Source organism: Collinsella aerofaciens (assembly GCF_040926265.1).
Lineage (GTDB): Bacteria > Actinomycetota > Coriobacteriia > Coriobacteriales > Coriobacteriaceae > Collinsella > Collinsella aerofaciens_BB.
This window is the reverse complement of record NZ_JBCOIL010000022.1, coordinates 1-46,385: the sequence shown is the minus strand read 5'-3', so window position 1 is coordinate 46,385 and position 46,385 is coordinate 1. Positions and strand designations below refer to the sequence as shown.

The 46,385-nt window shown below is 55.4% G+C and carries 40 protein-coding genes; 8 read left to right on the top strand and 32 right to left on the bottom strand.

Features of this window, described 5'->3' with window-relative positions:
- Positions 1-216: 216 nt before the first annotated feature.
- Positions 217-1,728 carry an IMP dehydrogenase gene (locus tag AB5767_RS07500; protein WP_006234046.1) on the bottom strand — a complete coding sequence of 504 codons (1,512 nt, stop codon included), beginning with the start codon at positions 1,726-1,728 and terminating at the stop codon, positions 217-219.
- 193 nt (positions 1,729-1,921) lie between these two features.
- On the opposite strand from AB5767_RS07500, the gene AB5767_RS07495 reads away from it, so the two are divergent.
- Positions 1,922-2,266, top strand: coding sequence for a winged helix-turn-helix domain-containing protein (locus AB5767_RS07495; RefSeq protein ID WP_055309535.1), 345 nt, complete (start codon positions 1,922-1,924; stop codon positions 2,264-2,266).
- A gap of 133 nt (positions 2,267-2,399) precedes the next feature.
- Here the strand turns inward: AB5767_RS07495 and AB5767_RS07490 are convergent, their stop codons facing one another.
- From AB5767_RS07490 to AB5767_RS07415, 16 genes are all read right to left on the bottom strand, one after another.
- Positions 2,400-3,392: a PLP-dependent transferase gene (locus tag AB5767_RS07490; protein ID WP_368132013.1), complete on the bottom strand. Its 993-nt coding sequence runs from the start codon at positions 3,390-3,392 to the stop codon at positions 2,400-2,402.
- A 94-nt stretch (positions 3,393-3,486) separates the two neighbouring features.
- Entirely contained in the window at positions 3,487-5,028 is a 1,542-nt protein-coding gene (locus AB5767_RS07485) for a glycoside hydrolase family 32 protein (RefSeq protein ID WP_368132012.1), read from the bottom strand.
- 105 nt (positions 5,029-5,133) lie between these two features.
- Entirely contained in the window at positions 5,134-6,534 is a 1,401-nt protein-coding gene (locus AB5767_RS07480; protein WP_368132011.1) for a PTS transporter subunit EIIC, read from the bottom strand.
- 183 nt (positions 6,535-6,717) lie between these two features.
- Positions 6,718-7,689 (bottom strand): LacI family DNA-binding transcriptional regulator, encoded by a 972-nt coding sequence (locus tag AB5767_RS07475; protein ID WP_368132941.1) that lies wholly within the window; start codon positions 7,687-7,689, stop codon positions 6,718-6,720.
- A 261-nt stretch (positions 7,690-7,950) separates the two neighbouring features.
- On the bottom strand, positions 7,951-8,616 hold the full coding sequence (locus AB5767_RS07470) for a DUF4956 domain-containing protein (RefSeq protein ID WP_368132553.1): 666 nt from the start codon (positions 8,614-8,616) through the stop codon (positions 7,951-7,953).
- Between the two features lie 3 nt (positions 8,617-8,619).
- Complete coding sequence (locus tag AB5767_RS07465; RefSeq protein ID WP_368132554.1) at positions 8,620-9,411, bottom strand: polyphosphate polymerase domain-containing protein; 792 nt, start codon at positions 9,409-9,411, stop codon at positions 8,620-8,622.
- A complete protein-coding gene (locus tag AB5767_RS07460; protein ID WP_368132558.1) occupies positions 9,398-10,663 on the bottom strand; it encodes a CotH kinase family protein in 1,266 nt (421 codons plus the stop codon). Before AB5767_RS07460 ends, AB5767_RS07465 begins: the two co-directional genes overlap by 14 nt.
- Before the next feature lie 15 nt (positions 10,664-10,678).
- On the bottom strand, positions 10,679-11,167 hold the full coding sequence (locus AB5767_RS07455; RefSeq protein WP_368132555.1) for a hypothetical protein: 489 nt from the start codon (positions 11,165-11,167) through the stop codon (positions 10,679-10,681).
- Complete coding sequence (pelG, locus tag AB5767_RS07450; protein WP_368144790.1) at positions 11,157-12,641, bottom strand: exopolysaccharide Pel transporter PelG; 1,485 nt, start codon at positions 12,639-12,641, stop codon at positions 11,157-11,159. Before pelG ends, AB5767_RS07455 begins: the two co-directional genes overlap by 11 nt.
- A complete protein-coding gene (pelF, locus tag AB5767_RS07445) occupies positions 12,539-14,134 on the bottom strand; it encodes a GT4 family glycosyltransferase PelF (protein ID WP_368132556.1) in 1,596 nt (531 codons plus the stop codon). Before pelF ends, pelG begins: the two co-directional genes overlap by 103 nt.
- Positions 14,131-16,011, bottom strand: a complete 1,881-nt coding sequence (locus tag AB5767_RS07440; protein WP_368132894.1) for a DUF2194 domain-containing protein — start codon at positions 16,009-16,011, stop codon at positions 14,131-14,133. The genes pelF and AB5767_RS07440 overlap by 4 nt, the downstream gene beginning before the upstream one ends.
- Positions 16,008-16,913, bottom strand: a complete 906-nt coding sequence (locus tag AB5767_RS07435; RefSeq protein WP_368132510.1) for a hypothetical protein — start codon at positions 16,911-16,913, stop codon at positions 16,008-16,010. Before AB5767_RS07435 ends, AB5767_RS07440 begins: the two co-directional genes overlap by 4 nt.
- Complete coding sequence (locus AB5767_RS07430) at positions 16,910-19,048, bottom strand: DUF4118 domain-containing protein (protein WP_368132511.1); 2,139 nt, start codon at positions 19,046-19,048, stop codon at positions 16,910-16,912. The genes AB5767_RS07435 and AB5767_RS07430 overlap by 4 nt, the downstream gene beginning before the upstream one ends.
- A gap of 103 nt (positions 19,049-19,151) precedes the next feature.
- Complete coding sequence (locus AB5767_RS07425) at positions 19,152-19,898, bottom strand: hypothetical protein (RefSeq protein WP_368132512.1); 747 nt, start codon at positions 19,896-19,898, stop codon at positions 19,152-19,154.
- Entirely contained in the window at positions 19,898-21,379 is a 1,482-nt protein-coding gene (locus tag AB5767_RS07420) for an AAA family ATPase (RefSeq protein WP_368132513.1), read from the bottom strand. Before AB5767_RS07420 ends, AB5767_RS07425 begins: the two co-directional genes overlap by 1 nt.
- A gap of 879 nt (positions 21,380-22,258) precedes the next feature.
- A complete protein-coding gene (locus tag AB5767_RS07415; protein WP_368137002.1) occupies positions 22,259-23,230 on the bottom strand; it encodes an Abi family protein in 972 nt (323 codons plus the stop codon).
- A 209-nt stretch (positions 23,231-23,439) separates the two neighbouring features.
- On the opposite strand from AB5767_RS07415, the gene AB5767_RS07410 reads away from it, so the two are divergent.
- Positions 23,440-24,129, top strand: a complete 690-nt coding sequence (locus AB5767_RS07410) for a hypothetical protein (protein ID WP_368132895.1) — start codon at positions 23,440-23,442, stop codon at positions 24,127-24,129.
- 12 nt (positions 24,130-24,141) lie between these two features.
- On the opposite strand, the gene AB5767_RS07405 is transcribed toward AB5767_RS07410, so the two are convergent.
- Both AB5767_RS07405 and AB5767_RS07400 read right to left on the bottom strand, forming a co-directional pair.
- Positions 24,142-25,080 carry a hypothetical protein gene (locus AB5767_RS07405; protein ID WP_368132516.1) on the bottom strand — a complete coding sequence of 313 codons (939 nt, stop codon included), beginning with the start codon at positions 25,078-25,080 and terminating at the stop codon, positions 24,142-24,144.
- A 446-nt stretch (positions 25,081-25,526) separates the two neighbouring features.
- Positions 25,527-26,564: a hypothetical protein gene (locus AB5767_RS07400; RefSeq protein ID WP_368132478.1), complete on the bottom strand. Its 1,038-nt coding sequence runs from the start codon at positions 26,562-26,564 to the stop codon at positions 25,527-25,529.
- Between the two features lie 105 nt (positions 26,565-26,669).
- Here AB5767_RS07400 and AB5767_RS07395 point away from each other — a divergent pair, with 105 nt between their 5' ends.
- Together AB5767_RS07395 and AB5767_RS07390 are read left to right on the top strand one after the other, a co-directional pair.
- Positions 26,670-27,197 (top strand): UDP-galactopyranose mutase, encoded by a 528-nt coding sequence (locus tag AB5767_RS07395; protein WP_368132479.1) that lies wholly within the window; start codon positions 26,670-26,672, stop codon positions 27,195-27,197.
- Between the two features lie 207 nt (positions 27,198-27,404).
- A complete protein-coding gene (locus tag AB5767_RS07390) occupies positions 27,405-28,676 on the top strand; it encodes a transglutaminase domain-containing protein (protein WP_368132480.1) in 1,272 nt (423 codons plus the stop codon).
- A gap of 122 nt (positions 28,677-28,798) precedes the next feature.
- On the opposite strand, the gene wzx is transcribed toward AB5767_RS07390, so the two are convergent.
- The 13 genes from wzx to AB5767_RS07325 all read right to left on the bottom strand — a co-directional run bounded on the left by wzx (position 28,799) and on the right by AB5767_RS07325 (position 41,304).
- Complete coding sequence (gene wzx / locus AB5767_RS07385; RefSeq protein WP_161145256.1) at positions 28,799-30,208, bottom strand: O-unit flippase-like protein; 1,410 nt, start codon at positions 30,206-30,208, stop codon at positions 28,799-28,801.
- Positions 30,208-31,344, bottom strand: coding sequence for an O-antigen ligase family protein (locus tag AB5767_RS07380; protein WP_271741072.1), 1,137 nt, complete (start codon positions 31,342-31,344; stop codon positions 30,208-30,210). The genes wzx and AB5767_RS07380 overlap by 1 nt, the downstream gene beginning before the upstream one ends.
- Positions 31,345-31,407: 63 nt before the next feature.
- Positions 31,408-32,472: a glycosyltransferase family 2 protein gene (locus tag AB5767_RS07375; protein WP_368132481.1), complete on the bottom strand. Its 1,065-nt coding sequence runs from the start codon at positions 32,470-32,472 to the stop codon at positions 31,408-31,410.
- Entirely contained in the window at positions 32,469-32,801 is a 333-nt protein-coding gene (locus AB5767_RS07370) for a hypothetical protein (protein WP_368132482.1), read from the bottom strand. The genes AB5767_RS07375 and AB5767_RS07370 overlap by 4 nt, the downstream gene beginning before the upstream one ends.
- Positions 32,801-33,553 (bottom strand): glycosyltransferase family 32 protein, encoded by a 753-nt coding sequence (locus tag AB5767_RS07365; RefSeq protein ID WP_138374996.1) that lies wholly within the window; start codon positions 33,551-33,553, stop codon positions 32,801-32,803. Before AB5767_RS07365 ends, AB5767_RS07370 begins: the two co-directional genes overlap by 1 nt.
- Positions 33,554-33,575: 22 nt before the next feature.
- Positions 33,576-34,106 (bottom strand): Coenzyme F420 hydrogenase/dehydrogenase, beta subunit C-terminal domain, encoded by a 531-nt coding sequence (locus AB5767_RS07360; protein ID WP_368132483.1) that lies wholly within the window; start codon positions 34,104-34,106, stop codon positions 33,576-33,578.
- Positions 34,107-34,133: 27 nt separating this feature from the next.
- Positions 34,134-34,820: a 4Fe-4S binding protein gene (locus AB5767_RS07355; protein WP_368132484.1), complete on the bottom strand. Its 687-nt coding sequence runs from the start codon at positions 34,818-34,820 to the stop codon at positions 34,134-34,136.
- An 8-nt stretch (positions 34,821-34,828) separates the two neighbouring features.
- Positions 34,829-36,016 (bottom strand): polysaccharide pyruvyl transferase family protein, encoded by a 1,188-nt coding sequence (locus tag AB5767_RS07350; RefSeq protein WP_195645083.1) that lies wholly within the window; start codon positions 36,014-36,016, stop codon positions 34,829-34,831.
- 9 nt (positions 36,017-36,025) lie between these two features.
- Positions 36,026-37,129 carry a glycosyltransferase family 1 protein gene (locus AB5767_RS07345; RefSeq protein WP_195645084.1) on the bottom strand — a complete coding sequence of 368 codons (1,104 nt, stop codon included), beginning with the start codon at positions 37,127-37,129 and terminating at the stop codon, positions 36,026-36,028.
- A complete protein-coding gene (locus AB5767_RS07340) occupies positions 37,130-37,816 on the bottom strand; it encodes a sugar transferase (protein ID WP_368132898.1) in 687 nt (228 codons plus the stop codon).
- 147 nt (positions 37,817-37,963) lie between these two features.
- Positions 37,964-38,554, bottom strand: a complete 591-nt coding sequence (locus AB5767_RS07335; protein ID WP_368132541.1) for a hypothetical protein — start codon at positions 38,552-38,554, stop codon at positions 37,964-37,966.
- 329 nt (positions 38,555-38,883) lie between these two features.
- Positions 38,884-40,647, bottom strand: a complete 1,764-nt coding sequence (thrS, locus tag AB5767_RS07330; RefSeq protein WP_368132540.1) for a threonine--tRNA ligase — start codon at positions 40,645-40,647, stop codon at positions 38,884-38,886.
- Positions 40,648-40,872: 225 nt separating this feature from the next.
- On the bottom strand, positions 40,873-41,304 hold the full coding sequence (locus tag AB5767_RS07325) for a double zinc ribbon domain-containing protein (protein WP_055251579.1): 432 nt from the start codon (positions 41,302-41,304) through the stop codon (positions 40,873-40,875).
- Positions 41,305-41,709: 405 nt separating this feature from the next.
- On the opposite strand from AB5767_RS07325, the gene AB5767_RS07320 reads away from it, so the two are divergent.
- The 4 genes from AB5767_RS07320 (at position 41,710) to AB5767_RS07305 (ending at position 46,242) form a co-directional block, all read left to right on the top strand.
- A complete protein-coding gene (locus AB5767_RS07320; protein WP_368132539.1) occupies positions 41,710-43,164 on the top strand; it encodes an NAD(P)/FAD-dependent oxidoreductase in 1,455 nt (484 codons plus the stop codon).
- 1 nt (position 43,165) lies between these two features.
- A complete protein-coding gene (locus tag AB5767_RS07315; RefSeq protein ID WP_368132538.1) occupies positions 43,166-44,512 on the top strand; it encodes an NAD(P)/FAD-dependent oxidoreductase in 1,347 nt (448 codons plus the stop codon).
- A gap of 3 nt (positions 44,513-44,515) precedes the next feature.
- Entirely contained in the window at positions 44,516-44,926 is a 411-nt protein-coding gene (locus AB5767_RS07310; RefSeq protein ID WP_368132537.1) for a DUF1667 domain-containing protein, read from the top strand.
- A 227-nt stretch (positions 44,927-45,153) separates the two neighbouring features.
- Positions 45,154-46,242, top strand: a complete 1,089-nt coding sequence (locus AB5767_RS07305; protein ID WP_368132536.1) for a M24 family metallopeptidase — start codon at positions 45,154-45,156, stop codon at positions 46,240-46,242.
- Positions 46,243-46,385: the final 143 nt, after the last annotated feature.

The following is a 46,385-nucleotide window of genomic DNA, read 5'->3' as shown; positions in this document are numbered from 1 at the left end:
GGATGATTCTAGCAAATACAACAAGCGAGATGCCTGCGACTTGCGGGCATCTCGCTTTATCTAAATAACGTGGTTGGGAATCAACCGCTAATTGTTACCCGCTCAAGCATGGTCGGGTTTTCCAAGTGCCGCAGATTGCCGCGAAAGAGGAGCGTCGCGTACTTTGGTACGCGAGCGACGGTTTGAACGGCAAGGTGCGGTGCTTGGGAAAGCCGCTTAGCGGTAGCTGACGCTTTGCTGAGAATCCTTCACGACTACATCGTGGGCGCCGCCTTCGACGATGGAGGTGGAGCTGACCAGCGTTAGGCGCGCCTTTTCCTGGAGCTCGGGGATCGAGAGGGCACCGCAGTTGCACATCGTGGACTTGACCTTGTAGAGCGTGCCGCCCACGCCGTCCTTGAGGGAGCCGGCATAGGGAACGTAAGAGTCGACGCCCTCGACAAAGCTGAGCTTCGCGGCGCCACCCAGGTCGTAGCGCTGCCAATTGCGGGCACGCGCAGAACCCTCGCCCCAGTACTCCTTCATGTACTGACCGTTCACGTTGACGCGCTCGGTCGGGCTCTCGTCAAAGCGGGCGAAGTAGCGGCCCAGCATCATAAAGTCGGCACCCATGGCAAGGGCGAGCGTCATGTGGTAGTCGTAAACGATGCCACCGTCGGAGCACACGGGCACGTAGACGCCGGTCTCCTCGTAGTACTCGTCACGGGCGCGGCAGACGTCGATCAGCGCGGTGGCCTGGCCGCGGCCGATACCCTTGGTCTCGCGAGTAATGCAGATGGAGCCGCCGCCGATACCGACCTTGATGAAGTCGGCGCCGCAATCGGCCAAAAAGCGGAAGCCCTCGGCGTCGACAACGTTACCGGCACCGACCTTGACGTCCTCGCCGTAGTTGGCGCGGATCCACTCGATAGTGCGCTTCTGCCACTCGCTGAAGCCCTCGGAGGAGTCGATGCACAGAACGTCGGCACCGGCCTCGATGAGCAGCGGCACGCGCTCGGCATAGTCGCGGGTGTTGATACCGGCGCCGACCATGTAGCGCTTGTCGTTATCGAGCAGCTCGTTGGGGTTAGTCTTGTGGCTGTCGTAGTCCTTACGGAAGACAATGCCCATGAGGTGATCGTTGTCGTCGACGATCGGCAGGGCGTTGAGCTTGTTATCCCAGATGACGTCGTTGGCAACCTTAAGGCTGATGTTCTTGTCGCCCACGATGAGCTGCTCACGCGGGGTCATGAACTCGGAGACCTTCGTCTGGTGGTCATCGCGGCTGGGGCGATAGTCGCGGCTGGTGACGATGCCCAGGAGCTTACCCTTGGGAGTGCCGTCGTCGGTGACCGGCATGGTGGAGTGACCGGTCTTCTCCTTGAGCTCGATGACCTGCTCCATGGTCATGTCGGGGGTCAACGTGGAATCGGACTGAACGAAGCCGGCCTTGTGATCCTTGACGGCCTTGACCATAGCGGCCTCGGACTCGGCGCTCTGGGAACCGTAAATAAAGGACAGGCCACCCTCGGTAGCGAGCGCGACACCCATGTCGACGCCCGAGACGGACTGCATGATGGCGGAAACCATGGGGATGTTCAGGGTGATTGCCGGCTTCTCACCGCGCTTAAAGCGGGTTAGCGGCGTCTTAAGAGAGACGTTGTTGGGGATGCACTGCGAGGACGAGTAACCAGGGACCAGCAGATACTCCGAAAACGTGTGGGACTCACCGGGAAAGAACGTAGCCATGTTTCTCCTTTTTCCATGCGACCGGTCGGCTGCAGGCCTCGTAGGACCCAGCCCAACCTTGGGCGCCCAATACTGGGGAAGTATCTTAACGCACTTTGACTGCTACAATGCATGTTTTAAGAAGAGCACACGAGGGTTTGACGCAGGCTTTGCGTTTGCCCAGCAAACACTTTAGCGGGGAGACGTGGAGCACATGAAGTACAAGACGACGGCAAAGTTGGTCATTCAAGCGTGCGACAAAGATCTGCCGGGCGTGTTCGGCCACGGCTGCGTCTTACTGCTGCAGGGCATCGCCCGCGAGCACTCGCTCAACCGCGCCGCCAAGAGCATGGGCATGGCGTATTCCAAAGCGTGGCGTATTGTAAACGAGGCTGAAGGCCAGCTGGGCTGCAAGCTCATCGAACGCGACGGAGCCCGCGGATCCACGCTCACCCCCGCCGGCGAGCGAGCCATAGCGGTCTACGAGGAGCTGCAGGCCGACATCAACAACGTCATCGCCACCAAAGCCGACGCCCTCATCGCCAGCATCAAAGAGTAGCCCATTTGGGACGGGGCCTTATAGCCACACAACCCCTTCTCATAAGTTGCGGTGAAATAGGGACTGTTTATGCGGTTAAAGCCGTAAATCAATCCCTATTTCACCGCAACTTATGAAGTCGAGGATGATTTAGCTAGTTGCGGAGGGCGTTGTCTAGGGTGGCGGCCACGATCAAGGGGTCGTCGGTGCCGGCGAAGAGGCGGATGGTGCTGCCCTGCTTGCCGCGTGGGGCCGAAAGACGCGTCGTTGCGCCGCCGGCAGGCGATGTGCGAAACTCCCCCGGCAAGGCGTCGAAAAGATCATCTGCACTACGCTCGTTAAGGTCGAATTCAACTGCCGGACCAAAGCCGTGCTCGAGGATTCCCGTTGCAACCGCATGATCGGGATGCGAGCTCAGCCCGGGATAGCGCACGTTGCGCACCATCTCGTTGGCGGCCAGGTACTCGGCCAGCGCACGGGCACGGTCGAAATGTGCCTGCATGCGGACATCGAGCGAGTCCAGTCCCCGCTCCAGCACAGCGGCCTCGTCAGCAGTCAAATCAAGCTTGGCCAAGCCACGGCCCTCAAGCAGGGCATGCGCGCACTCGGCCGCAGCATCCACACGATGGCGCTTGAGCTGCGAGCGCGCGACCGATACGGCAACCAACTTGCGCGGAGCATCACCGGCGCACACGCGATCGAGCGCCTCGAGCGACAGCGCGACACCCAGCCGCAGCGAATCGCAGCCAAAAGCTGACGCCACCGTGTTATCCACCACAAACAGCGCGTGGGCCTCACGCGCCGCCCGACCCAGCGCACGCAAATCGGGCACGCGCAGACCAAACCCGCCGATAGAGTTGACGAACCACCACAGGTGCGGACCCTCGGCATCAAACGAAACATCAAAACCCTCGGACGCAGCGGCAAACGCCTCGGCGGACGGCGAGCCCACCAGCGCGACATCGCAGCAATCAAAGCCGCTCGAAAACGCATCGGCAAAGTCGTCCGCAAAGGCCACCAGGCGGTCACCGGGACGCACAACCCCCAACAGAGACAGCGCCGCCGGAACATGCGAAGCCGCAAGCAACCGCGCCTCACGCGCGCCGGCCCTCAAAGCCCAGGCATCTTCTAGCTGCTGTACGCCCATACGGTACCGTCCCTTCAAAACAAAACCCACGATGCGGGTGTTTCCCGCATCGTGGGCAACGGCTGCAGTATAGCGCCGATATGCGACGAATCGCCTAGATCTTGAGCGTGTGATAGGTCACGCTCGCACCCGGAGCGTCAACGGTCACACCATAGGTCTCGGGATAGATGCGCGTCGAGAACACGAGCGCGCCATCGTTCACAAACACCTCGACCGACGAGACATCGCCAACAATGCGCACGTTACGAACCTCGTCGACGGGCTCCCAACGCACGGTGCGACCGCAGCCGGCAGAAGCGCGACCCTCATCGGTAAATCGCATCTCAAAGCGCGAGGGCAGTTCGCCCTCGGCGGGCACAAACACCAGTTTCAGCTCGCCATCTACGGTCGCGGCAAACGCGCCGTCGACACCGTCGACAACAACGTCAAAGCAGGTATCGCCGGCAACCTCCAACGAGCCCTCCCCCACACGCACCGAGGCATAATGGTGCTCAATCTCGCGCGCCGGCTGCTGCAGCACCACGCCGCCGGCACCGGCTGTAAGCTCACGCGGCACCGTCATGCAGTGCTGCCAGCCGCACGCCACGGTGGGATCGTTGCCATAGGTCGGCTCATCAGGCATGCCCATCCAACCGATCAGAATGTGGCGACCGTCCTCGGCCGTAAACTCCTGCGGAGCATAGAAGTCAAAACCGGCGTCCCACAGACGGAACTCGCCCAGATCATAGACGCCGTCACCACCGGTAATGTCGCCCGTTACAGGCATGTAGCCCGCTGCATACACATTGCCGCGGTCCCAACGGTCGCCCTCGAGCCCCTGGGGAGAGAAAGACAGAAACCTTGCCGGCACGCCGCCATCCGCCTCAAGCTCCAGATACCCCGGGCACTCCCACATAAAGCCAAAGCGCTCGGGGGTAGACACGCGGCTCTCGAGCTCCCAACTCAGCATATCGGCCGAGCCATACACCAGGATCTCGCCCACATCGCGCCCGGCACCCTCGCCGTGCATGGCGCAAAATCGACTATCGACATGCGGCCCATCCACGCGACGACGCGCGCCCAGCACCATGTGGTAACGCCCATTATCATCGCGCCACACCTTGGGATCGCGCACATGGCAGGTCAAATCCTCGGGATAATCCTCGGACGCCAGCACCACACGCTTTTGGCTGAACTCCCAACCGGCAAGGCCATCAACGCTCTCGACATAAACAGTATCGGCGCGGCGGCCGGTATTGACGTAGTCGTACGTGCCGTCTGCATCGGAGAGTTTAACGTTGCCTGTGTACAGTACGCGAATGCGGCCGTCCTCGACCAAAGCCGAGCCCGAGTACACGCCATGGCAGTCAAACGGCTCGTCGGGAAGCAGCGGGGCGCCAACGTAGTCCCACGTCATAAGGTCGCGGCTCGTCGCATGGCCCCAGACCTTAACACCACCCTCGACATCAAACGGCGCATACTGAAAATAGGCATGGAACACGCCGCCCGCCTGGCAAAGACCGTTGGGGTCGTTGAGCCAGCCCGCCGGCGGCATAATATGAAAGCGCTGGCCATACTCGCCATGACCGCACTCAGAGGCGGCGGCGTCAACAGCGGCAACCAGCTTTGCAAGGTCGCGACCAAGTGCATTAGACATATTAAAGTCCTAACGGATCGAAAGTTATAAGGCACCAGAGATCGGCACCAGATACGGGAAACGCCCGCGAGCATACAGCCGCGGGTGTTCCTCAATCAAAAGCTCTTAGGCCTGCTCGGAAGCCTTGGGCTCGTCCTTGTACAGGACAAACGAGACGGCAAAGGAAACCAACGCGGCGACCGCAAACATGATCGCGTACTGCACGGGCTGGGCCAGGCACAGCAGGATACCGAAGATACCGGTAACGCCCGTGCCGGAGGCGGCGAGCGAAGTGAGCGCGCAGACCAGGGCACCGCAACCGCCGCCGATGCAGCCAGCGATGAAGGGCTTAAAGAAACGCAGGTTCACACCAAAGATGGCAGGCTCGGTAATGCCCATGAAGGCGGACAGGGCCGAAGGAAGCGCCAGGCCCTTGATCTTGGCATCGCGGGTCTTAAAGGCAACAGCGAGCGCGGCGCCACCCTGGGCGATGTTGGCAGCGCTGGCGATGGGCAGCCAGTAAGTCACGCCGTACTGGGCGAGCTGTCCCAGGTCGATGGCGGTGTACATCTGGTGGATACCCGTAACGACCGTGGGGGCATAGAACAGGCCGACGATAAAGGAACCGATGCCGAAGGGCAGGGTCAGCAGGGCCTGGATCAGACCGAGGATGGCGTTCTCGGCCCAGACAAAGATGGGGCCGACGGCAACGAGCGTCACGAGCACGGTCACGAACACGGAGACGAGCGGGGTCACAAAGAGGTCGAACATCTCGGGGACAACCTTGTGGAGACGCTTCTCCAAGAAGGCGAGGATGGCGCAGGCGATGACGATGGGGATCACGTGGCCCTGATAGCCGACCCACTCAAAGCTGTACACGCCGGGGATGACGGTGACCATGGTCTGAACGCCCTCGGAGGCAACCGTGTAGGCGCTCTGCAGCGAGGAGTTGATGAACGCACCGCCGACGACGGCACCCAGGTACGGGTTGGCGCCAAAGGCCTTGGCGGCGGAGTAGCCGATCAGGATCTGCAGAATGCCAAAGGACGTTCCCGAGACCAGGTCGGCGATCTTATAGATAAAGTTATTGGTGTCGAGCGCGATAAAGCCGTTGGAGGCCATAAAGTTGAGGGCGCTCATAATGCCCAGCAGCAGGCCCGAAGCCACGATGGCAGGGATGATGGGGACAAAGACGTCGCCGAGCACCTTAATGGCACGCATAAAGATGTTCTGCTGCTGCGCCGCGGCCTCCTTGACCTCGGCCTTGGTGGCAGCCTCGACGCCACTGAGCGCGATGAACTCCTCGTAGACCTTGTTGACGGTGCCGGTGCCAAAAATAATCTGGAGCTGGCCCTGGGCCTCAAAGACGCCCTTGGCGCCATCGACATTCTCGATGGCCTCCTTGTTAACCTTGGAATTATCGGCAATCACCAGGCGCAGACGCGTGGCACAGCGCGCGGCCGAAACAACGTTGTCGGCGCCACCGATGTTGTCGAGCACCTCTTGGGCTGATTTGCGGTAGTCCATGACTTCCCTTTCCTCCAACGGGCGCATTTGCACCCGGCCATCTTTGACACTTACACTGTAATCGATTTCAGTTTGATAAGTCTGTAATCGTTTTCACAATAGGGTGAACGGTACGATAAAGCCGGTGAATGGTAGTTTTGAGACAAACATAAGGGCTCAAAGGCAGGCAGACATGCCCAAAGCCTAGACATTCATAAGTTGATGGCCGAGCTTGAGCGTCTTGAGACCGCTCTCCCCCTCCACGCCATCGAGCGTGTTGAGCAACATATTGGTCGCCTCGACGCCACTGGTCAGGTAGCCATAATGCACGGTGGGAATGCCGCCCGTCAGCGCGCGCAAAAAAGCGTTGTCGCCAAAACCGCTCACGCGGTGTATGCCCTCGCCCATGCCGCAAACCTCATCAATAGCACGCAGCGCGCCCGCCGCCATGGTGTCGGTCGCGCAGGCGATAAACGAAACATCGGGAGCGACGGAAAGCAGTTCACGCGCCGCACCATAGCCCGAGTCGAGCGTAAACGAGCCCAAACGAATCAAGGCGGCATCGAGCGGGTTACCCGCGGCGCGCAAGCCGGCCTCAAAACCGCGGCGGCGGTCATAACCAGCAGCGCGGTCCGCTTCGGTAACTCCAATATAGGCAATCTTGCCGTCCACGCGGCCCGCAAGTGCATGGCCTAGCTCAAAGGCGGCCTCGTAATCGTCGTGATAGACGCACGCCGCGCCCTCAACATTCTGACCGATCAGCACGATGGGCACGCGGCACGACTCAATCGCCCGACGGTGCTCGTCGGTAATCATAGTTGCCACCAGCACAATGCCATCAACTGGGTGATTTTGGAACAAATCGAGGTATTCGATCTCGCGATCGGCCGCGTTGTCAGTGTTGGCAAGCAACATCTGGTAGCCACGGCGACCGAGCACCTGGCCAATGCCGGCGGTAATGCGGCTCACGGACTCCGAGTTGATCTTGGGCACGATGACGCCGATGAGCTTGGTGGAACCGGTGCGCAGCGCGCGAGCCTGGCTGGACCGCACGTATCCGGTCAGCTCAATCGCCTGCTTAATGCGCTCGGCCTTATCCGCCGAGATATATCCACCGTTGAGGTAGCGCGAGACGGCGGCGCTCGAAACGCCCGCCAGCTCGGCCACATCTTTCATCTTTACCACGAGCACCCCTGTCGTTGAAATCGCTTTCACCATAATACCCGCGAAGACGGCATACGAACCAAATCAGTCCACCAGGTGGAGCAAACGTCAGCGAGCGGGCAGCTGCCGTGGCGAGGTGCCGCGAAAGAGGAGCGACGCGTACTTTATGTACGCGAGCGACGGTTTGAGCGGCAGATCGCCCGGCAGCTGCCCGCTCGCTGACGTATGCTCGACCAGGAGCGCCCCTCTTTGTGCAATCTGCTCGCTAGGGTTCTACCCGTGGTACTCGCCGTTATATTGAATGAGCGTCAAGTCCTCCACGCCGTCGAGCGCGCGAATGGCATCCACATAGGGCATGTCAACGCCGTCCGAGAACACCTCCACGGCCATCTCGACCTTGTCACCGCGCATGGTCTTGGACTTCACCGTAAACTTGGTACGCCCAAATGCACGCACGATATCGTCGCCGGCGGTCTGGCCCGTGTAGTGGATGACCATCATGTACACGCGCGCCTTGTCCTGGTGACTCGCAAAGCCGGCAATCATCACCACAATCACCACTGCCGTAAGCCCCACGAGCGCGTACATGCCGGCGCCTGCCGTAATGCCTGTGGTAATGGCCCAAAAAAGATACAGCAGGTCGAGCGGGTCCTTAACCGCCGTACGATAGCGGACGATTGACAGAGCACCGACCATACCGAGTGAGATGACCACGTTCGTCGAGATCGCGAGCGTGACCATGCAGGTAAGCACGCACATGCCTACAAGCGTCACGGCAAAGCTGCGCGAATACACCACGCCGGTAAAAAAGCGCTTGTACACGTGATAGATCAGGATGCCCATGGCGAGCGCCACGAGCAGCGAAAGGCCAATCTTGGCAGGGTCGACCTGGCCAAACGCCTCCAAAACGGAGTTCTTAAAAAAGTCCCTGGTGCTCATGGTCTAAATATCCCCTCGGTTCTCAAAATCCGATTCCCAGTAATTAAATCCGCGCAGGTAGGCGGTCTTTTCGTAACACAGGCAGTACTTGGAGACCGCCGTAAGCTCGGCCGCTCCCGGCGGCACCATATCGCGCACCAGCTGCGGGCAAAACTCCGTAAACTTGACCTCCATCACCAGCTTGCCGGGCTCCAGGACCGGCAGCGCGGGCAGCGTCGCGTCAAAGATATCGAAGCTTCCCACCGCGGCACGCACGTTCATGTCAAACGTAATGCGCACGGTGCCCTCATCCATCACCCACGGCTCGCGCTCGTAGTCCACGATGGTCCGCGGGCGCATCATGTTGCAGATGCACTCGATGTAGAACTCGCGGCAGAGCGGATAGGGGCTCCTCAGCAAAAAGTCGTAGTCGCCGGCCAGAATCTGCTCAAACTCGCCGCGCGTGAGCGGCGCATCCTCCTTGTAAATCCAGCTACCGTACTTCTTTTTGCGCTCGAGCTTAATCACCTTGTCGCTGCCGTTATAGATGCGTACGCGATACTTTTTGCGCATGAGAATGCCGGCGTCTTTTTCCTCGTAGGCCGAGTTGCAGTAGTCGTCAAAATACAGGCTGCGAATAGTGTAACCGCCCGCCCGCGCATGCTTGTCCAGCTTAAACACCGGCGCCATGCGACAGGCAAGCGCGGCGTGCTCGCCCTCGTTAATGAGATATTTGAGCTCGTGGCGGTAACGCTCCTGCGTGGTACGCACAGGCGGAGCCGCCAAGCGCTCAAGCAGCGCGCTAGCCCTCCTCATACGTGTCCTCCACGACCTTACCGCCGTCTTGCACGTAAAAACACTTCATGCCGTAGTGCTTGCCGTCGTCGGTCACATAGTAGTCAAACGCATCTTGCGTATAGCCATCGGAGTTGGTGGCACGCACGCGCACAAAATACTGGCCGGCATCGGGCGCATCGCAGGTAACCTCGGGAAGCAGCACGTCCTCGGCCTTAAAGACCACGTCGCTTATGGCATAGTCGCGCGCAAGCTCCACGGTATAGCGAATGTCGCGCGCCTCAAAGTCGTAGGACGCATCCCAGTTAATACGCAGCTTACCGTTATCGATCTGCGGCACGCCGATGTAGAACGGCATGGGCTTTTTAAAACTCTCGCGAAAGCTCTTGTAGTTCTCCTCGATCTCGGAGGGAATCGCCGCGGCGATCTGCTCGTATTGGTCCTTGGTGACAGGCAGATGGTCGATATCGGGCGAAGCAAAGACCAGCGATTCAGTAACCTCGCGGTAGTGCTTGATCATCTTGCTCAGGCGTGCCTCGGTCATATACGAACGCAGGTCCTTGACGGCGCGGTCGAGCTCGCTGCGGAACGATTTGCTGCGCAACGCACGATTGAACAGTACGTTGCCCCAGTAGTTGCTTGCGCCGCGCTCCCAGCTCGCGTAGTCCGAAAACCCGGAAAGAGAAAGCTCCAGCTTGCGCAGCATGCCGTCGTTATCCCAATCTAATAAGTACCAGGTATTTGAGTTGAGCGGGCTGTACAGATAGCAGTTACGGTTCTGCGTATCGCAGTTGCCCGTCAGGATCTGAAACGCCAGCCAATAGACCAGGTTCTCGGTATCGAAGTAGGTGCCGAGCACGTCGTCGATCTTTTGCGATTCGTCGTTGAGCTCATCGAGCATCTCGATGAGCTTGGTGTGGTCCGAATCGCCCTTAATCTCGAGCATGCCCTCAAAGTTTGTCTGATTGTAGTCGGGATCGTCGGCGAGCTTAATGGTATCCTCGTAGCGATGGAAATCGAAGCTGTTCACCTTGTACAGGTGCCCGCTCTTATCCAGGCCATGTGCCTTAAGCGCCGTCTTGTTGAGCTGCTCCACCTGCGTAAACAGGCCGTAGTCCTCAAAGGTGTCGTTGGACTTTTCGGTCTGGTCGCACACCCACAGATGCACAAACTGCGTGCGCAGGCCCATCATCTGGGGAATCCCACGGATAAGGTCGTAGGCCATTTTGTTGCGAAAACGCATACCCTCGCCCATGTGCTTGTTGAGCGCAATCGCGCGCTGTTGGCGCTAGGTACCCTTGCCCTTTTTGAGCTCCACCTTGTAATTCTTTTGCGAGTTATTGCTCGATGTCTGACCACGCACTTGCACGGTGGCATTGGGCGCTTCCTCGCCATAGCCAACCTCGCCGGCCACCGGGCCGTCTTCGTCGCCCGGCTGCAGCAGGCCCATAACCTGATAGCGCGTCACGCCCATGTCGGCATAGTCATACACCGAGTACGTGTTGATCTCGGCCCAGCTGTGGTCGGTATTCTCGGAGCTGTTGCCGCGCGAGACCGTCAGGTACATGGTCACAATACCCGAGTCATCGTAGACCTCGTAGAGCTCGTCCTTGTCGCGCAGGTGCTTGGATTGGTCGGAGGCCTCGGCCTTTTTAATCTTGTCCTGCTTTTTGACCTTTTTGGTCGAGGATTCGTCCTGAGACGAACAGCCCGAAAGCAACAGAGCGCCGGCAGCTGCCTCGATCAGGCAGCGGCGAGACATCAACTTATCGATCATCAGAACCTCCCCAATGTTTTTGGTACAGGCGAACCACCATACGTTCAAACGCACTGCGCGGCTCACCGCCCGCGCGCTTGTCCTCGTAGCATTGCTCAACACGGTCGAGCACCCGGCCCAGCTGTGTAAAGCGACCCGTTTTGTCGGTCGCCACAATGGGCTGCTGGCTCAGGATACGATACGGCAAGTTGGCGGTATAGGTATCGAGCCGCAGCAGCGCCACGATAAAAAACACCGCCGCACCCAACAAAAAGCCAAAGCCGTAAAACTGCTGCGGCAAAAGCAACGACACGGCAGTCGCCAGCCCGGCCACAACGGCAAACAGGCCCGAAGCTAGCACGGCTCCCTTGTAGTCGGTAAAGTACAGCAAGATGAGCATCACCGTATTGCCCACGGCATATAGGCCATAGCCCACGCACAGCGTGCGAAAATACCCGTGCATAAGGTTGTTAAAGCCCAACGGTAGGGCCGACAGCACCGTGGTCTCGAGCGAAATGACCGCCGCGGTCACAAACAGCTGCTTGAGCGCACAAAAGCGCAGTTCGCTGTTGAGCGTGGAGAGCATCTCCTCCTCGGCCACCACAATATCGCCTACCACGCCGCCGTCATTGAACAGGCTGTAGTAGTCACGGTAGCGCGGATAGAAGTTGACCTCGACCGAGACCACAAAGTTGACGGTCGTGACCAGGATCGTCAAAAACGCAATGAGCGCCGGCACATCGTAGTAGGGCGCACCATAAAACAAGCCCTTGACCTGCACGCCAATGGGACCGGCCCAAATAATCACCAGGTGCGCAAAGAGTCCCAGATTGGTTAACAGACCCGTGAGCGCCAGCGGCATAAACTGATCGAGCCACTGCAAAAAGGGCCAGGGGCTGCGGTCGCTCTGAGGAAAATACCGGTACAGCAGCACCACGTCCCAGGCGAGCATGACGCCGTAGCCCAGAGCAATTGACGCCAACAGGCCCTCGACCGGCGGCAGCCCCAGCGCCAGCGCGGCCAGGGCGCACAGGCACGCCACGCCAATGGCAGCCGCAAAGCTGCACAGGATGCCGCGGTAATCCTTGATGGCCGTGAGGTAACTCATGCCGTTCCAGTTGACGATCATAATGTTGAACAGCCACAGGCACAGCAGCCCCTGCAGCAGCGTGGCGCCCGAGAACAGCAAAAAGACGCCGTAGAGCACCGTGCCCGCAACGAGCATGATGGCGTTGGAGCCCCAAAACGAGGGCAGAATCTCTTCTTCGCGCTCGGCAAAGAGCATGTCGGCCAAAAAGCGCGTGACCGGCATGGAGAAAAAGCTTGTAAGCGTAAGAGAGGCCAGCAGCGTATAGGTCACCATGCACACCAGCAAATCCTGGTTGGCGCGCCCTACGCCCCACAGACCGCACAGCACCAAGATACCCACCTGGAGCAGCACGCCCAGCAACATGGGGCCCGTGCACGCAATGCCGGCGTAGCCATAGGCGCGTATCGTGGCAAACAGGCCCTTGCGCCTAAACAGGCGCTTGAGCTCAAAACCAATTCCGGCCATCGGCTACCCCCCCCCTCTCTGGGCAGGTTAAACGCACACGCCGTCTCGTCGTACAGCGCGCGATAGTTGGCGAGCATCTGCTCGTGCAAAAAGTACGTGGCAACGCGACACTGCCCGCGCTCCCCCATCTCAATGCGACGGGCGCGGCTCACGCACATGCGCTCCATGGCATCGGCCAGGCCCTTGCGATACATGGGCGGCGTCACAAAACCTGCCACGCCAAAGTCGTCGCCCGGGGCGCCTTCGAGCAGCTCACGGCAGCAGCCCACCTCGGTCGTCACGCAGGGACGACGCGCTGCAAGCGACTCCAGCACGCTAAGCGGCTGGCCCTCGGAGATGCTCGTCAAAATGGTAAAGTCGAGCTTTTCCATGTACTCGACCACGTTGACGCGACCGGTAAAGATCAGGTCGCGCACGCCCAGGGTATCGACCAGCGCGTGGCACTCGGCGCCGTACTCTTCGTCGTCCACGCCGCCCATGATGTGCAGGCGCACCTTGGGCAGGCGCTCGTGCAACTCAAAGAAGGCATAGATCATGGTCTTGACGTCCTTGATGGGCGCCAGGCGCACCACAGCGCCAATGTCCACCCAGCCGTCATCGGGCTTTAAGGGAATGTCCTTAAAGCGGTTGAACTGGATGCCGTTGGGGATGACCAGGCATTTGTCCGCATCGCAGCCCATATCGATCTGCGTCTTGCGGGCGTTATGGAACAAACTCGTCACGCGGAAGGCGCGGCGGTAGATCTCCTCCGAAAGCAGGTAGAAAAAGCGGATCCAGCGGTCCTTAAACGACGGCACCACCCAATCGGCGCGAATGATCTCTTCCTCGCGCTCGCGGGTATAGATGCCATGCTCGGTCAGCAACACCGGCGCATGGTGAACGCTTGAGCCCAGGCAGGCGAGCAGGCCACCGTAGCCGGTCGAGATGGCATGGTACACATCGGCCACCGGCACCTCGCTGCCCAGCAGGTAGAGCACCGGCAGCAGCATAGAACGCATGGTGTGGAATGCATCGGCAAAGGGCGTGTAGGGATACTCGGCCAGGCACACGTCGCGAAAGATATCCATAAACGTGCGGCTCTGCAAAAACGAGAGCGGATGCACGCGACGGCGGTGGAAGATATCGAATAACACGTCCCAGTCCGGATTGGAGAGCGACACCAGACGGCGTAGCGCCTCGCGCTCACGGTCGTTAAAACTGGCTTCATGTTGCTCGCCCGAAAGCCGCAGAGCATCGTCCAGGAACACCTCGTGCACCTCGACCACGTTGCCGGGCAGCTCGTAGACAAACTTGCCACGGTCAGCAGCATGCGCGCCGATCACCCACAGCACAAACTCGTGCTCGGGCATGGCCGTAATGTAGCCATGCATCCAGGTAGATACGCCGCCGTGCACATAGGGGTAGCAACCCTCGAGTACCAAGCAGATTCTCATTTATCGCCACCCTCCTTGCGCTCGATCGTCACGGTCTTATCATTTGCCTTGAGCAGATACAGATTGCCCGTAAGGTGCGTCAGTTCGTCACCCGTCACCGCACTCGGCTCACCATTATTGGCGCGGAACATGAGCCAAGCCTCGTCGTGAAAGTTGTCCAGGTTGAGCGTCCAGGCATCTGCACTTGTATCCACGCTTACCGTAACCGACGAAAAGCGCTGGATGGCGCCGGAGCACTCCGACGCCGTCTGGTGCCGCAGGTCGGGCGCGGATTTGGTAAGCCACTCCAGGTAGTCGACCAGGCCGCCCTTGTAGACCTCCCAGCCCTCCTTGGCACCGCGATCGGGGTCCAAAAGGTCGTCCGGGTGCATAAAGTGCGTGCTCACGTAGTGCATGTTGAGCTCGGACACGGCTGCCAGGCGCATATAGGAATCGTCGACCATGCCGCCCGAAACAATACGTGGCTGCTCCACAATGCCATCGCTCGCCACGCCAAACTCCTGTACGTACGGCAGGTCCGTGCCGTCCTCAAAATACGTGCTGGCGATGGTCTTAATGCGCGGAACGTCGGTGCCGATGAGCTTGCGCGCTCGGGCCGAAAGGATATTCGACGGCGGTACGTAAACCGAGCCGTGAGCGTTGGGCAGGACCTCGTCCTGAAACGCGATAAGTTCGTTGAGCGAAGCGACGAGCGTCTCTTTGTTCTTCCAGGTCTTGTAGACGTACAACGTACCATAGTCGGTGTCCCAGAGCGCAAGCGGCTGATGGTTGTAGCCGTGAAAGCCCAGCTCGCCGCCCATCTGCAGCAGCATGCCGCCAAAATATCGAAACTGCGTGGTATCGGCCTGTCGCGCGGGCTCGGTCTGGCTGACCGCGTCCTCGTAGTTTTCGATCATCACGCCGGTATAGCGAATGCCGTATTTTTGCGCGAGCTTTTGCAGATCGGGCCACCAGACCTTGGTGTAAAAATCCGCAATGGAAAGGCCGTAGTCACGCTTGATATAAGTACCATCACCCGAGGGCACGGGGCTAGGAAAGTCGTCCAAATAGAACACGGCGCTGTTGATGACCGGATAGGCCGTGGCATCACCCAGTAAGCTGATCGCCGCGGCGTAAAAACCGCGCATGACCTTGTCATAGATACCGATATTGCACACCACGGTGCGCCCGCTACCGCAGTCATTAGACCAAATGAGTGGGGCGCCCGCATCGCCAGTCTTAGCCCACTCACGCGCCGTCTCGCGCAGCGATACCGAAAGCGACGAATCAAAGGGGTCCGAGAGCTCGTAGCGCTCTCCCCCGCCCAGCATAAAGTCCTCACTCGGCACAATGCTTTCGACTTTTACATAGTCATATCCGGCCGATTCAATGCCAAGCTTGGAGGCAATCACTTGCAGATAGCTCGAGTTATCCGGCGGCATGGCGAGCATAAGCGAACCGCCGGCACTCACCCAACTCATAATGTCGCTCAGGTGCGTACTGAGCCCATCGAGCGACGGCATGAGCAAAATCACGCGATCGAAGGAGGTCAGCGAGGGAATGGCATCCGCACCATCCAGGGCAAGGTCAACGTCGCGGTGCGCGATCTTCATGTCGAGCAGGATCTGGTCGAACTGCTCCTTTACGTCCTCGACGCCAGCTTGATCGGAATCGGTAATGACCAGACACGTGGGCTTTTGGCCAAAGATTGCCGAGGAGGCCGGCACCGCATCGTTGGCGGCAAGCATCCCCAGTTTGTGCTGGCCCGCACTGTACTGCACGCCGGCACGTTCGATCAGCAGCACGGCGGCCATGACGAAAAAAACAGCCCACACTACGAGCAGCCCCATCCAACGAAAGCGGCCTGCACGGTCGCGGATATGTTGCACCACGCTCATCGGGCCTCCTCCCCGTCGCGCCAAAACGCCAACTTTTCGCGGTTGTCGGCGCTCAAATACACATGTTGCTTGTCGATCGCATCGATCACGCGGTGGACTTCGTCACCGTCGCGGCGCATCACCGCCAGGCGCAGGCAAAGCATCCAAACCTCCTGCTCCTCGGGCACGTCGAGCACCAGCTGGTCGGTCACGGCCTGCGCCTCGTCGATCTGGTCGACATCGGCCAGCGCCGCGGCATACCGAATACGCAGCTCAACGGAGTCCTCGCGCTCGCAGCGGCGCGCAAGCAGGCGCGCATACTGCTGACGCTGAATCTGAGCTACGCGCCCCTCGGCCAAGCCCGAGTCCAAGTATTCACCGAGAAAATCGCAGTATTCGTCAAGGTTTTGCGCGCTCGGGTCGGTCTTAAAGGCGCGCTCCAGCTGCTGCAGTTTAAGGTCGGACTCCTTGGAGATCTGCGCCACCGCCGTTGCGGCATAGTGCGCCACCTCAACGTCATCGTTAAGCTTAGCCGCCTGCAGCTGCGCCAGGTACGCGTCGGGCTCCTCGGTGAGCATGGAGAGCATTAGGCGGCGCCGGTATGCCGGGTCATTGACGATGAGCGCCTCCTCGAGCGGCACTACGCCTGCATCGTCCTCACCACTCGATACCGACATACTACGATGCAGGTCGTCGTTGAAGCGCAGCGACTCCAGCGCAGACTCTTTCAGCCCCTCGCCAAACATCGCGCCGCGGACCGATAGCAGAACCACCAGCATCGGACCCCACAGCGGCACCAGCACTATCACAGCCAGCATGTGCCCGCGCACTGGCAGCAGGGCCAGCTTCATAAGCGTCCACAGCATCAGGCAAACCAGCGCATGAATCAGCAGCAAGACGGCAGCAACGACAAGCGAGATCAAGCGGCACCCCCCTCACCGTCACCGGTGTAAGAGATGTGCTGCAGCAGCGCCACGATGTCCTCGCCGTAGACGGGCTCCACCGCAATCTGCTTGGCGCTCAGGCGCTCGCGGATAATGGGCAGATCGCACGCCTTTGCCTGGCGCATAAGCAGGTAGAGCACGTCGCCGTCGACGAAGCCCGCCGCGTCGCTTTCGCGAATTGCCGACCCAATTGCGCCTACCAGCTCGCCGACAGGCTCCACGCCCGGTACCACGCGCAGGAGCAAAAAACTCCCCATCTTGCTATCTGCCAGCGCCTGCTCCGCCGCGAGCTCTTGGCCAAAGGCAGCCTGCTTGAGCACGCAAGTGCCGTCAACGCAGCGTTTATCTTGCGCCACCGCCTCATAGTCAAAGGCACGGGCCAGCGCGCTTTCGACCAGCCCGCACAAGATGCGGAACAGGTTTTGATAATAGAGGGTCATTTGGTTTTCGGCCGCACTACGCACAAAGATCAACACGGCGGGTGCCCCGTCGCGCTCGATCGTGTATCCAAACATGGGAAGCCCCGGCGTCAGCTCGCGGTTCACCCACAGGTTCAAACGACCCCCGTCGTCCAAAAGAGGTGCAAGCTGCTCAAGCGTGAGCGAGCGTGCGGCATCTTCGGCAATCGCGGGACTTGCTGCCACCAGGCGAGCAAATGCCCCTCCCGAAACATGGTAAATCGCCACTGAATCGTTCTCGAGGATCTCGCCCAGAAGCTCGCAGCACTTGCGATAGATATCGCGTGGGTTGAGCACGTCGAGCTCCTGTGTCACGGCAAAGATCTTGCCAAAGCTGTCGTGGCGACCCACGATCTGGCGCCTGTACGCGCGCTTGTCCTCGATCGCATCGTGGTAGAGCTGCGTAAGGAACGTATTGCGGTTGCGCACGAGCTCGTTTTGATCGCGCTCCGCCCTAATGGCTTCGCTGTTGCGCAGCTGCACATAGCCGCACACGGCACCCACAACAAAGTACGCAATAAACGGCAGCCAGTTGGACGGCTCGTAGAACAGGCCCTGGAAGGTATAGCCGTACTGAGTAAAGTAGCTCGCGGCCAAACCCACCGACGCCAGCAGCGCCGCAACCAGGCCAAAGTCCAATCCGTACAGCGTGCCGATCAGTACCACGTAGAGCAGGCGATAATCGAGCACGTTGAGCTGGGCCGATTGGGAGAACAGATGCTCCAGCACCTCGAACAGAACCCAGGCAACGCCCGTCTCCAGGCATTTGATGGGCAGCGAGCGCATCTGGATGCGGTCGATGGCGGCGCGCAAGGGGTTGACCTTCTTTGCGCGGCCAGCATCCCAACGCGCTTGAATGGTCGAAAGATCGCGCAGCAAGTCGTAGCGCTGAAACCAGCCATAGCGTACGCGAGCGACGTCGCTGGCGGGCAGGGTGTAGCCGGCGGAATCGCCATAGGCAACGGCAAGGCCGGGGAACAACGCCTTGAGGGCGTCCCCCACCTCACCCGCCGCGTGATGGAAGGCATCGGCAACGTCGAGCGTCTCAAAAGAGGCATCCCAGCTGTCGAAGATACGGCGTACCAGCACCGCAAGCTCCTCGGCACACAGCAGGGGAAACGCCGCATCCTCCGCGCCCTGTAGAGCGACCGATCCGGTTGAGCACGCGTCGAACAGCGGCACCAAAAACGGGTCCTCAAGCGCGGCAGACGCGGTATACAGGAACGGCACGCGCAGGATCTTGGTCTGAACGCCCTCGCGAGCAGCGTAGTAGCGGCACAGGTCGTTGGCTGCGCGGGCGATAATTCCCTTGCCCGTTCGCCCCGCGGCATCGGCGGCACCCTCGGCACTCGCAGGCCCCGCTATATACAACAGCTGGATCCGGCGACCCATGCACGCGCGAAAGACCGAACGCAGCAGCTCGATATCGCCCACGCTATCGATATGCGGGGTAAGGTAATTAGAAAGGTAGACCACGCGGTCGAACTCATAGGCCTGATCCAGGTGTTGCAGAAGCTCTTTCCACGAGGCATGGGGCGATGACTCGTCGCGTCGCGCTTCCGCGGCAGCGACGACCTGGACATGGTCCCCGGGGAACGCCTTGGCACAAAAGTCATCGTCAACATATGCGGTATTGCCAACAACCAGCACCTCCATGGCGCACCCCTCCCCTAAAATCCACATTTGTCATAGTCAAACATGCGTATTGTACGCTGTCAACGCGAGCTGGAGCGCCTTTAAGGCTGTTTTAAGAACTTTTTTAGAGGGAGGAGGCGGCTTTGATTGGACTAGAGGGCAAAGCCTCGAGCGTCTGTTTCATGTTGGAGCCCCTCAAAAGAGAGTTATTGTCCCGGGCGATATAAACCCAACTATCCTGATACGAGCCAACGGGAGCAAGGAACGTAAGGAGCTCCAAGAAACCAATAACGTCCGTACCGTATTTTTTAGAAAACTTGCGCGCCAGATCATACTTTTTCTGCCGTGTTGCCCTACCCGAAAAATCGGACAAAGCATGCTCAAGGTTGCGTGACATATATGCAGCTTTAAAAGGAATCTTCCTTTTATTACAGGTCAGCTCATGCGTCCTGGATAACGTCTTAAGACACGAAGATTTACATTGATTTCTCTGACGCAGCGAGGCGACGTTCGACGTTTCGATCCTATCTTCAAAATAGGAACAATGAGGCCCATCTTCATCATAGACAACCAGCGAATCATCGATAAATGCACCATCGGTATCGGACAACAGCACAATGGCGTCTAAATCGGTGGCACGCAACTTGTCCTTAGCGAGAAATTCCTTCACGGTATCAACCAACCGCCTCTTAATAGTCGAAGCGGGATTTCCTGCACCGAGAGCATGTACCGATGTGATGTCGCCGCGCACAATCCCAAAACGAGGACCAGGATGTTCCCCGCTTGCAAACAAACTTGTAAGAGCACGACCCAATGCCAGCTCATCAGTTTCGCCTTCGACGATAAAAAGAACGAACTCGGTGGCACCCACTACTCGTCACCATCCAAGCAGAGCGCGGCATCGATTGAGTACCTATCCGTAGAACCGTACAAACGCTGTCCGCTATCGCCAAGGCTAATCGCGCGCAAATACTGGTCACGCATGTTATTGGTGGGCTTAACGCCTTTAAAGCGAACAAACCTGTTATCAGGATCTGCAGTGGTCAGAAGAATCTCTGATGCCGGCAGCAATTCAAGAACACGTAGGTTGTGGGCAGTAAACAAGAGCTGCCCCTTGCCAAACGACTCAAGCACGGAAAGAAGCTGCCCCAAGAGGAATTCGAATACGCCCGAGTCGAGCTCGTCAATTGCAAGGAATGCGTCGGAGTACGAATGGACTTCCATAAGGCAGAGCGAGAAAGAGATGAGTTTTCTTACGCCCTCAGATTCACAGCGCAGTGGAATCTCGACCCCATTGCGGCAAGAAAGAAACTCGACTTGCTTGGCGGGTGAATCGCCCTTATCCAAAAGCTGAGATCCTATGACTTTAACCTCGATGGAAAGGCCCGGTACAAGCGTGCCAATTAATCCGCTCACACGCTTAATCGCAGACGAAACGGCTGGGAAATCATCGTCCTTAATAACAGCGGGCTTAAAAAGATTGACAGAAAGGTGACCCTTCTGGCCAAACACGCGGTCATCGATAATATCCATCGAAAGTACGTTTAAGGTGCAAGTTGCATTTGCCAGCGTCGTAAACACATTGACTCGGTAACGGAAATAAAGCCCAAGCTCGGCAAGCAGGCAATACAGCGGAGTGAGAATCTCTTGATGGGCACTCTTGAAAGAAGCCGATTGCATCTCGTACACAGCCTCATTAATCTGCAATTGCTCCGGAGGTTCCTCCTGCATATAAAGATTGAAATCGCAGGCAAAAAGCGAGATCAGATATTTAACAGTTTGTATGGAAAGCATGGGGGACATGTTGCCCCGCTGAAGAACACCTAGCGAAACCAACATCGACATCTTAAGCTGTTGATCCGCGTTCAAAAGATGGGACCAGCGATTTCTGGGCAGAACCGCCGCGGCAGACTCGGGGGCCTCTTGAACAAGCTCCACGAGAGTCCTCTTAGACCCCCATTTGTCTTTATCGACATTAAATTGTTTTACAGCCATTTTTTCGTGCAAAATCCAAGCAGAGTCTGCTCTACGCGAAAAAGTGACGGTATAGAACGTAAGAAATAATTCATCCGCGGTATCAATGTTAAACTCAATATCAATTGAAAAAGAGTCTTTGCCAGGATAAAAGTAGTCGAGAACTTTCTGCCTGTCATATGCGGCACCCGTCATCAGGGTTTTGACCAGGTCAATCGCCTCAATTACAGAAGTCTTGCCGGAGCCATTTTGGCCATAAATGCCTATAACGTCCGCCCCGGGCACAAAGGCAGAGCCGGGCTTCGATTTCGCAAAAGCAATCTCGCCAAAGGCAATATTCTTAAAATCATGCAACGCGATCTGAACAATACGAACCATCAGCAGTCTCCTAGCGTGGAAGTTGCTGATAATCATACTAGATATCGATATATTTTTGCGAATTAGTTATAAATTATTCCGAAATCTAGAAATGATTATCCTCGAAAGTCTTGCTAAACGAATTGTTTTGACGGTCGATCGACCACAAAGATGGCTAAAACCAGAAGTATGCGGCAAAATCAGGACAGGTCGACCACGCCAAGTGGCGACAACGCGTTTACCTGCGGTTTCTTTGTGCGATAAAGGTGGTGTGCTCGGGGGTTCCGGAATCTGCCGCATATTTTCGAAAGCTACGATAAAAAACCGAGCGCTCTAAGCAGAAAAGCGCAACGAAGTCTTTACCAAAAACAGTCCCTTAAACGCAAAAACCGCCTTTCGGCGGTTCCAACGTACCAAGCCGGACGTACCGTCGCAAGGCCTCTTCACAGTTGGAACTTTAGGAAAAGCAAATCCCAGTTCCTCCTTTACCGGGGAAACCGTCGCGAATTAAGGCTGAGCAACAACGCATCAGTAAAATTACGTGCGAGCAGAAAATCACACGCAATTTCGTCTTTTCTCAATTGAGATGTAAGTTTTGACAGGCCGAATCTTACATACAAACAAAATAGAGGGCCGACGCATCAACGCTCTTCAGGTGTCGCCCGAAGGCTTCCACCTTAATTGACCATGTTTTAGTCAGAGGCAATTGCTTGTCGACAGGCCGGCCATAGGTGGAACCACCAATCACAGCATCATAAAAAATAGGGGATGCCCTCCCTTAGGAAGGAACCCCCTTGCAAAACTTCGACCAATGAAAGGCTTCCGTTTTTTGTTGTGAATTTAGTTTAGCTCAATTTAGGCATCTAAGGCGTTGCGACAAAGCTCGTCACAGATTCATCGTTAATCAGCGTCCACCGGAAACCACGCACTAATCACCTTCGTGAGAAATTCAAATCCAGTAGAGACCTGAAGATTGCCCTGATAATAATCGACGTGCTTATTCATTCTTTGAACAAACATTCTCAGGCTCTTTGCTCGATGTTCGGAAACGCCTTGCGAAGCAAGTTTCCTGTGCGCGTATAGCGTAGTGACAATCTGCTGTATACGGTCATTGCTCATCTTTGACTTACGCTGGTCGAGACCGATGCCGGCTATGGTCGACAACTCCCGCGTTACAACGTAGCTTGGCTTAAATTGCGGTCTATCAGCACGCAGGTTATTCAAAATACAGCTATTATGAGCGCATGCATTTCTTAATGACTTGACTGCTTGAAGAATATAGAACTCTTTAAGCATCTCGCGGTCGTCAAACCTATTGGCGCAAAACTTGTAAAAATAGAGAAACGAGGCAAAAGAAATTACTTCGACAAACGCCCACGCGGGGAAGTCGAAATCAGCATACCTGGAAATCAACCCACCAGTGTAGGGACTGTTCTTGCATCTGAGAATCTCGTCTTTGAGCGAATTGTACGACGTTCCATCTGGCTTCGTGCCGTCGTAGGAAGAAATGAACTCCGAGACGACTGCATAGCCGTCCTCCCCCTCCGTCTCGATTCGCTTCAAGAGCTTGACCTTTGCGAAATGTTCTACATCGAGCGTAAGCGGCAGCATTTCATAACGAAGGAGCATGTCGACAATTGACAAATCGACCAGCATCTTGAAATCCAGATTTGCATACTCTCCCTTGCGGGCTCCTTCTTCAACTTTAGGAAACCCAAGCCGATAGGCACGCAGACGAAAATAGTTGCTGTTCTTTTCCAGATAAGATCTGGCATCGTCTTCGCTCATCAGCGAGAAATGGACACCTCTCGATTTGAGATGATCAATCTGCTCGGACGCCGTAAGCCACGGCTTTGTATTAGCGTCGGTCATCAGATCTCCAATCTCATACATAGGCTCGAACCTTAATAGTAACGCGCTAAATCGATGAAGCAAAAGGAGCCAGACGAGGGCCACTCACAACAAAATAACAGCAAAACGAAAATATGACCCAACCCCTCGCTTTGTCGTCGAGTCATTATGATAATTAACAACGTACAACGATGAGGAGCCCGAGCGGAACTCAAGTAGACGGGAACAACGTGCAATCAATCGAACCTCTAAAGACCACGGACGGTCTGGGCGAAGGCAAAGGCGGCATTTGGAAGAAGTGGCCTTGGAAAGACCTAGATCACTATGAATTAATGTCTGATCTTATTCTTAAGGCTAACTACAGCATTCAAGACTTCAATGCTGCCATCAAAGACGGATTTTCTCCCAACATTAAGGACACCGTATTTCTAGTAGCACTCGCCACCTGGATTAAAGATGCATACTGGCAGATTAATTACGCCTGCTTGAAAGAAGTAATTAGAACCAAATTCGAGTTCTCAAGACAGAATGGACTCACAGAGGCGCGTAATTATCTTGAGGCGGTTCGCTCAATCGTAATTGCACACCCCTTAAATTCGACGAGGCATGAAGAATACGGCTTTGGTCCAGAAGGACGAATTTGTATTGATATGCGACGGAAAAGCCTTCTCGACTCATATCCGGGCAGAGTGATCTATCGCATCACACCAAAAGGAATCAAAGAAACCGACAGTGTCGAGGACAACGAAATTGCACTAATGACCTGCCGCCGAAATAAAATAGAAAATGGCAAGCTACATTTTGAAAGATGTTGCCTGGATATGTGCGATATCCGCAACTCAGCCCAAGTCTACATTGACGCCTTATACGAACTCGATCGGTATCTCGGCCGACTAAAAAAGAGAAACTTCGAAAAATGAGTGTAATCTTCTCTAGCGAATTGATCTACGCTCAGCCGTAACTGCATTTTGAACATCTTTTAGATGCTTCTGCGCCTTTCGGCGTATATCTTTTAATTCCTTAACTGGATCAACGTCAACCTCATTAAAAACATGGGTTATATCACCGTCACGATATGCAACAAAGGAAAAGCCGCCTAACTTGCCGACAGCTTTGCCGTGCTGCGATAGCAATTTCTTCATATCTCTGCGAGCGTCACGTATTCTAGGCTCAGCACAATCCAGAAAATGGCAGAATAATTCAAGTACAAGCTCCTGGTACTTCATGTTTGTATACCTGAAGCAAAGGTAGGGGCAGCCGGACGAATCACGTTCTTTCATTATCGAAATTGACTTGTTTAAAAAAGCGCGCAGCTTTGGCGAGGTATTGTAGTCGCGCATATCTGCAATTTGGTCAAGATCAAATCGGACCCTAATCAAACCGTTTTCCCTAACAAGCGAAACAACGGTTTGACCATGCTGAACGGGATTTCGTATCTCATACATAAAAACATAGAGGCCACCTCGGTCATACCAAGTAGAAGGCAACTTCCAATAGTTTTTATATAGTTCTTTTACAGAACCTCGGTCATAATCCCGCATGACCGCTTGCATTCTATCGACAAGACCACGGGCTGCGGATACATAATTACCAAAGGCGGCGTTAACAACAGTCCTTTCGCCAAAACCACCGCTGGTAAAACCGTCGGGCAAGGAGTCAAACCGATCGCACGGAACCAGGCGCCGCAGTTCACCGTAGTTCCATCGAAACTGTTCATACAGTTGGTTAACCTCCCAAAGTGACCGCACAACACCGTCATACTCTTTCACTTTGGTTGCAGAATCGCCCTCGAGATATTCAATCTTTGAAAGCGCTTCCTGAGCTTCGTCGCTCACCGATTGAAGCGGCAAAACATGAAATAAATCTGCCAAAGTAATCCCCCCTTGAATCCCGGATGTATGAATCGGCCCGAAGAAACACCGCCCATGAAAGGACGTCTAGCGTCAAAACGGCAACATCGCATGTCCACTCAAGTTCGAACCCAGAGAGGCATACATCGACGACCTAATAAACGGGCATTTCTACATCTATGCTGCCAACTACTACCATGGTCTGCCTGGCGAACAGGGCAATCCGTTCGAGGCCTCCATGGCTCCTAGGGTGTGCCCCATCAGGATCCCCTGATACACTGGCCCACCAACTAAATGCACGTAAAACCTCAACCGAATTATAAGTTCAAGAAGAAACCCCGTGCGCTAAAGCAACAGTTACCTTTGTGCGATCACCCTGGAGCAGATGCAGCAATGACCTCGATAGCGACAACAGCCAGTTATAATTTCAAAATACCTGGCCTATTTAAATCGCGCTGTGCCCCCCCCTATCGTAAAGCTAATAGTTCATGGCCATGCCTGTTGGGACGATAGCCGCAAAACGAGTACAACTCCGATTCGCACTCAGTTCCTGGACAGACAAGCTCATCTTCAAAAAACAGATGATTAAGACAAACAGGGTTCTTGGAATGTTCAAGACACAGGTAACGTCCAGCTTTACTGGAATAATGCCAGCGCCCAAAGTCGACAATCATTGATTTAAGCGCGTTGGCGGAGCGCTTTCCAAAATATACCCCTCGAATTTCCAAATTTCCATGTGCGGCATCCGGAGTCATTCTTAAATTAAGCCCTCTGCCACCGCCCACAGGACTATAAGCAACACAGGGTTCGTATGAATAAAACTCATCAACAATTGCATTGCTCAATTGATAGGTAGTCTCACCGAGAACTTCAAAGGGGCGAGAAAACTCTTGATGCAAATAATCATGCAGCAGGCAGTATTGTCCGAATGCAGCCGGGCTTTGCCCAAACAGCCTACGCACTTCGGAAGGAATATAAATACCAATACCAATAGCTTTAATAGGTCTAGCGACCTCATACGCAATCAAAGCAAATTGGTCACCAACATTCACCCTGGCTTCGTCAAGCGTAGTGACTGGGTCACCGCAATTGACATATAAATAGCTCTCACCGGGTTTGTTTAATCGCCCAAAATTGGTCACGCAATTATTCGGTGGCTCCCACAGTTGACCCTGGTCAATAAACTGAGCTCCATAATCGAGAGAAGAAGAGACACTTCGCGCGCGAAAAACAGTCGCCCCCTTAGGTAGACTAACGTATTCAGGAAACTGTAAGTACATGCCATCAACACGAAGCTGATTATGCAATATTTCTTGAGCATTTTCATGGCGGACATCAGCCCAAAGAGAACTTAGAGCTGGCAGCCTACATTCAAATTCCGCCTTTTCCAATGCAGCAATAAAACCATCCAAGTCACCTTGAATGCAATTAAACATCCTCGCAATAACTGAGCTATCAAGGGGCTGACCAAACTCTCCAGCAGAAATAAACATAGAGCGATGCAAGATGAAACTTCCTCCAAACAAAACCAGACAATCACGCGCGCCAAGGTCAAATTTACTCGGTTATTACAAAATAATTTTACCCTGCAGAATAACCGGGGATAACCTGTGGCCAACACCACCATCCAACCCATAACCCAGCTCCAGCCCCATCTGCCCAAGGAGCTGGCCGCCGCCCAGCCCGATATCGCCGCCAAGACGATCTACTGCGGCCCCATCGACGCGTTCTACGACTTCAGGCTGGGCACGCTCGAGTACCGCAGCCCGCGCTTCGAGACCGAGACCCTCGACGAGGCCGACCACCAGGGCGTGGCCGTGGTCAACTACACAGAGCGCGAGGTCCCCTACACCCGCATCATCGAGCACAAGCACTTCGAGTTCGGCACGCAGGACAAGACCGTCATCACGCGCGAGTACCCGGCCGACTGGAAGCCCGGCGACGAGCCCTACTACCCCATCAACGACGCCAGGAACGAGACCCTCTACAAGCAGTACGAGGAGCTGGCGGCGCAGGAGGGCGACGTGATCTTTGCCGGACGCCTGGGCGGCTACAAGTATTACGACATGGACAAGGCCATCGCCGCCGCCTTCCAGCTCGTCCGCAACGAGCTGGGCGTGGAGCCCACGGAGGCGTAGGAACCATCCTGAATAACCGCTGATTGCCAACAATACGGCACAGCATTTGATTTGAGGGGTGCGGAACATAATCCGTGCCCCAATTTTATTAACGGGACCCCCTATCCGCAGTCTTGTTCCCCTAAAATTAACCTAGCAAAATATGTGCGGAGTGCTGGCCTGGAGCTGCCTTCGGACCCTATTGGCTGCTCACCGAGAGGCTCCGCTATGAAACGACCCCTTTACTACCTGCTCTGCGCGATCGCGTGCACGCCCATGGTCAGTGCAACGTTGCCTATGCCAGCCGTCGCAGAAGCCATGCAGCCTCAGGCAACAGCCGAGCAGCGGGCACAGGCCGACTCCTCGACCGGCGACGCAGGCAAGGCCGAAGACGGCGCAAACACAAACGCGACAGCAGATACCGCAGAGGACAGCACCGCGACATCCAGCGGCACCAGCGCAGTCAACACGGAAAGCGCTGACGCCACCGCCGCCGCAACCGGCACCCCCGCCCCATCCCTCCGCGCCCAAACCAACCCCGCGCCAGCCGCAATCTCCACCACGTCACAAACCGGCTACGCCCACTCCGCCACGGCAACCCAAAACGGCGTCACCTTCACCGTCTCGTGGAACGACGCCCCCGCGGGCACCGCGACGACCTTCCACGTAACCCAGGCCAACGGCTCGTCCCAGGCCAAGGCGCGCATGGACGTGCCCACCTATTGGGACGGCGGCGGCCATGAGAGCGTCTGCGACCCGTCGCGCCCGGCATGGGCCAGCTACTACAGCTTGGGCACCGCGGGCCACGACTTTACCTTTGACTTCACGGCATCGGGCACGTACCGCATCTACTTCTACTTTATAGACAACGACAGAAACGACCCCCAAAACGACAAGGGGATCTACTGCCTGCGCACCACGGCGGAGGTGACCGTAAACGACGCCGCCCGCCCGAGCGTCACGCAGATCGTCAACAACGCCGTGGCCCAGTGCAGGCAAGAGACAAACGGCTCGGAATACGACATGGCGCTATGGCTCCACGACTGGACACTCGACCAGCTGGAGTACGACCACAGCCTTAACTGGTGCTCGGCCGAAAGCGGCCTCACGCGCCACCAGGGCACCTGCGAGAGCTACCAGCGCATCTACTCCAAGCTCCTTGACGCCGCGGGCATCGCCAACGGCCGCATCACCGGCAACGGCCACACCTGGAACGCCGTAAAGATCGACGGCAAATGGTGCCAGATGGACCTAACCTGGGACGACACCAACGACAACTGGTATGGGGACCTGGACCAGCGCCTTGCCGTTGCGCGTGCGGTCTGCTCCGACTCCCCCGTGCTTCTGCTCGATGTATGCACATCGGCCCTCGACCCCAAGACCGAGCGAGAAATGCTGGACCGCATGCGAAATCTCGGTCATACCGTCATCATCGTCACGCATCGATCTGCTGCGTTGGAGGTTTGCGATCGGGTTATAGGCCTTGCATCTAAATGGTGATCTGCCGAGCAGGCTCTGCTCCCCAACGCCATGCAACTTACTTCGGATCGGACTCTACACCACTTTCTCGGCACTATCGGCGCGATCGAAATCATAAGTCACATTAAAGCAGTGATTAACACTTATTTCTTCAATGCGCAGGACCACTGCATGAGACCAGCTCTAATCAACGCAAAATAATGGGAAGAGAATTTACGCGCAAGGTATATAGGCCATTTCCAATTATTATATGCAAGCTGAGCGGCCCCATTACCAACCACAAGCGCCCAGACGCCCATGCCAGTAAAGGAAATTAAGACATACGACAATACAAAACCTGCAATAGCCGAAACTATATAAGCCGGGAGATAGGGGATTTCATTCGTACTGATAATGTAATTACAACACAATGAATGATGGTTCCAAACCGCAAGATAAACAACCAAGGCGAAATAAAGAAGCCCGTCGGGGGAAAAACCTTTCTTAACTAGGAACAAGACTGGGAAGCCGACAAACCAGACACCGATCGTGCATACAACAATTAAAATCCAATATAGAGACAGACTTTTTTCAATAATTTTTCGTGCAGTCTGAACTTCGCCACCAGCATAAGCAGATTGAAACATTGGAATAAAAGATCGAACGTAGGCGCTGGCAAACCCGTAAATTGCACCGCCAACTTGAATAATTAATGAATACTGAGAGTTAACCTCCACACCAAGAAAATAGGAGCAGAGCAGCGAACTCAACTGAGTGGAAGCATAGCAGCAAAGTTGAACAACGCCGTCCCTCCACGCCAAATAAGCCACTGAAATAAACGTTTCTTTTATTTCAGAAATAGAAACACCCGTACAAGCATCGTTTGCTTTTTTTATCGCCTCTGAGTGAACCTCCAGAAAGCGACCGCAAAAAAATCTCAGCACAATGTCATTAAACAGATAACCGATGGCAGCGCCAATGATGCCAAAACCCATAAACAGCAAAAACGCAGAAACCACAAGCTGCCCAATGCGACCATAAGACTTTGCCCTGCTTTCAGCGGAAATATCCCCGAACCCTCTCAGGCAGGTCGTATAATGAAAAAAGAATAGATTAAAAAACACATCAAAACAAAAAATTAACCATGCGGTCCAACAAGAAAAGGGATCAATAGCACTTGAAATTGAAGAAATGTAGGCAGTTCCAACTGTAGCGGTAAGCATCAGGACAACGCAAGAAATTAACGCGTAAACAATCCGGGATGTTTTAATCAATTTGCCAAGCAGCTCATAGTCTACAGAATCACCAACTTGAGATGAATCGTAGCCGCTCTTGCTAATGCTACGCGCACCGCTAAGACAATAGACAATATTTCTCGCAAAAGTTGGTGTAAAGCCAAATTCAAATAACAGCGTTAAATTCCCAATGGCAACAAAAGTGTACCAGAGACCAAGTTCGGCGTTAGATAAGTAAGCAAGCAGAAACGGAAGAAGAAGGAAGCTGCTCCCCATTGAAAGAACAGTGCTTACATAGTTCCATATAATGTCTGACTTGGTAGTATTAATTTTTGCCATTATTTAGCCATCTCCACAACATCCTTTGATGGCACCCTGGATTGACAGGGCCCCTTATCTGAAAAGGCGGGCAGCGCCATAAGCATAAAGAAATTACATGCTGGATATAACATTCCGCATTCAACAAACCCCATTAGGGAATACAAGACCAAGCCCATGAATGTCACGTGGGCCGAAATACGCGCTTTATTTATCGCTACGCAATAGAAAGCAACAAACGCGGTAAATGGGATCAAACCGTATTGAATAAGTAGTCGACAATATGCATTGTCAAGCATGACTCTTGTTTGTATTAAATAACCACCCGTTGCAGACGGCAGCGAAACTATGGCCGTTAAGTCATTACCAAAAACAGTCAGAGGGTAGTTTTCAAAATAATAGGCGGAATAAAAAATCCGGTTGGTCATTAAATTATCAAGCTGAACAAGACATTTATTGGCACCATGGGACCACATAAAGGGCAGGGCTATACTAATAATCGCCAGAAAAAGCGGTAAAAAAGTAAATAGGGACCCATATGGTTTTGAACGGGGGCTTCTGAATGAAATAACCGAATACAAGGCCATTACGAAAATGCCTGCTGCAGAAGTTTTTGAATCAGCTACGAAAAAAGCAATTGCGAAACAGAAGATGCCCGCAAGACCGCTTCTGCCTTTCAGCTCAAAAATAGAAGCAGAATAAGCAATAAACAAAAGCTGTCCAAAATTATTAGGATGGGCAAAGCCCATCGAATTTCGTACAAAATTGCTACCGCGCGACATTAATACAGAAGGAATGGCACCGACACTATTGAGACCAACAACCATCAATAGCATAAAGACGGACGATACAAGAATAGACCTTGAGATGTAGTATTCAGGGACGTCTTCAGCGCAAAGGCAAAACAGCGCCAACCAAATAATCTGAGGGGCTTTATTTGATTTCAGCGACCCGACGCAAATTAAAATCAGCAGCAAGCCAACTAGCACTTTCACATGAGAAGTCTTTTGTAGTAAAAGCTTCAGCAGTAGAAACGCTAAGGCAAACAACTCAAGGACCAGCGAAAGCACCGCAAGAGAAATCCCAAACACATTGGTAGCATTTACTGATCCAATATAATAGGAAACTGAAAATAAAGCCAAAGCAAAGCTGAACATTACAGCCCCGGCATTTGCTCGTATAATCTCAGTCCATGATCTTTCCACATTAGTCAAATTCAATTAACGTACCCCATAAACAAACTTAGTAAAGCCAATTGCAGCCATAACACGCCTCGCAAGAAGAAGACGGATCGTAATGCGATTTTTCACTTCAGAGATAAATCGACGTGAATAGCGGTGAGAAGCAAAGCCTTCCATTAAATAGCTGAAATACGACTGGCAGACCATATTAGAGACAGGCTTAAAAAGCTGATTCGATTCCAAACGTGCACAATTACGAATCAAAGATAAGACTTCCCTGACTGCAGATTGCTTATATAGTTCGCTTAAATCCGGATTCACGTGACATAGCTCATATAGTTTTACCAGTAAATTATCAACACTCTCGATAGCCGAGATATCAGTATTTCTCGTTACTGAATCACTATTGTTGACATAGCAATAGACCGCCGAGTCCACTACTTTTACACTTTCAGCCAGACGATAAGCATCTACCATAAACAACGCGTCTTCACCGAAACGAATGCCATCTTCAAATTTAAGAAAACCATTCCGGAATAATGATTTCTTAAATATCTTTCCGCAAACGCTTCGGAATACAACACCTTTAGTAAAGCTCGAAAACGGAACTTTATTAACATTATCCCAAAATGCAAGGCTAAGAGAGCATGCTGTTTTCCAGTCGATGCTTATAGCCTTGCCCGAATAATCGCCATGCTCATTCAGTAGAGCCCCGATAACCAAGCTACAGCCATCTGAGGATTCAAGCAACAGCCTAACTGCATTTATAGGCAGCATATCGTCAGCATCAACAAATGCCACCCAATCACCGGAGGCCTCATCGATACCCCTATTACGCGCCACGCATACACCACTATTGTTTTGACTAATCAGCTTAATCCGGTTGTCGCCCTCTGCAATAGCCATAACTAGCCCAGCGCCACGATCTGTCGACCCATCATCAACAATAATTATTTCAATGTTGCTCACACTCTGACGCTGAAGACTATTTAATGTCTTTTGAATCGTTTTTTCAGCGTTATACATCGGCACAATCACGCTCACGAGAGGATTGTCGACCAAGGAAGATTGACAGCAATTTACTTGCTTGCTTGTTGACGTCATAAACAGACGCCCCCCGCAAGCTTATTTGGACGACCCATAGAAATAATTGCTTCAATCCATTCGGCAACATTAAAGGAGCATTTTAAAAATTGATCAGAAATATCAGCCGCATCTGGAACGCCAAATGAACAGACATAAGGTAATCCGTTAAGCTTGGCCTCAATTGCGGCAACACCAAGTCCCTCAAACGAAGCAAGAAATTCAAACGTAGCATATGAGCTGAGGGCCTTTATATACCTACCAACAACGATTTCGGTTCCACCCAGCCCATTTGAAAGGCCAGATACTAAAACCCTAGGCTTATTGTGGTCTAAGGCAGACGAAACCATTAAAAAGCCTTCCTTCCAAATCTAAGTACCGATAGAACAGAGGAGATGAACCAAGACAGCTTGGGTCCAATTACTGGCGCAAGCTTTTTCCGCATTTCAACACGGAACTTCTTAGCGGGTGACAACCAGGTGCCTGAATAATGGTGAATAGAATATGTATCATCAGTAATTTCAAACTTGCCACTATGACTGTCTAGGGGATCAAAATAAGTAGCAGGGTATGCAGTGAAACCATTTAACTGCTGAAATGAACCATCTCTCTTAAGAGCACAACTCACTTCCAGGTAATCAGTTAGCACCCTCGGAGAGGTATCCATAGAGTTGCGGCCTTTTCGCATCTCAAATCTCATAGATTCATATAATTTTGCGACATCGCTCATGACATGGCTTCCGGCCTCAGAACCCATGATGAGGCCAGGATTCAAGAAGAAATTATTCTTCATGAATCCCGCAAAAGCCTCATTATCTAAAAGCTCGTCCAGAGGCTTCAGGACTTCGACATCTGTATCGAGAAGGATTCCACCCTCTGAATACAGTATTCTGTAGCGCGCATAATCGCTGACAAACGCCCATTTTTTTGAGGCATATGCCTCACGACAAAATTCACATTGATTTATATCGAAATTGCTTTCGTCCCATCTACGAATTTCCCAATCAGGCATGATCTTCGACCAAGACTCAATGCATTTTCTTTCAAGTTCAGGAAGCTCACTTCCACCGAACCAGATGTAGTGCAGAACTTTAGGAATCATCAATTCCCTTTCGAACAATAGGCTACTTCTTGATGATTTTTTTAACCAGACGCTTCATCGGGTCATAAATTCCAAGCTTTTCGCATGTATGCCTAGCAAAGCGCTCGGCTTTTACTTTTCCGGAATCGGGGAACCACTTATTCATAAGCTCCTCACCATCCAGATTCGCCACATCAGCCATGAATTCATCGCGACGCGGATTCAGCTTCACGGACTTAGTAAGTTCACGAACACCTTCTACTGCAGCCTCAACATCAATCTCCTTCATACGGGCATAGCTTGAGGCTCGATCAAGCAATTCTTGTCCCTCATCGCTTTGGATGAGAACTCGAGTGACGCCCCGATTGTCGTCGAACTCTTTCGAGAGTCGATAAACATCGAAGAAATCCCAGCAAGTCAAATCAGTAACGCGATAACGCTTTTTAAACGGGCATTCGTAACAAATGGGTCGATCTGAAAGATCAGCAAAAAAGGCCCTTAGGTAAGGATCTGTTTCGACACCTTCACTGTACAGCCGTTCACCATACAGAGTCTCGCCTTCGAGCTCGCACATATTTGAATAGCGATAGCCAAACCGTGATTAATCTCTAAAAAGAACGGTCTCACCTTTTACGCCAACCTTTGCGTCAAGCCATTCGACCTGCCGCGCGAACACAGCGCGAGCGGGGTTCGCGCGGCAGACGAAGTCTGCCACGCGTAAATTTGCCGGCTTGCCGCCCAAAAATCGAAGCAGGCCTTCGCATTGACAGGGGGTACCAATAAAGAGAACTTCACGTCCAGTTTTTAGTTGTTGTTTGACCTCGGGATACGCAGGGCCAACAACGCTCTGAACATATTTACTGTTGCGGAAGCGCCAAAGTTCATCAACGCTTTCCACAGAAAAATGTCCGACCTTAAGTCGCCCAGGGGCTCCTTCGGCTCGCACAAGCTGTTCACCGCGCAAATAACCTGCACCAAACACAATACCGCCGTTGGCAATCACGGCCTGAGCAAGGGCAGTGAAGGCTCCACCAGAAGTGCTTTCAGCAAGCACCTTTTGATCATTATGCTGGACTAGAAAGGCTCGTTGGGACTTAGGCTCGTCCTTATCAACATTAAGCACTGGGCAAGCCTTTTCGCATAATCCGCAATCAATACACTGGTCAGCATTGACTACGGGGTACTCGCAGCCCTCGGCGTCATATTCCATTGATATGCACTGCTTGGGACATTTTTGAGCACAGGCAGCGCAACCGCAGCATTTACTTTTGTCCGTGATGGAGATCATACTGTTCCCTACAACTCAAGAGCTGATTTAAGCCAATTGGCCGATTCATTCCTATACACATTAAGTCGTTGACGTACTGACACAAAGTCAATTTCATTTGCCATTGCGGCACGGAAAGCATCCTTCGATTCGCAAATACGATCGGAGTTTCCAAGGACACGCAACAATGTATCAATACGTGAGTTCGTAGACTGAGCACCCATATTCTCGTGGCGACGGAACGAGAAGAAGGGCACCTCAAAAATATTTGAGAAAACGCTTCCGTGGAAAGAGTCAGTACAGACATACGAAGCATGGGCAATCAAGTTGACCCACTCAGCCGGACCGGCTTCCCAAGGATAATAATCCGCGTAATCGTCATCAGCCTTAACATATTCATCGGGATGAGCAATGGCGACGATCTTCAAATTATGCTGCTTGGCAAGCTCTTGGGCACATTCACGATTCCATGCATTCTTACCCATGAAATAGCAGAAAACATAGGGCTCGTCAGGAACGTCAATCGAGGAGGAACAAGCAAGGCTTGCCCACTGATCTCTAGCCAGCAGCATCGTAGGGTCGCATACAACAGAGCATCGGACGCCCGTAGCTTTCTCTACCAAATCCGCTCCCGTATCCTCGCGAACAGAAATGGCCGAAAAATCGGAAAGAAAATCTTTTGTTTTACGAAGATATTTTTCAGAAAGGGAAGATACTCCAAAACTAGTGGAATAAGACACCTTGCGGACAGGAGGCTGCACGAAAGATAGTGTAAAGTACCTACCAGCAATGTTAACAGGCAGCCAAAGCTGATCGCTGCCAACAACAACGCTGTCATAATCAGCCACAAGCGCCCCAAGTTCTTCAAACGAAGCGGCTTGAGGAGTAAAACTAAAATGTGTTGACTCGAAAGATGAAAATGCACTTTTCCTCTTTGCCATTTTCTTTCCAAAGTCAGCATCAAGCTTCTGCTTGATGCGATGCTTTACAAAACCCAGCTTTGCACGATAAAGATCTACATCAAATAGATGCTCAAGATAGTAATCATTGCGTCCTTCAGAAATAGCATGACCCAGGCCACGTTTATCAATAGTATTGACTTCAACTCCCAGCTCCTCAAGGGCACGCTGGGTCGCGTACGCCTGAAGAACGCTGCCAAAGTTGATTTTGTCATGACACGACGCGACTGCGACTCGCTTAGAACATGTAATAGTCAAGCTATCCCCTTAATCAACAGAACCTAAATAGGTCATATAACAATCCAATAACACTCTGGCCGCAGCATTAATTTCAAATACCTGCAAACCGGCATCGTCGCCAGGCGCGAAGACCTCTGTGCTCAACTCAATAAGTCTTTCGGCCCACTTTATACAGGAGCTAGAAAGTGATTCAAATTGCATCATGGATGTAACAGCGGTCTCAGAGGTAACGGTATCAGACGCAAGAATGGGTGTATGCGATGCCTGGCATTCAACTCCGACCATTGGGAGGCCTTCATACAGGCTCGGCAGGCAGAAAACATCAAATGCTCGATATAAAGATGCTGCATCGCTTCTAGTGCCCAAAAACCGAACAGAATGGCTAATCCCCAGACAATCAGCTTGGTCCTTTATCTGTTCAACCAACGGACCAGAACCAACCAAAACTAAAACTGCATCATTACGAATCTTTAAAACCTGATCGAATATATTAAGCAAATATGAGTGATTCTTCTGCTCTGTAAAACGACCAATGTGCCCAATTAGAAGCTGTCCATCAGCAACACCAAGCGATCGCCGCGTCCTTAGGCGATCCTCATCATCTGGCGCGAAAACAGACAAGTCGACAGCATTACGCATGACTACAAATTGAGAACTCGATCCAAATAACCATTCACCAGCGAATTTACTACATGCAAAACGGTGAGTCGGATACCGGTTTGATTGCGTTTTCAGCACGGCCTTCAGGGCATTCTTGGCATACTCACCCCTACCACTCGTAGAGTGGCTATGGGCGATACGCACGGGGACACCCGCCTTCTTCGCAGCACGAAGAGGAAAGACCGAAAGCGCGTTGATGTGACTATGGACAATCTTCCAGCCCTCTTGCTTAAAGAGACGCTGAAGCTCTCGCTGGTATTCAGCTACATGCTGATAGGGCGGTATCTCAAAGACCCTGCCACCGAGCGATTCGATCTCGTCACGGGGAACAAGCGTCGAATCGGAATCAACAAGAAAGTCAAACTGCACTTTACCGCGATCGATGTGACGATAGTAATTCATAACGACAGCTTCGACGCCGCCACCAACCATCTTGCCAACAACCTGAGCCACCCTAACCGGTTCAGTCATTTAGCAAGCACCTCCACCGGTAAAGACCTCAACGACCGTGAGGAGAACAATCTTCAAGTCCGTGATGGGGCCGCGCTTGGCGATGTACTCCAAATCACGGCGGACCATGCCGTCGAAGTCGGTATCGTTGCGGTCAGTCACCTGCCACCATCCGGTAATGCCTGGTTTAACGGCCAAACGCTGCAGGTCGTACTCGGTATACTCCGCGACCTCGTTGGGCAGCGGCGGGCGCGGGCCGACGACGGACATCTGACCCATGAACACGTTCAGGAACTGCGGGAACTCGTCGATGGAGTGCTTGCGGATGAACTTTCCAATCTTGGTGACACGCGGGTCATTCTTCATCTTGAACATGGCGCCGGCGATCTCGTTCTGCTCCCTGAGCTCGGCGAGGCGCTCGTCGGCGTCCTTGTACATGGAGCGGAACTTCCACATGCGGAAGGTAGTCAAACTACCGTCGGGACGGGTGCGGCCAACGCGGATCTGACTATAGAAGGGGCTGCCCTCGCTCTCCAGTCGGATGGCCGCGGCCAGCACCAGGCTGGGCACAGCGATGACGGCCAGCACGCAGCCGCTGAACACGATGTCGAAGGCGCGCTTCACTGCCCTATATGCCAAGCGCGAGCGGTCCCAGTCCATAATGGATTGCATGGCCTTGTAACGGCCGGCGCCCTCGCGCCGGTCCATGGCCTAGGCAATCAGTGCCGCCCCCGCAGGCGCACAGCTCTTTGTTACTTCTTTAGCAGCTACAGTCAAAAATACATCCCCGTTCCCTTGGGATCCCCCAATAGGTAAATTCAAAAATGCGAACGAATTGCCAGTGCGACGTCTCCCTTACGTTTTGCTGGGAACGTCGAGCGGTAGCAGCTCCCTAAATGCGGAGTCACCTTCGCCCACGTCTACCAAGCACCAGCGTTTATGACGGTCGATCTTGTGCACGCGGGCCTCTTGCCCCACCAAAGGACCCTGTTCTATGTGCAACACGCCGTCTTCTATGCGGGCAACGCTGTTGCGCACCACGCCGTCGTCGTCGAGCACGCTGCGATACCAATCCTGCGCATCGTCCGGCATGGGCATGTACGCCCGCTCCCTACTGCCGGCGATGCGACAGCCAAAGCTCAACTGAGCCAAAGCCCTATCGAGCGCGGCAGCATCGTGCGTGGCGACGAAGAAATATTCCTTGTACATGGGTTTGGTTTGGAGCGACCATGCGCCGTCCCGCTTAAACCAGAACTCCTTTTGCATCACAAAAGCGTCCTGCATAAGGTTGTGCGGGATTATGCGGCGGACCTTTTCGCAGGTCTCGCGCTCTTTTCCATTGGGGGTGTGGACCAGATACCAGCGGACGCGGCCGTGTCGGCTGTTGGTGGTGACGCCGTTAAATGCGCCCGGCAGCTGCTCTTGGCGCCGTGCCGTCTGTTCCATGTTCTCGCCCCCCCCTCTTTTGGCTTTGCGATGCACGCAAATGCAGGGGCGTTTAGAACAGGCTTCTCGCTCGCAGCTAGGCGCAGTCGCAAAAGTACAGGTTTTTGTAGAGGGGCATGGAGATGCATCTACTGGCAGTACATTTTGCGTAATCTGGGCAATCGCTGATTAATTGCTTGTATAATGTCTTATAACTGTAGATGCAAAAACCTGTACCTTTTTGTGCAACAAAAAAAGCCGCTCAACCAGCGGCTTTTCTTATTTCGGCATGAAAAAAAGCGACCGCCCTGTGTGGACGGTCGCCTTTGTTAATTGTTGTGCAGCTTGCCTTAGGCGCGAGTCTCGATCTCCTCGGTCACCTTCGCAACAAACTCGTCAACACTCATCTGAACAGTCTCGTTGGAGCGATCGCGGACGGAGATGTTGCCGGCCTCGACCTCCTTCTCGCCCAGGATGAGCATGTAGGGCACGCGGTCGATGCTGCGGGCCTCGCGGATCTTGTAGCCAATCTTCTCGTCGCGGTCGTCGCAGACCACGCGAATGCCGGCCTCCTCCAGCTTGGCGCATACCTCGTGAGCGTAGTCGCGACTCTTCTCAGAGACGGGCAGCGCCTTGACCTGCACAGGAGCCAGCCAAGTGGGGAACTTGCCCGCAAAGTGCTCAATCAGAATGCCGATGAAGCGCTCGATGGAGCCAAAGCACACGCGATGCAGCATGATGGGGCGCTTCTTGGTACCGTCGGCGTCCACGTACTCCAGATCAAAGTTGAGCGGCATCTGGAAGTCGAGCTGCACGGTACCGCACTGCCAGGTACGACCGAGCGAGTCCTCCAGGTGGAAGTCGATCTTGGGTCCGTAGAAGGCGCCGTCGCCCTCGTTGACCTCGTAGTCCATGTGCAGCTGCTCCAGAGCGGTGCGCAGGCCCTCCTCGGCGCGAGCCCAGTCCTCGTCCGAGCCCATGGAGTCCTCGGGGCGGGTGGAAAGCTCAACGTGATACTTAAATCCAAACTTTTGGTACACGGAGTCGATGAGGTTGACCACGCCCACGATCTCGTCGGTCAGCTGGTCGGGACGCACAAACAGGTGGGCGTCGTCCTGGTTAAAGCAGCGCACGCGGAACAGGCCGTGCAGGGCGCCGCGCAGCTCGTGACGGTGCACCAGGCCAATCTCGCCGGCGCGGATGGGCAGCTCGCGGTAGGAGTGCGGCTTGGAGGCGTACACCAGCACGCCGCCCGGGCAGTTCATGGGCTTAATGCAGTACTCTTCGTCGTCGATGACGGTGGAGTACATGTTGTCCTTGTAGTGGTCCCAGTGACCCGAGGTCTTCCACAGCTGCTTGTTCATGATGAGCGGGGTGGAGATCTCCACGTAGCCGGCCTTGTGGTGGATCTCGCGCCAGTAGTCCAGCAGCGTGTTCTTAAGGATCATGCCGTTGGGCAGGAAGAACGGGAAGCCGGGGGCCTCGTCGCGCATCATAAAGAGGTCCATCTCGCGGCCGATCTTGCGGTGGTCGCGCTTCTTGGCCTCCTCCAGCATGTGCATGTGCTCCTCGAGCTCTTCCTCAGTGGCAAAGGCGACGCCGTTGATGCGGGTAAGCATCTTGTTGTCCTTATCGCCCTTCCAGTAAGCGCCCGAGACGCCGGTGAGCTTAAAGGCCTTCAGCGCCTTGGTGTAGCAGATGTGGGGGCCGACGCACATGTCGATGTAGTCGCCCTGCTGGTAGAAGGTGATGCGGGCGTCGTCGTCCAGGTCGCCAATGTGCTCGACCTTGTACTTCTCGCCGCGCTCCTCCATAAGGGCGATGGCCTCGGCGCGGGGCTTCTCGTACACGGAGAACTTGAGGTTCTCCTTGACGATCTTCTTCATCTCGGCCTCGATCGCGGGGAAGTCGTCCTCGCTGATCTTGACGCCCTCGGGCAGGTCGACGTCGTAGTAGAAGCCGTTGTCGGTCGCGGGGCCGTAGGCAAAGTCGGCCTGGGGATACAGGCGCTTGATGGCCTGCGCCATAATGTGCGCGGCGGAGTGGCGGATGACGTGCGTGACCTCGTCCTGCGGGAGCTCGGCCACCGAACCGTCATTGTAGAGTGCCTTCATGGGTATGTTTTCTCCTCTCGGATGCCTGATGCAAGTGCGTGCGATGCGCTCGGCGTTTTTGACTTGCATCATTATAGGCAGGTTGCCTTGGTATACAAGCGCCCGCCGCACCTTAATGGCACGGCGGGCGATTTTCTACGCATGCTTCATCGTGTGGGGCGGGCTGCGGGGCGCGCGTGGCTTGCAGCGTGCCCGTGGCTTGCGGCCGGCCCGGCGATGGATGCGTTACTGGATACGAGTTCGGCAGTAGGGGCAGACCTTCCAGTGCGCATCGAGCGGGCGATGGCAGCTGGGGCATACGTTGCGAACCTGGGTATCGCACACCGGGCAGACGACGAAGTCCTTCTCGATGGGCGCGCCGCACTGCGGGCAGGTGCCGTACTGGGCAAGCTGGCGCTCGCGCAGGGCCATGTCCAGCTCCTGCTCCTCGCGGTCGGACGCATAGGAGTGCGGGCGCAGGACCAGGTAGGCAATGAGGCCCACAAACGGGATGAGGGCGATGATGCCCCATGCCACGTAGGCGCTGGCACCGCGGCGGCGAGCGTCAATGAACACATAGACGACCGACAGCACATACAGGGCGATGATAAAGCCAACAAAGGCATAGACGACGCCCATAAGCTGCGGCGACATGAGCTCAGAGATGTACTTGGACATTACGGGTACCTTTCGGAATATTAACAGTCCGGTCAAGTTTACCACGGGGTTTGTTTATATGGGACCACGGCTAGGGGCGGAGCTGGTGCGGACACAAACATCTCAATCTGTAACAGGTGGGAGCGGAATCCGGGTCTAGATGTTACAGATTTAGACATAGGGGTCCCTCCCCGACTTCAATCTCAATCTATAACATCTAGAACCCAAATCCTCGTCTAACTGTTACAGATCGAGACGAACGGTTGCCGTAGTTGTCGGCAGACGAGGTTGTCGACGTTGTCGGGTCTCCCCTCGTCTGCCGTTGGCGGGTGTTGCGGGGCTGTTCGCCGCATTGCCGCCGCTTAGGGGGTGTGCAGACCGTAGGATAGTCTTATTGACATCCTGTCAACTTGTCTTGGAGGCACCGTGGCAGAAACGTTTGATATCGCGATTGTGGGCGCGGGCATCACCGGATGCGCCATCGCGCGGCAGCTCGCGCGATTTAACCTTTCCATTTGCGTGGTCGAGGCGACCAACGACATCGCGCTGGGCGCGTCGAAGGCCAACGGCGGCCTGGTGCACGCCGGCTACGATCCGGCTCCGGGCACGATAAAGGCGCAGGTCAACGCCCGTGGTTGCGAGCTATATGACACGTGGGCCCAGGAGCTCGGCTTTTTGTTTTGCCGTACCGGTTCAATGGTGTTGGGCTTCAACGACAAAGACCGCGCACACCTGGAGAAGCTGCGCCAGAATGGCCTGGCCAACGGCGTGCCCGAGCTGTCGATCATCGGCCCCGAGCGCATTCGAGAGTTGGAACCGCGTGCGAGTGCCCAGGCCACGTGCGCGCTGTGGTGCCCTTCGACCGGTTACGTTGACCCGTTTGAAGTAGCCATTGCTGCGCTGGAGAACGCGGTTGCCAACGGCGTGACGTTCATGCGATCCGCGGCGGTGGAAGCGATTGAAGTCGCGGGCTCGGGCGACGACGCGCGCTTCACACTGGCGACCCCCGTTGGCAACGTGCGCTGCCGCTATCTGATTAACGCCGCGGGCAACGGTGCCGCAGACATCTCGCATATGGCGGGCGCCGAGGAGTTCCAGATGGTCTGGCGTCAGGGCAACATCGTGGTGCTGGACAAGGAGCCGCGTGCGGTCATGCCGCTCTACCCCGTTCCCACGCCGGTGTCCAAGGGCGTTATCGTCACGGGCACCGTGCACGGCAACACCGTGATCACCGCAACGGCTGCTGTGCGCGAGCCGGGTGACACGCAGACCTATGCGAGCGATGTGAACGCGCTGCTGACCGGCGCGCGCAAGCTGGTGCCCGATCTGGATACGCGCCGCGTGGTGCGCGCATTTGCCGGCGGGCGTCCGGTCATTCAGGGAACGAACGACTTCTTTATTGGACAGTCGACCGTGGTGCCGGGGCTTTTCCAGGCGGCGGGCATTCAGTCGCCGGGTGTGGCAAGCGCGCCGGCCATTGCCGAGCGCATGGAGCTTGTGATGCGTGAGGCGGGCGTGGAGCTGCACGAGCGGGCGGACTGGAACCCCATTCGCCGCGCGCCGGATGACTTTGACCGCGCACCGCTGGCGCGCAAGGAGGAGCTGATCGAGTTCGATCCCGCGTGGGGACAGATTGTCTGCCGCTGTGAGACGGTACCTGAGGCCGAGATCGTGGCCGCGATCCGACGCCGCCCGGGCGCAGTTTCGGTCGAGGGCGTCAAGCGCCGCTGCCGTGCCGGTATGGGCCGGTGCCAGAGCGGTTTTTGCCAGAGCCGTGTGGTGGCGATCCTGGCGCGCGAGCTGGGCTGCGACCCCAGCGAGGTACTGCTGGAGGACACTGGCTCGTGGCTCGTTGAGGGACCTTTGAAGGGGGTGCGCTAGGATGGCGGGATTCAAATCGAGCGCGATTGATTGCGGCGTCGTAGAAGCCGTGCAAACACAAGCCTTCGACGTGGTCGTTATCGGCGGCGGACCCGCTGGCATGGCGGCTGCGCTTGCCGCACATAATGCCGGCGCCCACGTGGCCATCGTGGAGCGCGAGCAGCACCTGGGCGGAATCCTCCGCCAGTGCATCCACCCCGGCTTTGGCCTGTCGCACTTTAAACAGGAACTCACCGGTCCCGAGTACGCGCAGCGCTTTATCGACCAGGTGCGCGCGACCGACATTGCGCTGTTCCTGAACTGCATGGTGCTTGGGATTGATTTAGGCGAGCTTACGGAAGAAACCGCGGTCCATACCGTCACGCTCATGAGCCCTGCCGGCATGCTGCAGCTCACCGGGCGCGCGGTCGTCCTTGCCATGGGTTGCCGTGAGCGCACCCGCAGCGAGATCAAGATCCCCAGCAGTCGTCCCGCTGGCGTGTTTACGGCCGGCCTGGCGCAGCGATACATCAATATCGAGAACCTCAAACCCGGCTCGCGCGTCGTCATTTTGGGCTCGGGCGACATCGGGCTGATCATGGCACGTCGCTGCACGCTCGAGGGGATTTCGGTCGAGGGCGTGTACGAGCTCATGCCGTACGCCAACGGTCTGCGCCGCAACGTCAAGAACTGCCTGGAGGACTTTGGAATTCCGCTGCACCTGTCCACCACCGTGACGCGTGTGATCGGGCACGATCGCGTGGAAGCCGTCGAGGTGAGTCAGGTCGACGAGCGCCTGGCGCCCATTCCGGGGACCGAGCGCGTTGTTCCGTGTGACACACTGCTGCTTTCGGTGGGCTTGATTCCCGAGAACGAGTTTTCGGTTGCCGCGGGCGTAGAGCTTGACCCGCGCACGCGCGGCGCCGTGGTTGATCAGAGCCTGCAGACGGGCGTGCCGGGCATCTTTGCCTGCGGAAACGTGCTGCACGTGCACGACCTGGCCGACAATGTGACGACCGAGTCCGAGAGGGCTGGCGCAGCTGCAGCGGCATACGCGCTGGGGACCGGCGCGGGCACCGTTCCGGACTGGGAGCTCACTGTCTCCCCTGCCGGCATCGCGGGCTACGCGCTGCCGGGACGCATTACGACTGTGACACTCACCAGACTCAACTTCCGTGTGCGCCGACCGGTCGATGCCGCCCGCGTGAGGATCTTGGCCGACGGCGAGGAACTGTTCACCGGCAAGGTCCGCCCGTTTAAACCGAGCATAATGGAAAGCTTCCCACTGCCGGCAAAGGTGATTCAACGCGCACTCGACCTGGGTGCAAGCGAGATTGTCCTATCTGTCGATCCCGTTGAGGAGGCATAGCTCATGAGCACGAATGCGACCGAAACGCTGCGGTTCAACTGCACCACCTGCCCATCCGAGTGCCTCCTGACCGTAGAGGTAGAGCGCGATGCCAACGGTACCGTAGCAGCTGTTCGCTCCGTGACCGGCAACAGATGCCCGCGAGGTGATAAGTTCGCACATCAGGAGCTGACCTGCCCCATGCGCGTGCTCACCACCACCGTGGCCGTCTCCGGCGGCGACGAAGCCCTGCTCCCCGTGCGCACATCCGAAGCCATCCCGCTGGCCCTCCACGCCCAAGCCATGGACCTCATCCGAGGCCTAATCGTCAACGCCCCCATCCGCATGGGCGAAGTCGTCCTCCCCGACCTCCTCAACACCAACATCAACCTAATCGCCAGCATGGACATCGACCGAGCCCAAGTAGCTAATTAAGGACGGGGCACTTTTAGCTACTCCACCATCCACCCGGTCCTCCTCCGCAGTTGCGGTGAAATACGGACCGTTTTATGGCTTCAGGCCGCTAAACAGTCCGTATTTCACCGCAGCTTATGAGGGCCGCATGGGATGCAAAGGAGTGTCCCAAGGTGCCGGCATAAAAGGAACGTCCCTATGTGCCGGGCTTGGGATACCATGGTGGCACCCTAGCGAAAGGACGATGTATGGCACATGTCGATGACCAGCGTGTGGCGCACGTGCTTGATGCGCTCGAGGCTCAGCACCCCGGCGCACAGCTGCTCGTAAACGACCCGTGGTCGATTTACTATCTGAGCGGTATTTATGCCGATATGTTCGAGCGTTTTTGCGGCGTGCTGCTCGCACGCGATAGCGAACCTGTGATCTTGGTCAACGCGCTGCATCAGCTGCCCGAGTACGACAATGCCCGCGTGGCCTATCACACCGATACTGACGTCGTGGCCGACGCCATCGTTCGCGAGGTCGATCCGAACAAACCGCTCGGCATCGACACCGTCATGCGTTCCGGCTTTTTGATGCCACTCATGGAGCGCCACGCAGCCAGCGAGTTTTTCCTGGGCGACTTTGCCGTCACCGCCGCGCGCACCCACAAGGATGACGCCGAACAGGAGCTCATGCGCGCGTCCTCGGCCGCTAACGACGCCGTGATGGCCGACGCCATCAAGCTCGTCCACGAAGGCGTGACGGAGCGCGAGATTGCCGACCAGATGCTCGGCCTGTATCGCAAGCACGGCTGCGAGGGCTTTAGCTTTCCGCCCATCGTGAGCTTTGGTGATAACGCCGGCGACCCGCACCACGAGCCCGACGACACCGTGCTCAAGCGCGGCGACGTAGTGCTGTTCGACATTGGCGGGCGTCATCGCAACTACTGCTCGGATATGACGCGCACGTTCTTTTGGGGCGATCCGGACGAGGAGACGGCGCGCATCTACGACATCGTGCGCCGCGCCAACGAGGCCGCCGAGGCACTCATCGCACCGGGTGTGCGCATGTGCGACCTGGACCGCGCCGCGCGCGATGTGATTGAAGACGCGGGCTATGGGCGGTACTTTACGCATCGCCTGGGGCACTCAATCGGCCTGCAAGACCACGAGCCGGGCGACGTCTCGCTCGTCAACGAGCAGGTCGTAGAGCCGGGCATGACGTTCTCCATCGAGCCGGGCATCTACCTCCCCGGCCGTACCGGCGTCCGCATCGAGGACTTGGCCCTCGTCACCGAGACCGGCGTCGAGATTCTCAACGCCTACCCCCACGACCCAGTCCGCCTAGACTAGCCTGGTCCCCAAGCCCCCAAACTAAGTTGCGGTGGAATAGTTCCTGGATGGGCTGCTAGAACCCAAAAAGGGGGTGCGGACGATTTCTTGGACCGCGCCTAGGCGTATCCAAGCTTCCTGCGGTACTCCATCGGGCTGAGCCA

Excerpts from the sequence above, each read along its gene's own strand:
- AB5767_RS07355 (WP_368132484.1), bottom strand. The coding sequence starts at position 34,820 with ATGATCTCCATCACGGACAAAAGTAAATGCTGCGGTTGCGCTGCCTGT.
- AB5767_RS07415 (WP_368137002.1), bottom strand. The coding sequence starts at position 23,230 with ATGACCGACGCTAATACAAAGCCGTGGCTTACGGCGTCCGAGCAGATT.
- AB5767_RS07480 (WP_368132011.1), bottom strand. The coding sequence starts at position 6,534 with ATGGACTACCGCAAATCAGCCCAAGAGGTGCTCGACAACATCGGTGGC.
- AB5767_RS07500 (WP_006234046.1), bottom strand. The coding sequence starts at position 1,728 with ATGGCTACGTTCTTTCCCGGTGAGTCCCACACGTTTTCGGAGTATCTG.
- AB5767_RS07430 (WP_368132511.1), bottom strand. The coding sequence starts at position 19,048 with ATGGAGGTGCTGGTTGTTGGCAATACCGCATATGTTGACGATGACTTT.
- pelF (WP_368132556.1), bottom strand. The coding sequence starts at position 14,134 with ATGAGAATCTGCTTGGTACTCGAGGGTTGCTACCCCTATGTGCACGGC.
- AB5767_RS07375 (WP_368132481.1), bottom strand. The coding sequence starts at position 32,472 with ATGACGTCAACAAGCAAGCAAGTAAATTGCTGTCAATCTTCCTTGGTC.
- AB5767_RS07305 (WP_368132536.1), top strand. The coding sequence starts at position 45,154 with ATGGCACATGTCGATGACCAGCGTGTGGCGCACGTGCTTGATGCGCTC.
- AB5767_RS07345 (WP_195645084.1), bottom strand. The coding sequence starts at position 37,129 with ATGACTGAACCGGTTAGGGTGGCTCAGGTTGTTGGCAAGATGGTTGGT.
- AB5767_RS07390 (WP_368132480.1), top strand. The coding sequence starts at position 27,405 with ATGAAACGACCCCTTTACTACCTGCTCTGCGCGATCGCGTGCACGCCC.
- AB5767_RS07495 (WP_055309535.1), top strand. The coding sequence starts at position 1,922 with ATGAAGTACAAGACGACGGCAAAGTTGGTCATTCAAGCGTGCGACAAA.
- AB5767_RS07315 (WP_368132538.1), top strand. The coding sequence starts at position 43,166 with ATGGCGGGATTCAAATCGAGCGCGATTGATTGCGGCGTCGTAGAAGCC.
- AB5767_RS07455 (WP_368132555.1), bottom strand. The coding sequence starts at position 11,167 with ATGATCGATAAGTTGATGTCTCGCCGCTGCCTGATCGAGGCAGCTGCC.
- AB5767_RS07360 (WP_368132483.1), bottom strand. The coding sequence starts at position 34,106 with ATGTGCGAGCTCGAAGGCGAGACTCTGTATGGTGAACGGCTGTACAGT.
- AB5767_RS07340 (WP_368132898.1), bottom strand. The coding sequence starts at position 37,816 with ATGGACCGGCGCGAGGGCGCCGGCCGTTACAAGGCCATGCAATCCATT.
- AB5767_RS07325 (WP_055251579.1), bottom strand. The coding sequence starts at position 41,304 with ATGTCCAAGTACATCTCTGAGCTCATGTCGCCGCAGCTTATGGGCGTC.
- AB5767_RS07470 (WP_368132553.1), bottom strand. The coding sequence starts at position 8,616 with ATGAGCACCAGGGACTTTTTTAAGAACTCCGTTTTGGAGGCGTTTGGC.
- AB5767_RS07310 (WP_368132537.1), top strand. The coding sequence starts at position 44,516 with ATGAGCACGAATGCGACCGAAACGCTGCGGTTCAACTGCACCACCTGC.
- AB5767_RS07485 (WP_368132012.1), bottom strand. The coding sequence starts at position 5,028 with ATGTCTAATGCACTTGGTCGCGACCTTGCAAAGCTGGTTGCCGCTGTT.
- AB5767_RS07490 (WP_368132013.1), bottom strand. The coding sequence starts at position 3,392 with ATGGGCGTACAGCAGCTAGAAGATGCCTGGGCTTTGAGGGCCGGCGCG.
- AB5767_RS07365 (WP_138374996.1), bottom strand. The coding sequence starts at position 33,553 with ATGATTCCTAAAGTTCTGCACTACATCTGGTTCGGTGGAAGTGAGCTT.
- AB5767_RS07440 (WP_368132894.1), bottom strand. The coding sequence starts at position 16,011 with ATGAGCGTGGTGCAACATATCCGCGACCGTGCAGGCCGCTTTCGTTGG.
- thrS (WP_368132540.1), bottom strand. The coding sequence starts at position 40,647 with ATGAAGGCACTCTACAATGACGGTTCGGTGGCCGAGCTCCCGCAGGAC.
- AB5767_RS07335 (WP_368132541.1), bottom strand. The coding sequence starts at position 38,554 with ATGGAACAGACGGCACGGCGCCAAGAGCAGCTGCCGGGCGCATTTAAC.
- wzx (WP_161145256.1), bottom strand. The coding sequence starts at position 30,208 with ATGGCAAAAATTAATACTACCAAGTCAGACATTATATGGAACTATGTA.
- AB5767_RS07465 (WP_368132554.1), bottom strand. The coding sequence starts at position 9,411 with ATGAGGAGGGCTAGCGCGCTGCTTGAGCGCTTGGCGGCTCCGCCTGTG.
- AB5767_RS07370 (WP_368132482.1), bottom strand. The coding sequence starts at position 32,801 with ATGGTTTCGTCTGCCTTAGACCACAATAAGCCTAGGGTTTTAGTATCT.
- AB5767_RS07420 (WP_368132513.1), bottom strand. The coding sequence starts at position 21,379 with ATGGTTCGTATTGTTCAGATCGCGTTGCATGATTTTAAGAATATTGCC.
- AB5767_RS07475 (WP_368132941.1), bottom strand. The coding sequence starts at position 7,689 with ATGAAAGATGTGGCCGAGCTGGCGGGCGTTTCGAGCGCCGCCGTCTCG.
- AB5767_RS07380 (WP_271741072.1), bottom strand. The coding sequence starts at position 31,344 with ATGTTCAGCTTTGCTTTGGCTTTATTTTCAGTTTCCTATTATATTGGA.